At 35.0% G+C, this 57,671-nt stretch carries 39 protein-coding genes (1 of these 39 only partly in view); 25 read left to right on the top strand and 14 right to left on the bottom strand.

Features of this window, described 5'->3' with window-relative positions; translation table 11 throughout:
* Positions 1–460: 460 nt before the first annotated feature.
* Together BUE84_RS13390 and BUE84_RS13395 are read right to left on the bottom strand one after the other, a co-directional pair.
* Complete coding sequence (locus BUE84_RS13390) at positions 461–970, bottom strand: ankyrin repeat domain-containing protein (RefSeq protein ID WP_079242051.1); 510 nt, start codon at positions 968–970, stop codon at positions 461–463.
* 5 nt (positions 971–975) lie between these two features.
* On the bottom strand, positions 976–2,499 hold the full coding sequence (locus BUE84_RS13395) for a catalase (RefSeq protein WP_185116993.1): 1,524 nt from the start codon (positions 2,497–2,499) through the stop codon (positions 976–978).
* A gap of 397 nt (positions 2,500–2,896) precedes the next feature.
* On the opposite strand from BUE84_RS13395, the gene BUE84_RS13400 reads away from it, so the two are divergent.
* From BUE84_RS13400 to BUE84_RS13465, 14 genes are all read left to right on the top strand, one after another.
* Positions 2,897–3,310 (top strand): lipocalin family protein, encoded by a 414-nt coding sequence (locus BUE84_RS13400; protein ID WP_079242053.1) that lies wholly within the window; start codon positions 2,897–2,899, stop codon positions 3,308–3,310.
* A gap of 462 nt (positions 3,311–3,772) precedes the next feature.
* Positions 3,773–6,763, top strand: coding sequence for a two-component regulator propeller domain-containing protein (locus tag BUE84_RS13405; RefSeq protein WP_079242054.1), 2,991 nt, complete (start codon positions 3,773–3,775; stop codon positions 6,761–6,763).
* Positions 6,756–7,391, top strand: coding sequence for a response regulator transcription factor (locus BUE84_RS13410; RefSeq protein WP_079242055.1), 636 nt, complete (start codon positions 6,756–6,758; stop codon positions 7,389–7,391). Before BUE84_RS13405 ends, BUE84_RS13410 begins: the two co-directional genes overlap by 8 nt.
* A gap of 69 nt (positions 7,392–7,460) precedes the next feature.
* Positions 7,461–8,138 (top strand): response regulator transcription factor, encoded by a 678-nt coding sequence (locus BUE84_RS13415; protein WP_079242056.1) that lies wholly within the window; start codon positions 7,461–7,463, stop codon positions 8,136–8,138.
* Positions 8,135–9,418, top strand: coding sequence for a sensor histidine kinase (locus BUE84_RS13420; RefSeq protein WP_079242057.1), 1,284 nt, complete (start codon positions 8,135–8,137; stop codon positions 9,416–9,418). The genes BUE84_RS13415 and BUE84_RS13420 overlap by 4 nt, the downstream gene beginning before the upstream one ends.
* A gap of 84 nt (positions 9,419–9,502) precedes the next feature.
* On the top strand, positions 9,503–10,909 hold the full coding sequence (locus BUE84_RS13425) for a hypothetical protein (RefSeq protein ID WP_079242058.1): 1,407 nt from the start codon (positions 9,503–9,505) through the stop codon (positions 10,907–10,909).
* Between the two features lie 11 nt (positions 10,910–10,920).
* Positions 10,921–12,207 (top strand): MFS transporter, encoded by a 1,287-nt coding sequence (locus BUE84_RS13430; RefSeq protein WP_079242059.1) that lies wholly within the window; start codon positions 10,921–10,923, stop codon positions 12,205–12,207.
* A gap of 81 nt (positions 12,208–12,288) precedes the next feature.
* Positions 12,289–13,560: a dicarboxylate/amino acid:cation symporter gene (locus tag BUE84_RS13435; protein WP_079242060.1), complete on the top strand. Its 1,272-nt coding sequence runs from the start codon at positions 12,289–12,291 to the stop codon at positions 13,558–13,560.
* A gap of 189 nt (positions 13,561–13,749) precedes the next feature.
* On the top strand, positions 13,750–14,256 hold the full coding sequence (locus BUE84_RS13440) for a TlpA family protein disulfide reductase (protein WP_079242061.1): 507 nt from the start codon (positions 13,750–13,752) through the stop codon (positions 14,254–14,256).
* A 166-nt stretch (positions 14,257–14,422) separates the two neighbouring features.
* Positions 14,423–16,471 (top strand): zinc-dependent metalloprotease, encoded by a 2,049-nt coding sequence (locus BUE84_RS13445; RefSeq protein ID WP_158521363.1) that lies wholly within the window; start codon positions 14,423–14,425, stop codon positions 16,469–16,471.
* A 998-nt stretch (positions 16,472–17,469) separates the two neighbouring features.
* Positions 17,470–17,940, top strand: a complete 471-nt coding sequence (locus BUE84_RS13450; protein ID WP_079242063.1) for a hypothetical protein — start codon at positions 17,470–17,472, stop codon at positions 17,938–17,940.
* Positions 17,941–18,389: 449 nt separating this feature from the next.
* A complete protein-coding gene (locus tag BUE84_RS13455) occupies positions 18,390–23,462 on the top strand; it encodes a choice-of-anchor L domain-containing protein (RefSeq protein ID WP_079242064.1) in 5,073 nt (1,690 codons plus the stop codon).
* Between the two features lie 342 nt (positions 23,463–23,804).
* The gene (locus tag BUE84_RS13460; protein WP_079242065.1) at positions 23,805–25,112 is read left to right on the top strand and encodes a hypothetical protein; all 1,308 of its coding nucleotides are present in this window, start codon (positions 23,805–23,807) and stop codon (positions 25,110–25,112) included.
* A 197-nt stretch (positions 25,113–25,309) separates the two neighbouring features.
* Positions 25,310–26,629: a reprolysin-like metallopeptidase gene (locus BUE84_RS13465; protein ID WP_079242066.1), complete on the top strand. Its 1,320-nt coding sequence runs from the start codon at positions 25,310–25,312 to the stop codon at positions 26,627–26,629.
* A 263-nt stretch (positions 26,630–26,892) separates the two neighbouring features.
* Here the strand turns inward: BUE84_RS13465 and BUE84_RS24945 are convergent, their stop codons facing one another.
* The gene (locus tag BUE84_RS24945) at positions 26,893–27,027 is read right to left on the bottom strand and encodes a hypothetical protein (protein ID WP_262487956.1); all 135 of its coding nucleotides are present in this window, start codon (positions 27,025–27,027) and stop codon (positions 26,893–26,895) included.
* A 297-nt stretch (positions 27,028–27,324) separates the two neighbouring features.
* Here BUE84_RS24945 and BUE84_RS13475 point away from each other — a divergent pair, with 297 nt between their 5' ends.
* From BUE84_RS13475 to BUE84_RS13530, 11 genes are all read left to right on the top strand, one after another.
* Positions 27,325–30,762, top strand: a complete 3,438-nt coding sequence (locus tag BUE84_RS13475) for a PKD domain-containing protein (protein WP_079242068.1) — start codon at positions 27,325–27,327, stop codon at positions 30,760–30,762.
* A gap of 569 nt (positions 30,763–31,331) precedes the next feature.
* Entirely contained in the window at positions 31,332–34,487 is a 3,156-nt protein-coding gene (locus tag BUE84_RS13485) for a PKD domain-containing protein (protein ID WP_079242070.1), read from the top strand.
* A gap of 72 nt (positions 34,488–34,559) precedes the next feature.
* Entirely contained in the window at positions 34,560–35,204 is a 645-nt protein-coding gene (locus BUE84_RS25015) for an MbnP family protein (RefSeq protein WP_079242071.1), read from the top strand.
* Positions 35,192–36,199 carry a cytochrome-c peroxidase gene (locus BUE84_RS13495; protein ID WP_079242072.1) on the top strand — a complete coding sequence of 336 codons (1,008 nt, stop codon included), beginning with the start codon at positions 35,192–35,194 and terminating at the stop codon, positions 36,197–36,199. The genes BUE84_RS25015 and BUE84_RS13495 overlap by 13 nt, the downstream gene beginning before the upstream one ends.
* A 39-nt stretch (positions 36,200–36,238) precedes the next feature.
* Positions 36,239–37,093: an EboA domain-containing protein gene (locus BUE84_RS13500; RefSeq protein WP_079242073.1), complete on the top strand. Its 855-nt coding sequence runs from the start codon at positions 36,239–36,241 to the stop codon at positions 37,091–37,093.
* Positions 37,094–37,106: 13 nt separating this feature from the next.
* Complete coding sequence (locus BUE84_RS13505; RefSeq protein ID WP_079242074.1) at positions 37,107–38,012, top strand: TatD family hydrolase; 906 nt, start codon at positions 37,107–37,109, stop codon at positions 38,010–38,012.
* Between the two features lie 3 nt (positions 38,013–38,015).
* Positions 38,016–38,912: a UbiA-like protein EboC gene (gene eboC, locus BUE84_RS13510; RefSeq protein WP_079242075.1), complete on the top strand. Its 897-nt coding sequence runs from the start codon at positions 38,016–38,018 to the stop codon at positions 38,910–38,912.
* A gap of 15 nt (positions 38,913–38,927) precedes the next feature.
* Entirely contained in the window at positions 38,928–40,100 is a 1,173-nt protein-coding gene (locus tag BUE84_RS13515; RefSeq protein ID WP_079242076.1) for a 3-dehydroquinate synthase, read from the top strand.
* Positions 40,094–41,323, top strand: coding sequence for a metabolite traffic protein EboE (gene eboE / locus BUE84_RS13520; RefSeq protein ID WP_079242077.1), 1,230 nt, complete (start codon positions 40,094–40,096; stop codon positions 41,321–41,323). Before BUE84_RS13515 ends, eboE begins: the two co-directional genes overlap by 7 nt.
* Positions 41,324–41,339: 16 nt before the next feature.
* Entirely contained in the window at positions 41,340–42,713 is a 1,374-nt protein-coding gene (locus tag BUE84_RS13525; RefSeq protein ID WP_079242078.1) for a nucleotide pyrophosphatase/phosphodiesterase family protein, read from the top strand.
* A gap of 404 nt (positions 42,714–43,117) precedes the next feature.
* On the top strand, positions 43,118–47,005 hold the full coding sequence (locus BUE84_RS13530) for an amino acid adenylation domain-containing protein (RefSeq protein ID WP_079242079.1): 3,888 nt from the start codon (positions 43,118–43,120) through the stop codon (positions 47,003–47,005).
* Between the two features lie 61 nt (positions 47,006–47,066).
* Here the strand turns inward: BUE84_RS13530 and BUE84_RS13535 are convergent, their stop codons facing one another.
* From BUE84_RS13535 to BUE84_RS13585, 11 genes are all read right to left on the bottom strand, one after another.
* On the bottom strand, positions 47,067–47,894 hold the full coding sequence (locus BUE84_RS13535) for a hypothetical protein (RefSeq protein WP_079242080.1): 828 nt from the start codon (positions 47,892–47,894) through the stop codon (positions 47,067–47,069).
* Between the two features lie 267 nt (positions 47,895–48,161).
* Positions 48,162–49,835 (bottom strand): SGNH/GDSL hydrolase family protein, encoded by a 1,674-nt coding sequence (locus BUE84_RS13540; protein ID WP_079242081.1) that lies wholly within the window; start codon positions 49,833–49,835, stop codon positions 48,162–48,164.
* A gap of 353 nt (positions 49,836–50,188) precedes the next feature.
* The gene (locus BUE84_RS13545) at positions 50,189–51,040 is read right to left on the bottom strand and encodes an EboA domain-containing protein (protein WP_079242082.1); all 852 of its coding nucleotides are present in this window, start codon (positions 51,038–51,040) and stop codon (positions 50,189–50,191) included.
* 106 nt (positions 51,041–51,146) lie between these two features.
* Complete coding sequence (locus BUE84_RS13550; protein ID WP_079242083.1) at positions 51,147–51,989, bottom strand: hypothetical protein; 843 nt, start codon at positions 51,987–51,989, stop codon at positions 51,147–51,149.
* 52 nt (positions 51,990–52,041) lie between these two features.
* Positions 52,042–52,623, bottom strand: a complete 582-nt coding sequence (locus tag BUE84_RS13555; RefSeq protein WP_079242084.1) for a hypothetical protein — start codon at positions 52,621–52,623, stop codon at positions 52,042–52,044.
* Positions 52,610–53,164: a hypothetical protein gene (locus tag BUE84_RS13560; protein ID WP_079242085.1), complete on the bottom strand. Its 555-nt coding sequence runs from the start codon at positions 53,162–53,164 to the stop codon at positions 52,610–52,612. Before BUE84_RS13560 ends, BUE84_RS13555 begins: the two co-directional genes overlap by 14 nt.
* A 27-nt stretch (positions 53,165–53,191) precedes the next feature.
* The gene (locus BUE84_RS13565) at positions 53,192–53,746 is read right to left on the bottom strand and encodes a hypothetical protein (protein WP_145953249.1); all 555 of its coding nucleotides are present in this window, start codon (positions 53,744–53,746) and stop codon (positions 53,192–53,194) included.
* 29 nt (positions 53,747–53,775) lie between these two features.
* Positions 53,776–54,366 carry a hypothetical protein gene (locus BUE84_RS13570; RefSeq protein ID WP_079242087.1) on the bottom strand — a complete coding sequence of 197 codons (591 nt, stop codon included), beginning with the start codon at positions 54,364–54,366 and terminating at the stop codon, positions 53,776–53,778.
* 36 nt (positions 54,367–54,402) lie between these two features.
* Positions 54,403–54,900 carry a hypothetical protein gene (locus tag BUE84_RS13575; RefSeq protein ID WP_079242088.1) on the bottom strand — a complete coding sequence of 166 codons (498 nt, stop codon included), beginning with the start codon at positions 54,898–54,900 and terminating at the stop codon, positions 54,403–54,405.
* A 12-nt stretch (positions 54,901–54,912) separates the two neighbouring features.
* The gene (locus BUE84_RS13580; RefSeq protein ID WP_079242089.1) at positions 54,913–55,773 is read right to left on the bottom strand and encodes a DUF4138 domain-containing protein; all 861 of its coding nucleotides are present in this window, start codon (positions 55,771–55,773) and stop codon (positions 54,913–54,915) included.
* A protein-coding gene (locus tag BUE84_RS13585) for a TraG family conjugative transposon ATPase (RefSeq protein WP_079242090.1) crosses the window boundary here: on the bottom strand, positions 55,770–57,671 show its 3' portion. The gene runs 456 nt beyond the window's last position; the window shows 1,902 of its 2,358 coding nt (coding positions 457–2,358); its start codon lies off the right edge, out of view; it ends in the stop codon at positions 55,770–55,772. Before BUE84_RS13585 ends, BUE84_RS13580 begins: the two co-directional genes overlap by 4 nt.

The following is a 57,671-nucleotide window of genomic DNA, read 5'->3' on the forward strand; positions in this document are numbered from 1 at the left end:
CCATTACTTAAAAAGGGAACTGGAAAAATGATTTTTTGTTTTAAGCGTAAACAAAAAGTAGAATTAAATCTTTACAGAAGTGCATTACCTGATATAAAATTGTTCTACAGATAGTTTTTTAATGTTTTTGGGAATTAAAATATATTATGTTTTTATTTGCAATTCGTCATTACTGACTAATAATTCTTTTATTTTTCAAGAATGGAACTAATCCATTTTGATGTAACAAATTTAAAATACGGGATATGAAAAATTTAACTTTCCCCTGTAAAAACAAATTGCCACCAATGTAGTATTATATCTTGTTTATGTAGTTTAAAAACTACGTAACTCTGTAGATGGTGAAATATATTAAAATATAAACTCTATTTTACAGGGTGATATCATTACAATAATCCTCCGTCAGATTGACAGGAGGATTATTATGGAAGTTAGCAGACAATAAAACAATTCTCCGAAATTATAATGATTGAAGCAGCTTTACAGCCTCTTCATTATTTTGCATTACGGCATGTTGCAAAGCCGTATTGCCTCTATTATCCTTAGCATTTTTATCTGCTCCGTTCTCTAAGAGCAGTTTTAGGATTTCTGTTCTTGCAAAAACAGCAGCATAGATAAGAGCCGTTGCATCATTATAGTTTTTGATGTTTATATTTGCCTTATGGGAAATCAACAACAAAATCATTTCTTTATATCCTTTAAACGTAGCTCCCATTAGTGCCGTATTACCACTATTATCTTGAAGATCAGGCTGAGCTCCATTGTCAAGCAACCACTTTACCGCCTTTTCATGATTATGATATACGGCAAGTATTAAAGGAGTATATCCTTCCTCATTTTTAGAATTGACCTCTTTTTTAAACTGAGAAATTGCTTCTACATTACCTGTCTTTGCATAAGAAAAAATATCCTGTGCACTCATTTTGCTCATTGCAAAAAACATCATGATGGTAGAAAAAAGATATTTCATTATTTCTATTTTGAAGACAATAAAGATTCCAGTTGCTGACGATCCATTTTAACATATTGAGCCAGTCGCTTTCCATATTCTGCATCTGCCTGATAGAAATAGGAGATCATTTTCGCCACTACTTTTTTATTCTCAACACTGCTCAGAGCACTACCCAGATTTTTAATCAGGTTATCCTGATCTTTTTTAGAGAAAGACCGATAAAGTTCTCCAGCTTGTTTAAAGTTGTTTTCTTTATCGAGTTTAGCTTGTGCTGTAGATGTACCGGCAGGGAAAACAGTTTGGGAGTATTTGAATTTTTTATTATCAGTAACTTCAGGCTTAGTTGTTGAAGGCTGATAGTTTACCTCTCCGTTCTGAGCTCTCATAGACATATAGCCGTTTTGGTTATATGTTGTCACATTATTTTTTGCTGCATTAATTGGTAACTGTTGGAAGTTCCCTCCAATTCTGTGTCTTTGGGTATCAAAATATGAGAATAATCTTCCCTGTAACAGTTTATCTTCTGATGGTTCTATTCCCGGAACAAGAGTACCGGGAGAAAAAGCAGCCTGTTCTACCTGCTGAAAATAATTTGTTGGATTTTGATTAAGGGTCATCGTTCCCACTTTCACTGATTTTGCGATAGATTCCGGCCATACTTTAGTTACATCTACCGGATTAAAATCGAGCTTTTCAAAATCATCCTTTTTCAACATCTGCACATATAAATCCCATTTTGGAAAGTCTTTATTCTGGATAGAATTATATAAATCTCTTGTTGCATGTTCTATTTGTGTAGATTGGATTTTATCAGCTTCTTCCTGCGTAAGATTTCTTTCACCTTGCTTGGGAATCCACTTGTATTTTACATAAGTTATTTCTCCTTTTGTATTGATCCATTTAAAAGCATGTACTCCATTTCCTTGCATCTCTCTGTAATTGGCAGGAATTCCATTGTCAGAGAACAACCATGTCAGCATATGGGTAGCCTCCGGGATATTAGCCATAAAATCAAAAACCCTGTTATTATCGGAAGCATTATTAGTAACCGGAGAAGGTTTAAAAGCGTGTACCATATCTGGAAACTTAATTGCATCTCTGATAAAAAACACCGGTAAATTGTTACCTACCAAGTCATAATTTCCCTGATCCGTATAAAACTTAACAGCAAATCCTCTTGGATCTCTAAAAGTTTCCGGAGATCCCTGCTGATGTACTACGGTAGAGAATCTTACCAATACCGGAGTTTTCTTACCAGCCTTTGATAAAAAATCAGCCATTGTAACATCAGAAAAATCAGCATCTGCAACAAATTCACCTATGGCTCCTGCTCCTCTTGCATGCACTACTCTTTCAGGAATTCTTTCCCTGTCAAAGGCAGCCAGTTTTTCGATTAAATGAATATCCTCCAGCAATACCGGTCCGTTATTACCTACTGTTTTAGAATTTTGGTTATCTCCTACAGGGCTCCCTGTATTAGTCGTCAACTGCTGAGAATAGACTGTTGATGCTATCAGGATTCCCGCTAACAAAACATTTTTTTTCATAATTTTTTATTTTATAGTGGGGCAAATATAGAAAGATGATTTACTGGATTCATCTTAATAAATTCAATCTCATTAATTTATTAAATCTATCAGACAATCAAATAACAATAGATATCATCTACTATATTTTATAAAATAAATTTATTTTTTTTCAAACAAATTTCTTTAAGACACTTTAAATAGCGTATCGTGTAGTTTAATAACTACACTCATTTAAACATACTTTAGAGAACAATTACTTAATTTTGCCAAATCAAAAAAAATTAAACACTTGATAAAAACATCAGGGTTAATTAGACATAGCTAGAAGCAATTGATAAGTTGGTATAAGAAGTTTATAACGAAGAAGTTTATAACGAAGACATTTACAAGGCATACATATAAAAACATAAACATTATGAAAAAAAAGGTATTATCACTAATTATCTTGGGTATTTTGACAGCGTGCACTTCTCCCAAAAAAGAAAATACAGAAGTTACTTCAAATAAAGCATCAGATATTAAAGCTGAACTTGTAGGAAAATGGGTACAACCTATTCCAGGACAGGAAAAGGAAAAGCAAGGTATTGAGCTTCGGGACAATGGTACCGCAGCATCAATAAATATGCACACGTTGCTGTATGAACAATGGAAAATTTCTCATGATACCCTATTTCTATGGAGTCGTACTGTAGGAGTAGCACAGCCTTCCACCTCTAGCGATATTGACACCTTACTTATTCAAAAACTTGATAATACATCGTTAACGGTTGTATCTTTAATTGGAGACCCTAAAAATAATGTTGCTCAAACTTACAGTAAAGAAAAATAGGTATTTAATTGCTAACAAATTCTTCTTTAGCCAGAAATTCTAACATCGAAGAAATTTATACTAAAGAAAATAGATTCTAGGATCTATTTTTTTTTACCTATTGAGAGTATAATAATCTTTCTTCAAAATGCAAAAAATCAGTAATTTGATATTCGTCTGATATCTACTGATTTTATTTTATAATAAAGAGAACAAATATTGTTTATCACATCATTATTATCAATAACTTTCTCAACAAGATATCAAAACAAATTCTATATCCATTACGGAACACCAAGTTTACCAAGTATTTAATTAACATCCACCAAACACTCTAAAAAAGCCATGGAAATCGACGTGGCTATCATTTTAAATTTAAAAGCATGTAGTTTTAAAACGACATCCAACACTTCTACTGGCTTTCAAAATTTATTAATTTTATAATACTAGACCATGAATACTTTATAATTACAAGTATTAAAAATGTTTAATAAACAACTTATATTTATATTTTTCATAACTATACAACTGTACTCCAGTCAGCAAACAGCTTCAATATGGTATGATACAGACAATGGCCTTCCTCAGAACAGTGTAAAGGATATTATTAAAGATAAGTACGGATTCATCTGGATCAGTACAGAAAACGGATTGGTACGTTATGACGGAAATAATTTTGCCACCTATAACCATCTTAACTTTAAAAACAACAGATTTACCACTTTTTTTGGAAATTCAAAGAAAGATACCATTTACAATGCAACAGCTTTCGACGAAAATACTGCATTAATATCTAAAAGAAATGTAAGTATTCTCACTCGTAAATCAGGTTGCCTGCAAAGAGTATTACGTAAAAGCAAATCGAACTTTATTTTTACTAAGAATACCATATCAGATCAGTTTGAAGATAAAGATTTCTTTATTTATTTTGATAAGAACAACTATTATCACTTGTTGCATGATGGAACCGTACAATATAAGGATCATAAAGTTACAACGCTGAAGAATCTACCTAAAAACTATATTTCAGATACATTTTGTTTTGACCAGACTATTTTTATCATTTCCAAATCATTAAAAAAAATAATTAAAATTTCTCCTACTCAGATAACTTACCTGGATGCACCTGAGATTTTCTTTAAAAATGGTATAGAAATGTACTGGAGCCAGATCAATAATCAATCTTTTATTATCCTGAATCATACACTGTATAAAATAGGCTATGAGCATAATACTTTTAGTTTAAAAAAATTAGCAGATTATGATCTTAATAAAAACTCTTTAGCCGCCATTTATCATGATGAAGTGAACAATAAACTGTACCTTGGAACATTATCAGATGGATTGAATGTAATAAAATTCAACAATTTTCATGTTGTCAACAAATCAGATAAATCCTATGAAAACATCTTTTATTCAATGCTTCCTTTTGAAAATGATAAGGTAATCACTTCCTTAGGTGATGTATACAATGAAAACGGATTGGTAAAACAGTATCATTTTAATACAACAAGCAATTTTTTTTTACTGTATGATAATCAAAAGAATATTCTTGTTCAGCAGAAATCAAGTTTACTTCGTTATCTTAAAAAATCTAATTATTCTAAAAAAGAAAAACTTGCTTTTAAAAAGGAACCCTCTTATGCATGGAGGGCGAAAAATTTTTTCATTGTAACGTTCCACAAACCTATACTGAAATCTCTCCTTACCTTTTACAAAGACTCCGATTTTAAAACCCCATTCTTACAATTTTCCATTCCAAATATTGTTACCACAGTTCATGAACGTGGCCATGATAAGTGGCTGGTAGGAACCAGGGATGCTTTATATTCAATAGAAACGCCCACTTTTATTCCTAAAAAAATATCTGCCACCCCGTTACATGTAAGAGAAATTACAAAAACAGAGGATGGAAATTTCTGGATTATGACCCAAGGAAATGGCTTCTTTTTATATAAAAACAAGCAACTCATTAAAATGCCGGAAGATAAAAACAGATATCTTTTATTTTCACATACTATTCTGGAGGACAAAAATGGGTTTCTCTGGATCAGTACCAATAATGGATTATTCCAGGTACTGAAAAACAACCTTCTGCAATATTCTAAAGACAGAAAAACATTACCCAACTATTACCGATATAGCAAGGAAGACGGCTTTAATACCAATGAGTTCAATGGTGGCTGCTCACCCAGTGCTTCGGTTCTTCAAAATGGAAATTTTGTATTTCCTTCTATAAAGGGACTTGTATTTTTCCATCCTGAAAAAATAAGAAGCTACTACCCTAAAAACTTCTTTTTGGAAAGAGTCATATTTTATGATTCCAAAAGCAATATTAAAGGAAAAAATATTACTCTTGAAAATAATTTTTATAAAGCAATTATATTAGTTGATGTTCCCTATTATGCCAATAGAACCAATTTAGTTATCGAAGCAAAACTAAAAGGTTCTAAGAATGAAAAATGGGAAAAAATAAACGGCGATGGTAAATATTATATTTCAAATCTGGAGCCGGGACAATATCAACTTATTGTGAGGGTATTAACTTCTCCGAAAGGGAAATACATGTACAAAACAATTAATATTAATGTAAAGCACCTTTTTTATCAGATTCTCATCTTTAAGATTTTTATTCTATTTTTTATATCAGTATTTACATTAAAAATGATAAAACTTAGAATAAAAAGGCAAATATTAAACAAGAAGGAACTTGAAGACATTATTGAAATAAGAACCCGGAAACTATCAAAAACAGTTTCAAAATTAGAATATACCAAGGAACAACTGCGAAAAGAGAGTGTACAGCAGAAAAAACTATTGGAAACCATAAGCCATGATATTATTACTCCTATAAAGTTCTTATCTATAACCGCCAAAAAGTTATATGAGACTGACGAACATGATCGTTATATACAAAAAAAACATTTTGAAAGTTTCTACAAATCTTCGGTAGAATTTTACAATTTCGTGAAAACCTTAAAAGAATACGCGGAGATATATAATATTTCTGAAAAGAATGAAACTTATAATGTTTACGAAATTGTGGAAGCTAAAAAAACACTTTTTGAGGTGGCTGCCAAAGAGCAAAATACTCTTATTGTCAACAATATTAAAGACCCTACTTATTCAAAGATCAACCAGAATGTGGTAGCAGTTATCATCCATAACCTTATAGATAATGCAATTAAAAATACCACTAATGGAGTTATAGAGCTTTCTACCATTGAAGATGATACTATCTTTTTCCTGGAAGTAAGAGATACCGGTAAAGGAATGAGCAAGGAACAGATGACTTATTATGAAAAGCTTCAGGACAATATTGAAAATGAAAAACTGGTTTTACAAAAATACAGTTTAGGATTACATCTCATCCTTCAGCTGCTTATGATGATCAATGGTAAAATTGAATTTAAAAACAATATACCACAAGGAACTATAGTATCGATTAAAATAAAAAAACAAAAATATGACTAGAAAAATTATTATTGCAGATGATCATTTTGTAGTAAGATTAGGCACTACACTGATTTTAGAATCCCACTACAAAGATGTACAGATTTCCTGTGCAGAATCTTATACGGAACTCACGGATAAGTTATACGCAGAACAGTTTGATTTGCTCATCCTCGATATCAATATGCCGGAAAGTAAATATTTAAGCATGATTGGTGAATTAAAAAAAATACAGTCCAATCTGAAAATTCTGGTTTTCTCTGTATACGACAATGACATCGCAGTACAGTATATCATTGAAGGCGCCGATGGATATATTAATAAACTATCTGACGAAAACAATATTCTGGAAGCAGTTCAGCAAATCTTTGAAACCGGAACCTATTATTCTCCGGAGATTGTGAAAAAACTGGTTTCTTCTGCAAAAAAAGACACTCCAATAAATCCACTGGAAGCTTTATCAGAAAGAGAAAAGGAAATATTTAATCTACTGGTTAAGGGTTACGGAAATATTGAAATATCAAATGAATTAAACCTTCACCTATCTACAGTCAGCACCTACAAAGCAAGAATTTATAAAAAACTGAATATTAAAAACACTGTTGATCTTGTTAGATTGGGAGACCGAAATCAAGTACATAAAAAATAATTAAAAAACCTTGTGTCCATTTGAAACACCATGTTTTTATTGTTATGCTCAACTCAGATAATATTTACTATGAAAATCTTAATTATAGAAGACCATAAAGATTTGATCATCAATATCACTGATTATCTGAAAAATGAAGATTATATCTGTGAAATTGCATCAGATGCTCAAACAGCATTCGAAAAGATTGAACTTTTTGAGTATGATTGTATTCTTCTTGATCTGATGCTTCCCGACGGAAATGGTCTGGATATTTTAAAACATATTAAAACCTGCTCTGCGGGAACAGGTGTAATCATTGTATCAGCAAGAGATTCATTAGACATCAAATTAGCAGGACTGGATGAAGGTGCCGATGATTATATTACGAAACCTTTCCCACTTCCTGAACTTCATTCCAGGATAAAAGCTGTTTTCAGGAGGAAAACCCCGGAAACCCACCGACATCTTATCTTCAATGAAATATCAATAGATCTTGAATCTAAGGCATGCAGTATCTGTAATCAGCTGATCAGTTTAACCAAAAAGGAATTGAACCTTTTGATCTATTTTATCAACAACCAAAACAGGATGCTGACCAAGCAGGCTATCGCCAGTCATTTATGGGGAGATTACACCTATAGTATTGACAATATTGATTTTGTATATCAACATTTGAAAAATCTAAGAAAAAAACTCATAGAATCAGGAGGTAAAGATTATCTGCAGACTGTCTATGGATTGGGCTATAAGTGGATTGACAAATGAGTTTAAGTTTACAATTTGCAAGGGCTTTTGCCTGTTTGGTATTCTTTGTTCTCATGATGGGTTTTATCATTATGTATTTTGCACTGGAAAGAACCATCGTCCGTTCTGCTATTCTAAAACTACAAACCCAGAATATGCAGGTCGCCCAGCAGTTGGAACAAAATCCATCCTATGACTATACTCTTTTTGGCCAGAACCCCGCTGTAACTATGCTTCCTGATTCCCAACATATATCCAAGAGAAAACAAATTGCAGAAAAATATATTTGGAATAGTAATTCACAATCTTACATTAATAAGATAGAAGTAATGGATTATCTTGTTATTCACAAAAAAAAATATTCCATAAAAAGCATCCGTTACATTACGATCATTGAGCACCGGTTTCTAACAAGTATTCTGATGGTGATTGCATGGATAACAATATTTCTGATCATCCTAACGATCATTGTCAGTACAATTGTTTCAAAAAGTATTCTGGAACCGTTCTATTGTTCTCTGGATGAGATTAAAAAATTCAATTTAAAAGATCATTCTCAGATGAATCTTATGGAGACCAACATCAAAGAATTCAAACTGCTTAATCAGTTTCTGCTGAAAATGTCTGATAATTCAAAAAAAGATTATAACCTGCTGGAAGAACTTTCTGAAAACACTTCTCACGAACTCCAGACTCCTCTGGCTTCTATGAAAGGGAAGATAGAACTGCTAATGGACAGTCAGCTTTCTGAGTACCAGCTCACCACCTTAGATATGATGAATAATGAATTGGACAGACTCTCTTCTATCAATCAATCTCTTATTCTTCTGGCAAAACTGGAACATTTTGAGAAAAGAACTACCGATCCCATTAATTTTTCAGAAGTATTACGGGAAAGACTGCAATACTTTGAAGAAATATTTACTCTTCAAAACCTCACTATTATTACTGATATTCAAGATAATATTTTTTTAAGCCTTGATAAAAATCTGGCAGCCATCATCATCAATAACCTTATCAGTAATGCCAGAAAACACAATATGGATAATGGGGATATTCGCTTAAAACTTACAGAACATTTTTTTGAGATCTCCAACACCGGCTATCCTCCTACTCTGCCCACTGAAGAATTATTCCAGAGATTCAAGCGTGGTAATCCCAACCAAAACTCTATCGGGATTGGTTTGGCATTGGTAAAGAGAATTTTGGAGATTTACCACACTAAAATCTCTTATCATTTTAACAACAATAGACACACTATCATAATATATTTCACAAATCAATCCATTGAAAAACAATAATTTAATAACAAATTCAGTACATCAGTAACAACTTCAGATTTTCTTCAGAATTTATGTCTTGTTTAGGTGCAAATAAAACCACCTATGAAAAGAATGCTATTAATTTTAGGTTTAATAGGAGCTCCGATGGCTTACAGTCAAGATACTCTTAAGCTTAAGAAACCTGAAATTACGACTGAAAAAAATCCCTTAGATATTGGTGAACTCAAAATCAACCTTAATCCTAAAGGAGATAAATGGTTAAAATTCAGTGTTTCCAGCCAGATATGGCTTCGAAGCATTGAAAATAATCCGGGTACAGCTGTAAACTCTGTTCCTCAGCAGGAAACTTATGATGCAGGAATGCGAAGAATGAGACTCACCATTCAAAGCCAGGTCACTCCTTTTTACTCTGTATTCCTTCAGATAGGAGCAAACAATCAAAATTTTATCTCTGGAGGAGGCTCAGGTACAGGCACGAATGGAGCAGGAAAAAAGGCTGCCTTCTTTTTCCATGATGCCTATAATGAATTAGCAATTATTCCAAGAAATGATTTTCAGACAGGGTTACCTAATAAAAGCAACCTTTACTTCGGTGTAGGGCTTCATTCCTGGAATGGAGTAAGTAGAATGACAAACGGAAGTACCACTAAAATGCTGGCAGGAGATCTTCCTATTTTTAATTTTCCCACTATTGAAATTTCAGATCAGTTTTCCAGACAGTTTGGTGTATTTGTACATGGAGAATTTGACAGACTTAATTATAGATTCAGTGTCAATAAACCTTTTGCTACAAACATAAAGCCTATTGTAGGAAGCGGTGCTGTAGATAATAATCAAAATGGTAAATTATCCTTTGCAGGATATGCCTACTATCAGTTTTTCAATAAAGAAATTACAGCAACCTCTTTTCTGGCTGGAAACAACCTCGCTGTAAAAAAAGTACTGAATATAGGAGCAGGATTTTACGCCAATAAAAATGCTACACTGACCCAGCCCAAAGAAAATGTTTTTGAATCTCATAATGCTTCTATTTTCGGCACTGATATCTACTCTGAAATTCCAGTTGGAGATAAAAAGAAAGAAATGGGGCTTACTATATATGGCGTCTTCTATAATTATAACTATGGTCCTAACTATCTAAGAACAAGTGGTATTATGAACCCTGGCACAGCAGATCCTGAATTCACAGGACAAAAAGCTCTGGAGGGAGCAGGAAATAACCGGATTTTAATGGGAACAGGAAATATATTCTTTACCCAGGCTGGTTTCGTACTTCCTAAATTCAGTAAAATCCTGAAAGTTCAACCCTTCTTCAGCTATGCTTTAAAAGATATGAAAGCCTTACATGAAAAAGGAAGCTACTATGACATGGGTGCCAATTTCTTTCTCTATGGCCAAAATGCAAAAATTGTAGCTCAGTATAGCAGCAGACCGATATATGATGCTGTTTCAAAAACGATTTTTGACAGAAAGGGAGAATTCCTGCTTGGACTTTACATCGTACTTTAAAATTACTTTCTATGAATACAACTCAAATTACAACTTCGCAGAGAATCAAAGCCATCATTGGTGGTTCAATAGGAAATCTGGTAGAATGGTATGACTGGTATGCTTATGCCGCATTTGCCATCTATTTTTCAAATTCATTTTTCCCGGATTCTGACCTTAATGCACAGCTGCTTAATACTGCCGGAATTTTTGCTGTAGGTTTCCTCATGCGTCCTGTTGGTGGATGGATGTTTGGAAGTATTGCAGATAAAATTGGAAGAAAAAGAGCTATGACCCTTTCCGTTTTACTGATGTCTTTCGGATCATTACTGATAGCCCTTACTCCTACTTATGAAACTATAGGAATCTTAGCCCCCGTAATGTTATTGATTGCAAGACTTCTTCAAGGATTAAGTGTAGGCGGAGAATATGGCGTTTCAGCTACGTATCTGAGTGAAATGGCAGATGAAAAAAGAAGAGGTTTCTATTCAAGTTTTCAATACGTAACTTTAATTGGTGGACAGCTTATAGCCTTAGGAATCCAGCTCATTTTACAGAAATTAGTACTCACAGAAACACAGCTGGAAAATTGGGGATGGAGAATTCCTTTTGTAGTAGGAGCTTTTCTTTCCGTGATTGCCTTATATCTTAGGTCAAGCCTTCATGAAACTGAGGCTTTTAAAAATAAAGCTTCTCAAGAAAAGAAAGGAACAATCAAAGAACTCCTTAAGCATCCCAAAGCCATCCTTACTGTAGTTGGGCTTACATTAGGAGGAACTCTGGCGTTCTATACCTATACAACGTACATGCAAAAGTTCCTGGTCAATACAGTGCATCTTAGCAAAGAACAGTCTACTTTGATATCATTTATTTCCTTATTTCTTTTTGCATGTCTGCAGCCAGTATTTGGAATGGTATCTGACAAAATAGGCAGAAAACCTTTACTGATTGGTTTTGGAATTCTTGGAACAATATGCACAGTACCTCTTCTCACTATGCTGAGTGTCATTAGCTCTGCATGGGCTGCATTCTTTTTAATTATGATTGCCCTGGTTATTCTTAGCGGATATACTTCAATTAATGCGGTAGTAAAAGCAGAACTCTTTCCTTCAGAGATCCGGGCTTTGGGAGTAGGTCTTCCTTATGCCCTTACTGTTGCTATTTTTGGGGGAACTGCTGAATATATTGCCCTATGGCTCAAAAAGATAAACATGGAATCATTATTCTATTGGTACATCACAGCATGTATACTTTTTTCTCTGATTGTATATGCAAGAATGAAAGACACGAAAAAAACTTCAGAATTAGATAAAGATTAAATGCAGCTATATCGGTAAACCACAATATTTATTCGGCATTCTATCCCTTAACATATTACAAGTATAATAATTTAAACACTTATGAAATCAAAAAAAATATATCAGCAGCTTTACTTTCAAGTTGTTATAGCTATCATTGGCGGAGTACTTTTAGGTCAGTTTTATCCTGAAGTTGGTGAAAAAATGAAACCATTGGGTGACGGTTTTATTAAACTGGTTAAAATGATTATCGCCCCGGTTATTTTTATTACCCTTACATTGGGAATTGCCCACATGACAGACCTCACCAAAGTGGGTCGGATTGCTATAAAATCAATGATCTATTTTCTTACATTCTCTACCCTGGCTCTTGTCATTGGGCTTATTGTAGGAAATCTATTACAGCCAGGATCAGGATTAAATATAGATCCGGCTAATCTTTCCGGTGATATTTCCCAGTATCAACAGAAAGCCCATGAAACAACGATCACTGGATTTCTCACTAATATTATTCCTGACACTTTGTTTAGTCCTCTTGTAGGCGATAACATTCTTCAGATACTGTTGGTATCTATCTTAATGGGAGTTGCTTTGGTATTAACTAAAAGTAAAAGCCAGAAGATCATTGATTTTATCCAGGATCTATCAGCTCCCATCTTTAAAATTGTACATATGCTGATGAAGCTTGCACCTATCGGAGCTTTTGGTGCAATGGCATTTACTATCGGGAAATACGGACTTTACTCGGTTTTAAATCTGATTTTTTTAGTAGGTACTTTTTACATCACTTCTATCCTGTTCATCATTATCATATTAGGAGCAGTAGCCTGGTATAATGGATTTAATATTTTCAAGCTCATCGTTTATCTTAAAGAAGAAGTTCTTCTGGTATTAGGAACAAGTTCTTCAGAATCTGCACTGCCAGGGATTATGGAGAAGCTTGAGAAAGCAGGCTGTTCGAAAACTATTGTAGGTTTTGTTGTTCCTACCGGCTATTCTTTTAATCTTGACGGAACTAATATTTATATGACTCTTGCTTCACTTTTTATTGCCCAGGCTCTTAATATTCACCTGCCTATTGAAAAACAGCTGGCACTCCTTCTGATTGCTATGCTAAGTTCTAAAGGAGCGGCAGGGGTTACAGGAGCAGGTTTTGTCACTTTAGCAGCAACATTGGCTATTGTACCGGAAATTCCTATTGCCGGAATGACGCTGATTTTAGGAATCGATAAATTTATGAGTGAATGCAGAGCCATCACAAATGTTATTGGTAATTCTGTGGCTACTGTTGTAGTGGCTAACTGGGAGAATCAACTTGATAAAAAACAACTTCAGTTATGTCTTAATACCCCTCATAAAAACCTTACCGAATAATAAGAGCATTTCTATATTTAACTTCATATTAGTAAAGCCTTGTTTTAAAATTTTTAAAACAGGGCTTTTTTACAGATATAAATCAACAATAACCACTATAAAAACCGTCATTCCTATCGTTAAATAACTACAACCTTAATGCCTTTGTAAGCAAATTTATTATATAGCTTTGCTCATAAAAGAAGTTATATGAAAAGGTGGTTTTTATTTTTCATTATTCCAATGGGAATAATATTAATTGGTTTATTATTCCTTAGGTCCAAGAACACAAATAGTTTAACCCAACAGCATAAATCACCTGATATTAAAAATAGTCCTTTCCATAAAGAATATCTTAGTAAAGGGGGAATAACTGTTGTTAATGTATGGGCAACCTGGTGTCAGCCATGTGTAGAGGAAATCCCCGCCTTTCAAAAAATAGCAACCGAAAATAATCATATCAAATTTGTTTTCTTATCGCTGGATGAAGATCAGAAAAAATTAGAAATGTTTCTTACAAAACACCCTATTAATGATATAACGTTTAAAAACAAAGATTATATAGAGACAATCAAAACATTTCTTGGCGGAAATGGCGTCATGGGATATAGCGTTATACCACAGACTTTTATTATAAAAGATGGCAAAGTTGTAGACAAAAGCATGGGAGGTATTGACTATCAGAATTTTACAGACAAGTTAAAATCATTCTACTAGATCCAATTAAATAGGTTGATTAAACCCCAAATAATTGGATTATTCAAATAATTTATTAACATAAAAATCCAAAATTATGAAATTTAAATCATTACTATTTATGTCCCTATTTCCAATAATAGGTTTTGCACAGCAAAATAGGCCTCATGAGTGTAAAGCAGATGAAATGATGAAAAAACATTTTGAACTGCATCCTGAATCAAAGGCTGAATATGAAAATTTTGAGAAATACACCAAAGATTTCATAAAAAAAATGAAATCAAACAAAAATTCATTGAATAATACAATCAATAATCCAACCTACATTATCCCTGTGGTTTTTCATGTGTATGGAGAATCTCAGAGTAATGTAAAAGTAAATTATCAAAAAGTAGTTGACTTACTGGAACAAATTAACTTAAATTTCAATGGAATCAATACTGATTCAAACACTGTAGATCCTGACTTCCAATCTATCAGAGGAGCGTTAAGCATTGAATTTCGATTAGCTAAAATTGATCCAACCGGAAAAGCAACAAGTGGAGTGGTATTTCATCCTTTCAAAGGTGGATACGGCAACGGTGGCGGATATGATACAGAAATTGGCACAGATGCCTGGGATAATTCAAAGTATATGAATGTGTATATCCAAAATGACCTGTATGCTAATAAGGATTTATATCAATCAGGAGTGGCCTGGTATCCGGATTCATACATGACTTCAGTAAATACAGCCAGAGTTGTTTATAATGGACGTTATATATTTAATGCTGCAGGAACAGTGGCTTCAAACGAGTTTTCTGATACATTCACTCACGAATTTGGACATTGGCTAAATCTTCAGCACACGTTCAATGTTCTGTGTTCAACTGCCAACCCTGGTAATGATGGTGACGGAGTGGCTGACACCCCTGTAGAAAATATGTCTTCCGGACTAGGATGTACAGTGGGCAATAATTGTCTAGGACAAAAAGTGAACGTAGAAAACTATATGGGATACAACGGTTCTTCCGGTTGTTATAAAATGTTTACTAATGGACAGGTTGACAGGATGATAGCTGCATTAAACCATGCTTCAAGAATAAATTTATGGCAGCCTGCCAACTTAGCTGCAACCGGAGTTGCTAATACTCCACCAAGGCTAACCCTTAGCAACAGTACATTTACAGAGAACTTAGACAATAACGGAGCTGTATCATTAGATGGAACAGTAGCCTCTGCTCCTACATCAACAATTACATTAAATTCAGCAACATTTGCCGTACCAAATGGAACAACTCTTACTGCAGGAACACATTTCACTTCTTCATTACCCGCAGGATTAACAGCAGCTATAGTAGTTACAAGCCCTACTACTGCTACACTTACCATAAATGGTGCGGCAACCAGTCACCCTAAAAGCCAGGTCCTGAATTCATCAATTACATTCCTGAATCCGGCTATAACAGGAGGCACAACTTCACTAGGATCAACAACAGCTTTAGCATTAACTTTTTCTTATAAAGATCCTTATAAAATAGTTACAGGGACTCCTCTGGAAAGCTATGCCAACCCAACAGCAACAACCGTAACAACCAACTCCGGAGCACCTTGGAAATATTTTATCATTAACCCGGAACTTAGTGATGATGCAGGATATGGCGCCTGGTATTATGCTGCAAATCAATTAAAACTGGAAACCTATTGGAAAGGATTAGTATGTGAAACAGGAACAAGAAATATCAGTTTAATTCCAGCCTGTACCACCATAACTAATGCAAATAATATAGGCTATCCTATTAGTACTCCCGGACAACTGGATGTCTACACTCCTACATATACTACCTGGTCTGGCCAAACCGCTTATGTTGGTTTTAGAAACCAATTCGATGGCTACAACATTAACGGTTATTTCAAATTGATTGTGGGGGCAAATGGTTCAAATTATTCTGTAACTGAATTTGGATATAATACACAACCATATGGCAGTATTACAACACCTTGTGCATTATCTACTGTAGATGTTGATACAACAAACTCAGAAATTTCCATTTATCCAAATCCGGCTTCTGATGTATTGAATATTAAAACAAAAGGGAAAATTAAATCAATTGCTGTTTATGATATGTCTGGAAGAAAAATGAATGCTAAAGTTATTGGTGATAAGGTGGATGTTAAACACTTCCTAAGCGGAACTTATTTAATTGATATTGAAACCACTTTAGGAAAATCTTCCCAAAAATTCATTAAAAAATAAGATCAAACACTGTATCAATAAAACATGATATCTAATAAAGGGGGCTGAATATAACTTCGTTTAACATTCATATTTTTTAATTTCCTGTATTTTATGAGATGGTACAGGATCAGGATGGGCTCATTGAGCCCATCTTTTTTATATAACATCCTTAAAAATATGTTATATGACAATTTATAGCTTCATTGGTATAGTCTAATGTTTACAACATATACTTCTTATTACTTAAGCTATTTCAATAAGTTTGTCATTATTAAACTGTTTATTTCATCTTTTAAATTTCGCTCATTTAAATTTAAAAGTATAATATAAGTCAATTACATAATCCTTTAATAAAAAGATATCATTTTTAAACATAAATTCGTCAAACATTCATATTTTAACTTTCTGTATTTTTGAGATGGTACAGGATTAAGATGGGCTCAATGAGCTCATCTTTTTTATATAACATTCTAAAAAAAGATCTTATATGACAATTTATTACTTCATTGATATAGTTGAATATCTACAACCTATACTTCTTATTACTTAAGCTATTTTAATAAGTTTGTCTTATTAAGTTGTTTATGTATACTTTACTAGTAATATTTTAAATAAGTAAAAGATAGGGGACATCTTTTGAGAACCAACTATATCCACATCTTCAATTTCCGATTTTTAGTACTATTGACATTATTCATAATATTAAATTTCACCCTTTTTTAATTTAAAAGTATTACATAAATCGGATATAAAGTCCAGTAACTTTTTTAAGGATATAGTACGTATTATTAGTATTTAAGTGTACAATGGAAGATGGGCAATATGCTCATCTTTCTTTTTTATACCACAGCCTTCTTTATAAATCTATTAAGATCAACAAAGGATATTACTTGTTTTTATCATTAAAAAGGCAGGATTTCATTGATTAATATTTTCATAAGTGTAGTATAATGCCTACGATTCTGATTCTCTGTTATAGAAAAGCATTAATATTTTTGTCACACATTGAAGAATTAATGAAATCCATATTTACTCTGGTCGTTGTGGCAGCCCTTAATCTGGCATGTACCCATACTGAACCAAAAATATTTACCAATAAGAACTCCTCTACTATTTATCATAAAGTTTACCAAATTTCGGAATTGGCTGCTGTTCCAGACTTTGCTGCACCAATTAAAGAATCGTGGGAAATTCGGAAATTCACATTGATCAAGGATGACTGTAAAAAATTAAATTTTGAACTAAAAGGTACATCCTCAAGCTTTTGGAAGGAAGACAATACCCTGACTGGTTTTGTGATGACTGATATAAAAACAAAAGAAAAAGCAGTGATGACAATAGAAGAAAACGGATATGAACTGATTTATACAGATCATTGCAAAATCTTCAAATTACAAGGTAAAACTGACATCAATAATAAAATATTGACCGATCCGGTGAGTATTCTCAAGAATAAACTTCTAACCTATGCAAGAAACAGGAGATAATACACTTTACCCAACAATGAGATTTCTAAATCGATTTTACATGATACCCATGTCATAAAAAACAGAAAAAATAACACTAACAATATTTTCACAATCGTAGTTCAACAACTACACTTTAAATTCTTTGTTACACCTATTACATTCTTAATTTCATCACTAAAAAAGAATTAATATGTGAAAATTATTATGCTGGGTTGCATTTAAAACCCATTATTCGCTACATCGGATATTTAAACCTTCAAACTGCCATTCAATCAGTAATGGACATGTATGAATAGATCAATATCAACTTATTCATCTTAAAAAAGAATGAGATATCTAGATTTCCAAATCCGTCCAATGTAAAAAAAGGATGAGCAAAACCACTCACTACTCAAAGAAACTTATCAAGATCATCATCTATTTTACCAATAAAGTTATAAGTCATAAAACATAATAAAAACAATAATATGAGAGAAAATTTACTTTTAGCGTTATTTTTAGCTTTCCTGGGAAACTTTGTTTTGGCTCAAAATAAAGGAAGGGTAGAGATTGCGGCTAAACCTAAGGCTGCATCTTTGAGAGCTGGTGCTTTTATAGATGTAAATGCACCAGGCTATCCAGAGTCGAACTATCCAATAAATCAGCTGATCAGTGATGTTCTTATATCAGGAGGCACCACTTGTATCAGTTCAAATGTAAGCAATGTAACTGTTTCCCCAAACTTACCGGCCACTGATCCGAACCGAAGCTGGGGATATTTCAATAAATCAAGTACAAACTTTCCTTTCACTAAAGGAATTGTACTTTCAACAGGATATGCAAATAAAGCAGGGAATACTTTCCAGCCTAATTTAAGTGATGACCTTGGAACCGGAGGAGACGCAGATTTATCTGCTGCTATAGGAACCAACAACTTAACCAATGCCACTTCTATAGAATTTGACTTTGTGGCTGCTTCTACTGAAATTACTTTCAGATATTTATTTGCTTCTAAAGAATATCAGGGCAACTATCCTTGTTCCTATACTGATGGCTTTGCCTTACTCTTAAAAAAAGTATCTGATCCTACTTATACCAATCTTGCTGTACTTCCAGGAGGAGCAGGGCCTGTAAGTGTAACCAATATTCACCCTCAATATCCAAACTGCGGACCTCAAAATGAAGTATATTATGGGGGTACCAATACTGCTCAGATTGAGACTAATTTTAACGGACGTACTATTCCACTTACTGCAAAAGCAACAGTAATTCCTGGAGAAACCTATCATTTTAAAATTGTACTTGCAGATTATAATGATACCGCATATGATTCAGCAGTATTTCTTGAGGCAGGATCATTCGATATCGGGGTGAAAATGATGGATCCGGCAAATGTACAGCTTCCAGGAACTGTCAATATGTGTGATAATACGCCGCAAACGTTTACTGCTTCTGTTCAAGGATCTAATATAACCTATCAGTGGTATCAGGGAGCCAATGCTATTCCCGGAGCGACGAACGCAAGCTATACAGCAACACAGCCAGGTGTATATACTGTTAAGGTTTTTATTCAGGGAAACAACTGCCCCGGAGAGGCTACTATTACTGTAATAGGCGGAACTTCGCCTGTCGTCCAGAACGCAAGCTTAAGTGAATGTTCCAGCTCCACAACAGCTAATTTCGATTTAACATCCGCACAAACTTTAATAAGTACTACTCCGGGAACTGTGTTTTCATATTATACGACTTTGGCAGACGCCAATGCAGGAAATACCAATACCATTGCCAATCCTGCAGCTTATCTTTCCGGAAATGCAACCATTTATGTCCGTGTCAGCTCAGGAGCATGTTTCAAAGTGGCTCAATTGCAGCTTACAGTAACACAGACTGTAAATCCTGTTATCACTCCTTCATCAGCTACCATTTGTTATGGTGGCAGCGTGACTCTTACCTCAAACCAAACTACTGGAAATATATGGTCTACAGGGGCAACAACACAATCTATTACCGTAACTTCTCCGGGAACCTATACCCTATCCAACAGCAATGGATCATGTACAAGTACTTCTACTTCTGTTACCATCAATGCTGAAAGCAATCCTGATGTACAGATTACAGGAAACCTGATTCTTTGTGAATCTTCAGCAACTACTTTAACAGCCACTTCTACAGGAACCGGAAATACTTTTTCCTGGTCAAACGGGGTAAACGGATCTACCAATACCGTTACGGCAGGAGGTGTGTATACAGTGACTGTTACTACGCCTTCAGGTTGCCAATATCAAAAATCCGTGACCGTAACTCAAGGTGTGGTTCCGGTAGTTCAGAACGCAACCTTAAGCGAATGTTCCAGCTCCACAACAGCTAATTTCGATTTAACATCCGCACAAACTTTAATAAGTACTACTCCGGGAACTGTGTTTTCATATTATACGACTTTGGCAGACGCCAATGCAGGAAATACCAATACCATTGCCAATCCTGCAGCTTATCTTTCCGGAAATGCAATCATTTATGTCCGTGTCAGCTCAGGAGCATGTTTCAAAGTGGCTCAATTGCAGCTTACAGTAACACAGACTGTAAATCCTGTTATCACTCCTTCATCAGCTACCATTTGTTATGGTGGCAGCGTGACTCTTACCTCAAACCAAACTACTGGAAATATATGGTCTACAGGGGCAACAACACAATCTATTACCGTAACTTCTCCGGGAACCTATACCCTATCCAACAGCAATGGATCATGTACAAGTACTTCTACTTCTGTTACCATCAATGCTGAAAGCAATCCTGATGTACAGATTACAGGAAACCTGATTCTTTGTGAATCTTCAGCAACTACTTTAACAGCCACTTCTACAGGAACCGGAAATACTTTTTCCTGGTCAAACGGGGTAAACGGATCTACCAATACCGTTACGGCAGGAGGTGTGTATACAGTGACTGTTACTACGCCTTCAGGTTGCCAATATCAAAAATCCGTGACCGTAACTCAAGGTGTGGTTCCGGTAGTTCAGAACGCAACCTTAAGCGAATGTTCCAGCTCCACAACAGCTAATTTCGATTTAACATCCGCACAAACTTTAATAAGTACTACTCCCGGAACTGTGTTTTCATATTATACGACTTTGGCAGACGCCAATGCAGGAAATACCAATACCATTGCCAATCCTGCAGCTTATCTTTCCGGAAATGCAACCATTTATGTCCGTGTCAGCTCAGGAGCATGTTTCAAAGTGGCTCAATTGCAGCTTGCAGTAACACAGACTGTAACTCCTGTTATTACTCCTTCGTCAGCTACCATTTGTTATGGTGGGAGCGTGACTCTTACCTCAAACCAAACTACTGGAAATATATGGTCTACAGGGGCAACAACACAATCTATTACCGTGACCTCTCCGGGAACCTATACCCTATCCAACAGCAATGGATCATGTACAAGTACTTCTACTTCTGTTACCATCAATGCTGAAAGCAATCCTGATGTACAGATTACAGGAAACCTAGTTTTATGTGACCCTTCAGCAACTACTTTAACAGCCACTTCTACAGGAACCGGAAATACTTTTTCCTGGTCAAACGGGGTAAACGGATCTACCAATACCGTTACGGCAGGAGGTGTGTATACAGTGACTGTTACTACGCCTTCAGGTTGCCAATATCAAAAATCCGTGACCGTAACTCAAGGTGTGGTTCCTGTCGCACAAAACTCCAGTTTAAGTCAATGTTCAGCTTCAACGACTGCCATTTTCAATTTAACAACTGCTCAGACAAACATGAGTACGACTTCAGGAGTAACATTTGATTATTATGTGAATCAAGCTGATGCTATTGCCGGCAACACGAATACAATTGCAACTCCAACAGCTTATCTTTCCGGAAATGCAACCATTTATGTCCGTATAGCATCAGCTACCTGTTCGAAAGTTGTAGAATTGCAATTGATAATCAATATAAACCCTACTCTAGTCATTTCTACATCAGCTCCGGCAATCTGTAGTAATGGGAGTGTAACTTTAACATCGAATTTTACAACGGGAAATACATGGTCTACAGGAGCAACAACTCAATCTATCACCATAACAGCTCCCGGAACTTATACTTTAACTAATACAAGTGGAAACTGTGCCATTGCTCCTGCATCAATTACTGTTGTAGCAGATGTGAATCCCAATGTGCAAATTACTGGGAGTTTAGCCTTTTGTGAAGGTTCATCTACAATTTTAACGGCAACGGCATCAGGCACAGGAAATACTTTTTCCTGGTCAAACGGGGTAAACGGAACTACAAATACAGTTACATCAGGAGGTATTTATACGGTGACTGTTACTACACCCGCAGGTTGCCAATATCAAAAATCGGTAACCGTAACCATGGACCCTGCTATTATCGTCAATATTGCTACTCCTTCGCAAATTACATGTACTGTTGCACAAATTACACTGGATGCTACAACATCTGTTTATCAGCCTGGAGCAACATTCTTGTGGACAGCAACCAATGGTGGAAATATTATTTCAGGAGCAAATACTTTAACTCCAATAGTTAATAATGGTGGAACTTACACCCTTACGATTACAAGTGCTAATCCATTAGGTTGTGTGAAACAAGCTACAGTAACCGTAATAAATAATACAACCCCACCTATTATTTCTATCACCGCACCTGCTCTTACAATTTGTAAAGGGCAATCTGTTACTCTAACTGCATCCGGTGCTATAACCTATACATGGACTGGATTATCAGGTAACGGAAATACTCAAACAGTTTCCCCTACTTCCACAACGACCTATACCGTAACCGGAGTGGGAACCAATGGTTGTGGTTCACAAACAGCTGCAACCATTACCATCAATGTGATTCCTGAAATAACATCCTCTCTGAACAATATAGAAATCTGCAAAGGAGATACGGGTATATTAGATGCAGGATCAGGTTTAAACTATACTTATAACTGGAATACCGGAGCGACAACTCAGAAAATCAATGTAACTGCTACCGGTACTTATACAGTAACCATCAATAATGGAACTTGCTCTAAATCCTTTACCGCTACAGTTTCATATATTCTTACTCCAGAAATTACCGGTATAGTTTACAATAACAATACCTTAACTATTAATGCAAAAAATAATGGAAGTATTTCTCTTGAATATTCTATTGATGGAGGGGTAACCTGGCAGACTTCAAATGTTTTCACCAATGTTCTTAAAAACACTCTATATTCTATTCGAGTTAGAAACAAAGAGACTTCTTGTGATACAAATGTAGAATATTATACTTTCTTTATGGCTAATGTTATTACTCCCAATAGTGATGGCATTAACGATGTAATAGATTTTAGTGAGATCAGTAAATACGGAAATTTTGAAGGAAGCATATTCGACAAATATGGTAAAGCAGTATTTAAACCAACCTCCAAAACTCCAATTTGGAACGGGAAATATATTGGAAACCCTCTTCCAACTGATACGTATTGGTACAAACTATTCTGGCAAGATAAAATAAGTAAAAAGAATGTTGAACTATCAGGTTGGATCCTATTAAAAAACAGAGAGTAGATCTGATGAATATCGATATGGATCAATCTGCTCATTAGTGTCAAGGTTTCATTTTCTTTAAAAAAGAATAAAACCATCACAAAATGGAATACCCCAAAAAGTCTCTGACTTTTTGGGGTATTTTTATGGAAAGTTCAGGTATAGTTTAAATTTTAAGAATAACCGAGTAGAAAACTATAAGTATCCTTACTCAATATGAATATACTAACACTGCATTCAATCTAAAAAAACATAACAATAAAGACCATAAATACCTTCATATCTGTAGTTTAATCTTTACGACTGGTATTTTTCACATCACAATTAAGTCAATAAATTTATCACCGATTAAAGAATTATATTATGAAAAAGATTATGATTTCAATGGCCTTTGCAGCCACTCTGTTTATTTCTTGTAATAATGAAAATCTTGAAACTAGTTCATCTGCAGATAACGGTGTTGTAACCAACAATGGCAGTATGTACAAAATTTCAGAACTACCGCTAATACCGGATTTTGCAAAACCTATTGAAAAAGAAGGCGAAGTAAGAAAGTTTACTTTGATTAAAAACGATGGTTCAAAACTCTATTTTGAACTGACAAGTAATAGTGATACGCTGTTTGGAAAAAAGAGAACTTTTACAGGTTCCGTGAATACTGATGGAAAAATTAATGAAAACGCCATCATGATCATTGGAGAAAACGGGTTTGATCTGTTTTATAATGATAAAAATCAGGATTTCAGGCTAAAGGGAAAAAGTGAATTAAATGTTGGCTATAAGCCAGTAGAATTTAACCCACAAGGTAAACTTAAAACAGAATTCTTAGCTTATACTCAAAAAAAGGGAATTAATGGACAGCAATTGCTAAATCAGTTTAATAAGAAAAGGGGTAATGACAATAATCAATATAATACGATTATTGAAAACTCAAATCATTATGTACTCTTAAATGAGACTGCAGGTTTACAAAAAAGAAGGTCAGCAGAAAGACAAGGGAAATGTGGTATAGACCACCTTACTTCTACTCAACATGAATTAAACAATAAAGTAGAAAATGTTGAAAAAAATACAAAAGTAGGAGCTTACAATATAGAAGTTATAGGCATCATGGGAGACGTGGACTTCGATAACCAATATGCTAAGGTAGTCCTATCATTAAAAGCTATATATCCAAACATGCAAATCAACTGGTGGCAATATCAATTCACTAATTCTCCACAAAATTCAGACGGAACCATTAATCAAAATTATATTGAAGAGCTGGCAGAATGGACTAATGCATTAGAAAAAGAAGCCGATGCCTACAAACAGCTAGAAAAGTTACGGGCTTTTTCCGAAAAACATCCTTATAACACTAAAAGACGTGTAAGAATGGCAGCATATGGAGATAGCTGGAACAATTATTTAGAAGGTTTAGCTGAGTTGAATTATTATAAAACTAGTACTGAAAGCTCTTATCGGAATGGACGATCTGTTCTAATAATATCTGATAATTACAATACTACATTGGCTCATGAATGTGGCCATAATTTAGGAGCTATACATGTTAACAATACAGAGGATGTTATGCATCCCGAAGCAAAGGGTTTCTGGGGAGCATACAATGCTTATAATCATCATGACGTTACCAATATCTCCAAAATAAAAACATCATTAATAATTAATTAATCCGGATCTTAAAATCAGTACATTGTAAAAAGGATGAGCAGTTTTGTTCATCCTTTTATTGTATGATGACATGTCTATTAAAAAATACGATAAGTAAGATCATTAATTCTTTCATCCATGTAGTTTTATATCCACCCGTATATTTTTTTATATCACAATAAAGGGATTGATTTTATCACCTATTAAAGAATTATTTTATGAAAAAAATTATGATTTCAATGGCCTTTGCAGCCACTCTGTTTGTTTCATGTCACAATGAGAACCTTGAAACCAGTTCATCTACTGACAGTGGTATTGTAACCAATAATGGTACTGTATACAAAGTTTCAGAACTACCGCTAATACCGGATTTTGCAAAACCTATTGAAAAAGAAGGCGAAGTAAGAAAATTCACGCTTATCAAAAATGATGGTACAAAACTCTATTTTGAAATGACAAGTAATAGTGATACGCTGTTTGGAAAAAAGAGAACTTTTACAGGTTCCGTGAATACTGATGGAAAAATTAATGAAAACGCCATCATGATCATTGGAGAAAACGGGTTTGATCTGTTTTATAATGATAAAAATCAGGATTTTAGACTAAAAGGAAAAAATGAACTAAATATTGGTTATAAGCCAATAAAGTTTAACCCACAAGGGAAGCTGAAAACACAATTTTTAGCTTATGCCCAAAAAAATGGAATAGATGGACAGCAAATGCTAAATCAGTTTAATAAGAAAATGGTTAATGACAATAATCAATATAATACCATTATTGAAAATTCAAATCATTATGTACTCTTAAATGAGACTGCCAGTAACCAAAAAAGGAAGTCAGCAGAAGGTCAAGTAAAATGCGGTACAAATCACCTTACTTCTACTCCAGGTGAACTAAACAATAAGACAGAAGATATCGCAAAAAATTCCAACATAGTACTCACTTATAATATTGAATTAATAGGCATGATAGGAGATCCAGATTTTGATAATCAATATACACACTTAGCCACTTCATTAAAAGGTATAGATCCAAACATACAAATCAACTGGTGGCAATATCAGTTCACTAATCACTCTCCTCTCAATCCTGACGGAACAATTAATTACGGTTACCTTGATGAGATAATAGAATGGACAAATGCACTATCAAAAGTAGACAATTCACTTGACCAGATAAAAAAGTTACAAATATTTTCGGCTAGTCATCCTTATAAAAACCCTAAGATGAGACATGTAAGAGTCGCATTATTTGGAAATAATTGGAATGACGCTAACGGAAGAGCAGGCCTTAATGTGTATAAAGGAACTAATAGTGACTACCCAAACTTTTATAGAGAAAATTCTGTTGCAATAGCCAATGATAATTATAATAGTACACTAGCTCATGAATGTGGTCATAATTTAGGAGCTGATCATGCAGATAATACCGGGGATGTTATGTACGAAAAACTAAATGGTTTTTTCGGAGCATACAACGCTTATAATCATCATGACGCTACCAATATCTCTAAAATAAAAAATTCATTTACTTATTAATAATAAATTTCATTTAGTATAATCCGGATCTTAGAATCAGTACATTGTAAAAAGGATGGGCCATTGCTCATCCTTTTAATTTAACACCAATTAAAATTTATTCATAATACAGCAATAAATAACTTCCTGTTCGTAGTACAATATCTACAGTTTTCATTCTCTGCTGTTTTAATTTTTTCAATAGGTTTGTAAAAATTAATTCACTTACAAAATATCAATAAAAATGCTTGACAAAGCTCATCGTCATAGAAATATTATCCTGTTTATTCCGGAGTTTCATTAAGAATGATATTATCTGTATTTATTTCAATATGTTCCTGGTTTAGAAGATACCCTTTTCCGGATATAGACCATAGGTTTTTTTGTAAGTGTTTGTAGAAAGATGGACTATTGTCCATCTTTCTTTTTTGAATTAACGGACAAGCAATGAAAATAAAATTATCCATACATTTAACAATACAAATTGCTGACAAAAACATTCTATATTCTTTGCCACTATAACTAATAATTTTAAAAAGACTGTAGTTTTTCAACGATATTATTACATTTTATTTCAGGTTTTAATCAATTTATTTCTACATATATTATTTTCATTCAAAGGTATTTAATAAGACATTTACAACAAACAAACTCTCTACAAAGGGAATTATATTGGTATTTTTTTATACAGCATCAATCTTATAAATATAAAAATTATGAAAAAAATGATGTTTTTGTCACTATTCCTATGTGGATTGTGTGATGTGTACAGTCAAAATTTTGAACTTCAAACATACAAAGCGGGTTTTGATCTGCCAGTTGGAGTAGTCTTTGACAGCAGCGGGAATGCTTATGTCTGGGAAAAAGCCGGTAAGGTAAAACAAATTGCCCCGAATGGAGGCAATGTTACCACAATCATTGACATTTCAAGTGAAGTGATGAATCCCAGTGGTGATGATCATGGATTATTAGGATTTACTCTTGATCCTCAATTTGCTACTAATGGTTATGTATATTTATGGTATACGGTAGAACCCCGCACCTTATTCTCCGGAATAAATGCGGATGATCAGTTTTCAGCAACAATTGGAAGATGTACCCGATATACTTACGTAAACGGTGTTCTTGATCCTGGTACCAGGAAGATATTGGTAGGAGATCATACCCAATATGGCTTTAGAGATGGACCTCCTATTTTAGCAACGGCACATGGAGTCGGAAGTGCATTTTTCGGAGCAGACGGCAGCTTAATGCTTTCTATTGGGGACAGCTCTCTGGGTGATCAGGCAGGAGCACAAGGCGTTGCAAGAGGTATTCTTCCTCAGGCTGAGCAATCATTAATACAAATGAGGGTTCAATCAAAATCTTCTCTTTCCGGTAAGATTTTAAGGATTGATAAAGAAACCGGAAATGGAATACCCGGCAATCCGTATTATGATTCAACACAACCGAGAAGTGCACAATCCAGGTTGGCCGTAATGGGGCTTAGAAATCCTTACAGGGTTACTGCCATTACACAGAACATTGTCGGAAACGGACCCGGCCAGTTTTTAGTAAGTGATACCGGAGAGAATGCCTGGGAAGAAGCAGCCCTATACTCTATGGGAGATAATGGAGGATGGCCCCATTATGAAGGGTTTGATCATGCAAGGATCAATGAGCAGTTTACCACTTTTCCCAAAGACCCTTCTTATACCTTCAAATACCCTTTATATGCATGGGCCCATCCCGATAATGGCAACCCTAACAAACTCTGGGGAACAGACAGTAAAATCAACAAAGACGGCAATCCGGTCCTTTGGTACAATCTTTCTTCTGATTCATACAATCATAAAGGAACCTCATCTACCGCCAATACTTTTTATCCAAAAGAAATTAGTATTGACAGATATGGGGGTTCCTTAACCAACACTATTCTGGTGGGTGATTATACAGGAAGTGATCTTATGGCTATTAAATTTGAAGAAAATAACTCAGCAGCTAATTTCTCACGTCCAGCAAAGGTATATAAGGCTCTTAGTGCTGGTGGCATTGTCCATTTATATACTAATCCATACGACGGATATATTTATACTGTAAATTATGCTGGTAACGGAAATTCGATTTCAAGATTGGCTATAACAGGTAATTATGCTCCAACAGCAATTATTAAATCTGATAAAAACTCTATTAATCAGACTGGAAATACGGTACAATTTTATGGTGATCTTTCCTATGATAAAGAAACTCAAAACTTACAGTATTTATGGAATTTTGGAGACGGAACCACTTCTACTGAAATAAATCCGGTACATACTTTTTCTATTCCAAACTCTGCCCCGGATAAAAGAGTGGTAACACTTACTGTTACTGATGCAGGAGGAGCTACCAATATTGCGACCAAAGAAATTTATCTTAATAATAATGCCCCTGTTATTCAGGATGTAGTAATTAGGAGAACATCTGATAACACAATTGTTCAAACCTTACCTAATACTCACCCAAGCTCTACTAATGTTAATATTAATGTTGCAGCCACTGATGATCTGACAAGTGCGGGTAACTTAACCTATACCATACAGGTGAACAGACACCATGACGATCATATCCATTATGGCTCAGTAATCAACGGCTCAACAACTAATACCACTTTTGTACCGGAAGGAGGCTGCGGGGAGGGAGCAACCTATTGGTTTGAGGTATTGGTAAAAGTAAAAGATGCACAAGGTGCTGAAAATGAATTCAGCAAACAGATTTTTCAGACATGTAATGGACTGCAAAGCCAGACCATTACTGTTTCCAATCCATTAACAAAAATCAGCAGGAATGCCAATCCATATCTATTGAATGCTACCGCATCTTCAGGGCTGCCGATTTCATTCAGAAGGGTTTCCGGACCTATCAATGTGGATAATAGTGGTAAAATCACCTTTACAGGAGGAGCCGGAGCAGCAAGAATCATTCTGTTACAGGCCGGAAATACCACCTATGGTAATGCCACTCCTGTTTACATAGACTTTGAAGTCAATAATGATGCTATGCCGGTTGCTAATTTTACAGATCCATTTGAAGTGTGCACAGACAAAAGTGTAAAAGTAATCAATAATAGTACGGGCGGATCTTCTGCATCTTATACGTGGAGATTATATGATGGCAATAACCATGTTGTTCTTACCAGCTCAAACAAAGATTTTGATTTCACTATTCCTAACAGCCCTTCTGCATTGTTTAGAGTAGAACTGACAGCTGCTAATTCGTTGGGAACAAATACGAAATCAGGTGCATGGATAGCTAAAAAAGTATGTTCTGCCACAACCTCCCTTCTTGCCAGCTTTATTACCCCCAATACATTATGTACTAACAGCAATAATACAATCGTTAATACAAGTAACGGTGGATCTGATACCACATATGAATGGACGCTGAAAGAAGGAAATACTTATCAAAATATCCTTACAAGTACCAGCAAAGATTTCGTATTCACATTACCAAACCATCCTGCTTATTACTATGAAATTACTCTGAAAGCAGCCAATGCATCGGGAACAAATACAAAAACCAGCGCATGGATTTATAAAGAACAATGTTCTGCTATAGCCTCCTCACCTCTTGCCGACTTTACTGCACCCAATACATTATGTACTAACAGCAATAATACGATCATTAATACAAGTAGCAATGGACCTGATACCACTTATGAATGGACGCTGAAAGAAGGAAATACGTATCAAAATATTCTTACCAGTACCAACAAAGATTTTGTATTCACATTACCTAATCTTCCCGCATACTATTATCAGGTTACTTTGAAAGCAACCAACTCATCAGGAACCAACTCAAAAACCAGCGCATGGATGTATAAGAATCAATGTACAACAAAAACAAGTCTTAACAATAAAGTAATTTATGCTTCAGAAAGAGATAAAGCAGAACTTCCAATAGACAATGATCTTGTTTATCCAAATCCAACAAGTTCAAGCTTTAACTTCAGCGATAATGCCTTAAAAAGTTATACCGAGTATAGTATTTACGATATGGCAGGAAGAGAAATGAATAAGGGTTCAATACAGGATGCAGCAGTAGATATTTCTAAATATCCTAACGGAAATTATACTATTGTATTGATCAACACCTCAACTAAAGAAAGAATCACCAGCAAAATTATTAAAAAGTAGAATTCAATTACCATGGTGCGCCTAAACGGCGCACTTTTTATATTATGAAAAATGCTGAAACCTACTTAAAAGGCAATACCGAACTTAAATCTATTCTTAATTTCCTGAGACAGGATAAAAAATATGTCTAGCAATGTTGGTTCTTTCCTTTTCACAAACAGAGGTTTCGGAAACAAAATATAATGTAAAAGAAAATCTTTTATAGACAAAAGCATACCATCAGGGGAAAAAAACTCTTCCAAAGTCCTGTCCTCATTAATAATTCTTTGGAAATGAATGAAAATTTGGACAACAATAATCATAAAAATTCCCAATCATTTACCAATATATAGATAAGGAAAGCAAAATGATCTATTTCTTCACCGCATAAAAAATAATACCCATAATTCCTGTAGTTTTTTAACGATATTTTCACATTTTATTTCTGTATTCAATCAAGTTATTCCTACATACATTATTTCTATTTAAAGTGATTTAAGAAGGATATTTGTATTACAAATATTCATGACCCGGGGAATTTCTTTCACATTCGTATACATCATGAATATTAAAATTATTATATAAAAATCATGAAAAAAATTATGTTTTTATCACTCTTCCTAGCCGGATTATGTGATGTGTACAGTCAAAATTTTCAGCTCCAGCCCTACAAGTCAAATTTTGAACAGCCGGTGGGTGTTGTTTTTGACAGCAGTGGAAATGCTTATGTCTGGGAGAAAGGTGGTAAAGTAAAACAAATCGCTCCCAATGGAGGTAACGTTTCTACGGTTATTGATATTTCAGGTGAAGTTATGAGCCCGGATGGTGATGACCATGGATTATTAGGATTTGCTCTTGACCCTCAGTTTGCGGTTAATGGCTATATTTATTTATGGTATACTGTAGAGCCGCGTACCTTATTCTCTGGAATAAATGCTGATGATCAGTTTTCGGCAACCATTGGAAGATGTACCCGATATACTTATAAAAATGGAGCTATTGATTATAATTCCCGAAAAGTATTGGTGGGAAATAATACCCAATATGGTCTTACAGATGGACCAGCAATTTTTGGAACAACCCATGGAGTGGGAACTGCATTCTTCGGAGCTGATGGTAACTTAATGCTTTCTGTTGGTGATGGCTCTCTGGGGGATCAGGTAGGACCACAAGGGGTTACACGAGGGATTCTTCCTCAGGCCGAGCAATCATTAATGCAGATGAGGGCTCAATCAAAGACTTCTCTTTCCGGTAAGATTTTAAGGATTAATAAAGATACAGGAGATGGAATACCTGGAAATCCGTATTATAATTCAGCCCAACCGAGAAGCGCACAATCCAGAATGGCAGTAATGGGGCTTAGAAACCCTTACAGAGTAACTCCTCTTACACAGAATGTTCTTGGAGGGGGACCTGGACAATTTTTGGTAAGTGATACCGGAGAAAATGCCTGGGAAGAAGCTGCCCTATACTCTATGGGGGACAATGGAGGATGGCCGCACTATGAAGGGTTTGATAATGCAAGGATTAATGAGCAGTTTACCACTTTTACAAAAGATCCTTCTTACACTTTCAAAAATCCTTTATATGCATGGGCTCACCAAAATAATGCTAACAAAGGTTGGGGAACAGACAGTAAAATTAACCAAAATGGTAATGCTGTACTTTGGTATAATCTTTCTTCTGATTCATATAATCATCAAGGTACCTCTTCTACCGGTAATACCTTTTATCCTAAAGATATTATTGTTGACAGGTACAATGGTGCACTGGCAAACACAGTTCTGGCCGCAGATTATGTTGGAAATGAAGTGATGGGTATTAAGTTTAATGAAAACGGTACAAATGCCAATTTTTCAAGTCCAACAAGGGTATATAAGGCTTTTGAAGCAGGAGGTATTGTTCATTTATACACCAACCCATATGACGGATATATTTATGTTGTAAACTACAACGGAACCTACGGGAATTCTATTTCAAGATTAGAGATAACCGGTAATTATACTCCAACAGCAATCATTAAATCTGATAAAAACTCTATTAATCAAAGTGGAAATACAGTACAGTTTTATGGAGACCTTTCCTATGATAAAGAAACTCAAAACTTACAGTATTTATGGAATTTTGGAGACGGAACCACTTCTACTGAGGTGAACCCTGTTCGTACCTTTACAATTCCAAACTCAAATGCAGATAAAAGAGTGGTAACACTTACTGTTACTGATGCAGGAGGAGCTACCAATATTGCTACAAAAGAAATTTATCTTAATAATAATGCTCCTGTTATTCAGGATGTAGTGGTGAAGAGATCCTCTGATAACTCAGTTGTTCAGGCCTTACCTAATACTTACCCAAGCTCTACTAATGTTAATATTAGTGTTGCAGCCACTGATGATCTGACAAGTGCGGGTAACTTAACCTATACCATGCAGGTGAACAGACACCATGATGATCATATCCACTATGGTTCAGTAATCAACGGTTCAACAACTAATACTACATTTGTTCCGGAAGGAGGATGCGGGGAAGGAGCAACCTATTGGTTTGAGGTATTGGTAAAAGTAAAAGATGCACAAGGTGCTGAAACTGAATTCAGCAAACAGATTTTCCAGACATGTAATGGACTGCAAAGCCAGACCATTACTGTTTCAAATCCATTAACGAAAATCAGCAAGAATGCCAATCCATATCTATTGAATGCTACCGCATCTTCAGGGCTGCCGATTTCATTCAGAAGGGTTTCCGGACCTATCAATGTGGATAATAGTGGTAAAATCACCTTTACAGGAGGAGCCGGAGCAGCAAGAATCATTCTGTTACAGGCCGGAAATACTACCTATGGTAATGCCAATCCTGTTTACGTAGACTTTGAAGTCAATAATGATGCTATGCCGGTTGCTAATTTTACAGATCCATTTGAAGTGTGCACAGACAAAAGTGTAAAAGTAATCAATAATAGTACGGGTGGCCCTTCTACATCTTATACATGGAAATTATATGATGGAAACAATCAGGTTGTTCTTACTAACCCAAGCAAAGATTTTGATTTCACTATTCCTAACAGTACTTCTGAATGGTTTAGAGTTGAGTTGACAGCTGCTAACTCGTTGGGAACAAATACAAAATCAGGTGCATGGATAGCTAAAAAAGCATGCAATGCCACAGTAACGCCTGTTGCCAACTTTGCTGAGCCAACAACATTATGTACGAATAGAACTAATACGATTATCAATACAAGTGCTGGAGGATCTGCTACTACTTATCTGTGGACTGTTCAGGAAGGAAATCAATACCAGAATATCCTAACCAGTACCAGCAAAGATTTTGTATTTACATTACCTAATTATGCTGCCAGCTTCTATAAAGTTTCGTTGAAAGCAACCAACTCATTGGGAACTAATACAAAAACCAGTGCATGGATATCTAAGAGTCAGTGTACAACTACTGCAAGAATGGGTAACAATACCAAAGCAATTTCTGCTCCAAACGGAGATAAACCAGAACTTCCAATAAACAAGGATCTTGTTTATCCAAACCCAACCAGTTCAAGCATTAACTTCAGCTATGATGCTGTAAAAAATTATACCGAGTATAGTATTTACGATATGGCAGGAAGAGAAATGAAGAGAGGTTCAGTACAGGATGCGACAGTAGACATTGCTAAGTATCCGAACGGAACTTACACTATTGTATTTGTCAACTCTACAACTAAAGAAAGAGCTACTAAGAAAATTATTAAAAAGTAGAATTCAATCACCATGGTGCGCCGTTAAGGCGCACCTCTTTATATTATGAAAAAAATACTGTTTTTATTGACTATGTTACTTCTTAGCCACAAGGGATATTCAGCCACAAAGGATAGTCTGAACATTAAGTTCAATCCCCTTCTTAACGGTGAAAAAATCACACACACTCCCCAACACCACCCTAAAGATCAACTGCTCACAATCAAGTTATTCAAATTTTATGTTTCTAATTTCATGATCAATTATAAAGATGGCTCATCTGAAATTATCGACAAGGTCTTCCTTTACAGTCTAACAAAAAAAGAATCGTGGATGATACAACTGCCTAAAAGCAGTGTTAAAGAAGTAGAATCAGTCTTATTTACCATCGGACTGGACAGCCTTACCACCAAAAACAGCAATATGGAGAATGAGCTTGATCCTATCCATGGTATGTTTTGGTCCTGGCGTACCGGATATATTAATTATAAAATTGAAGGATCTTACGGAAATAACAAGAACAACCAGCCCTTTGTTTTCCATATAGGAGGCAATTCCCAAGACTACAATACAACATTTACCGTAAAAAAAATATATCAGGGAACAGATACCCTGACAGCAGATATTGAACTGAAACCAATTCTTGATTTCCTGAGTCAGAATAAAAAAAAGACCATTATGTCTATCAATGATGATTCTCTTTCCTTTTCCCAATTCTTCAAAAAATGTTTCCAATAAAATTTTTAAGTCTTCTTGCCCTGCCTTTACTGATGGTGGAAGATTTCAATACTACCCCATTGTATTTCAACGTTCCTATAGGTTTTCCGGAAACAAAGTATAATTTCAAAGAAAACCCCTTGTCTGCAGAGGCATATAATCTGGGGAAAAAACTTTTTCACGACCCTATCTTTTCCAGAAACAATACTATTTCCTGTGCAAGCTGCCATACCCAGGAAATGTCATTCGCCCATGTTGATCACAATCTGAGCCATGGAATTGAGGACAAATTTGGTAAGAGAAACGCTCCAGCACTCATCAATCTAGCCTGGATGGATCAATTTATGTGGGATGGCAGAATCAATGATATCCATGTGCTTTCAGTCTCTCCTATTAATGATTCTTTGGAAATGGATGAAAATCTGGACAACATCAAAAAGAAATTAAAAGCCAATGACTATTATCTGTCATTGTTCAGAGAAGCGTATGGTGATGAGCAGATTACCAATGCCAGAATACTTCGTTCTCTATCACAATATATGCTTATGCTGGTTTCAGCCAATTCAAAATACGATAGGGTACAGCGGGGATCAGAACAATTTACTGAAGATGAGCAAAAAGGGTATGAAATTTTTAAAGCAAATTGCTCTTCCTGCCATACAGAACCTTTGTTCACCACCAACCGATTTGAAAATAACGGACTTCCCATTGACAAAAATTTAAAGGATTATGGAGTATATCAGGTTACGCAAAAAAAAGAGGATCGATTTAAATTTAAAATTCCCACCCTTAGAAATATCTCTTATACTTATCCCTATATGCATGACGGAAGATATGAATCTCTGGAAGAAGTCATTGAATTTTATACTAGCAAAAAGAACAAAAACCCTTCATTCCAAAACAAGGCGCTGAAGTCAATCAGTTTACAAAAAGAAGACATTTCAAAACTGATCCTGTTTTTAAATACCCTTAATGACAAAGAATTTACACGAAATGAATTTTTTGGCAGCCGATAAATACATCTACAATTATATACAATTCAAAAACACTCTGGAATGACTGATAATACTATAAAAAATAATTCCTGCGAAATATTATATTCATTGATCCAAACAAGGCTTTCAGAAGCCCAGATGGATTGGATGAAAACTGTTATATTATTTGAAAATGAAAACCTTTTCTTTCAGAACTTCGGGCTGATTTTCCGTATGATTCCCTCTGATGCACCACAATGGAGTAGATCTGAAAAAATCAACCTTGAACAACTTTACCCAGGTCTAACCTCTGGTCAATGGAATCTCCAGCAATTCTGCCGATGCCTGCTTATGGCCCATATTCCGGAAGATCAAAACGTAACTATCGTAAAAAAACTAACACAGTCAGCAGATATCAACGAGCTTATCTGTATTTATAAAGGAATATTCTTCCTGGAAAATGCATTTGAGTTTGTTCCACTCGTTGAAGAAGGCATCAGAACCAATATCACTTCTATTTTTGATGCCATAGCGCTTTTAAATCCTTTTGCTGCCAAATATCTCTCTCTGAATTCCTGGAATCAGCTGGTTCTTAAAACATTGTTCATGGGACGGCCACTCTATCAGATTACCAATCTGGATCTGCGTAAAAATGAGATGCTAGCTTTTATTGCCACAGATTTTGTTCACGAAAGATGGTCTGCAGGAAGAACAGTATCGCCGGAGATCTGGCGATTGATGGACGGATTCGTTAATAAAGAGATTACCTCAGATCTGTTGAAGGTTATTGAATCTGGCGACCCTCTGTCCAAGCATGCAGCCATCATCGTACTCAGAGAAAATGCTTCCAACACATGCAATAACATATTAAGACCCATAAATACTACTTTATGGAACTATATCGGAGAACAATATTACATTCAAATAAATAAATAAATAAATAAACACTATGTACTTTATCGATCCACACATTCATATGGTTTCAAGAACCACTAATGATTATCAGGCAATGCGCGCAGCAGGAATAGTTGCCGTGATTGAACCTGCATTCTGGCTGGGGCAGGCCAGAACAGAAGCTTCCTCTTTTAAAGATTATTTCAGCACACTGGTAGGATGGGAAAGATTCCGGGCATCACAGTTCGGGATAAAACATTACTGTACCATTGGACTGAACTCCAAAGAAGCCAATAATGAAGCTTTAGCTGAGAAAGTAATGGACCTGCTGCCATTATTTGCAGCCAAAGAAGGAGTTGTTGCCATTGGAGAAATTGGCTATGATGATCAGACCCCTGCTGAAGATAAATATTTCAGACTGCAGATTGAGCTGGCTTTGAAATTTAATTTACCTATTATGGTTCATACACCGCATAGGGACAAAAAAAACGGAACAATCAGGAGTATGAATGTACTGAAAGAACATGGAGTAAATCCAAACATGGTCGTAATAGACCATAACAACGAGGAAACAGCAAAATGCGTTTTGGACAATGGATACTGGGCTGCTTTCACCATTTATCCCAATACAAAAATGGGTAATGAGCGTATGGTAGAGGTTGTAAAACAGTATGGTTCTGAAAGAATTATTGTAGACAGCTCTGCAGACTGGGGAGTAAGCGATCCCTTATCTGTTCCTAAAACAGCAGCTTTAATGCTTGAAAGAGGGATATCCATAGAAGATGTACATTTAACCTGTTACAAAAATGCTCTTACTGCTTATTCACAAAGCGGGCAAATGAATGAAAGTGACTGGTCAAATGAAATGATTATCCAGCAGGATTGTCTGTTTGAAGGCAACAGCATATTAAGAGGTCAGGAATCACTGGAAATCACCTTTAACAATATCATCAAAAACTAACCAATGTCTGGTAAAATCTATTATTTATTTGCTTTACTGCGCCCAGCTAATATTATCACTGCTATATCTGATATCCTTGCAGGCGTTGCAATTTCCGGAATATTGATTCATCAGTACCCGGATTATCCTCTTTTACTTCATGTTCTTTTGCTTGTCATTTCAACAAGTGGTCTGTATGGTGGAGGAATTGTTTTTAATGATGTTTTTGATCTGGAATCAGATATGATATCCCGACCTGAAAGGATACTTCCCCGTCATTTGGTTTCTAAAAAAGAAGCTGTCATACTAGGAATTTCCATGTTTGCTATAGGTATTATATCAGCCTTTTCAGTATCGCTATTAAGTGGTTTTCTGGCACTAAGCATCTGTATTCTGGCTCTTTTTTATAATAAAGTAAGTAAATATTATTTTTTTGCCGGCTCTCTGAATATGGGATTATGCAGAGGATTCAACCTGCTGCTGGGTATTAGTATTATCAATAATGCGGTTTGGTGTAATGGGTTAATAGCCGTTATATCTACACTCTTTATTACAGGGGTAACTTTTATCTCAAAGAAAGAAGCCCAGGGAAACAATAAATCTGTGATCCTCTCTACTTTTTTACTGGATTTTCTGCTTATATTCCTGTATACCTTTATCGGAAATCTGATTGGTTTGAAAATTCTCAATCTGCTTCCTCTTTTATTTTGCTGGCTAGCAGTCAATTTTTTGGCAAAGCTCTCGGCCATTCATTTTAACCAGCCTGATTATATTAAAATAGCTGTAAAAACAGGTGTTTTATCACTTATTCTCCTTAATGCCAGCTATATTGCAGGTTCCACAGATTTACTGCATGCCCTGCCGGTACTGATCTTACTCCCATTATCCACTACATTATCAAAAAAATTTGCAGTTACATAAATTATTTTTCACAACATGAACGATCAAAAAACTATACAACAAAACTTTGCGGTTCCCTTCCATTATGACGTTATATTCAGCCGTTCCATTTTTGATTTGGACAATCCGTCATTTATCAATATTCTCAAACAGGAACAGCAATATCAAAGGCGTAAAATTGTTTTTATTATAGATAAAGGGGTTGCTGACTCCAACGTTGAGCTTATGGCTGCCATTACTGATTATTTAGGCCATTATCATATCGGTATTTTGCCTGAACAATTTTTAGTTATGAAAGGCGGAGAAACCATAAAAAATAATCAGGAGGATCACGAAAAAATCCTTCAATTTATTCATGATAATAAAGTAGACCGCCATTCTTTTGTTGCAGCCATAGGTGGAGGTGCAGTGCTTGATGCAGTGGGTTATATGGCTGCTATTGCCCACCGTGGAATCAGGCTGATTCGTATCCCTACAACCGTTTTATCTCAAAATGATTCAGGAATTGGAGTAAAGAACGGCATCAATTACTTTGGGAAAAAGAATTTCCTGGGTACATTTGCTCCTCCTTATGCAGTAATTAATGATTCTGATTTTTTAAAAACGCTTGATGTCCGCAACTGGAGATCCGGAATTTCTGAGGCTATAAAAGTTGCACTGATAAAAGATGAAAACTTTTTCTGCTGGATAGAAGATCATGCTCTGGCTCTGAATAATGGAAAAATCGACATTATGGAAGAATTAATCTTCCGTTGCGCCGAACTTCATGCACACCACATTTCCAAAAATGGAGATCCTTTTGAAAATGGTTCTTCAAGGCCTTTGGATTTTGGTCATTGGGTAGCACATAAGCTGGAACATATCACCAACTATGAACTTTTACATGGTGAAGCCGTTGCCATTGGAATTGCTCTTGATTCTGCCTACTCTTACCTGTCTAATAAAATTGATCTGGATAGCTTAAATAGGATCCTGGACTGCCTTCTTGCATTAGGTTTTACTATAACACATCCATTTTTAATTACTCATTTTGATGAGATATTGTCCGGTATCGATGAGTTCAGAGAACATCTGGGAGGAGAGCTCACCATTACCCTATTGTCTAAAATTGGTAAAGGTGAAGAAGTACATACCCTCCTGAGTACTACCATAGCCAACTCGATTCAATATCTATCTTTCTATTCACAATCTGTACATGTATTATGCTAGTTACACCCAATAGTCACTTAAGTTATTGTACGAATATCCACAGTGGAGAATCCTGGGAAGAAATATTTTCTAATATAGAGTCCTATTGTATTCCGGTTAAAAAGAACATTTCCCCGGATAAGCCTTTTGGCATTGGTCTGCGGCTTTCTAATCTGGCAGCAATAGAATTGCTGAGCGGGAACAGACTTTCAGATTTTAAATCATGGCTTCATAAGAACAATATGTATGTCTACACCATCAATGGATTTCCCTATGGGAGTTTTCATGGTGAACCGGTTAAAGACCGTGTTCATCTTCCGGACTGGGCAAGTACAGAAAGATTCGATTATACGGTATTGCTGGTAAGCATTCTTAAAGAACTGCTGCCTTCCGGCATTGAAGGCAGTATTTCAACATCTCCATTATCTTACAGACATTGGTTTAAGACTGACGAGGATTTAGTCACCGTAAAACAAAAATCTACTCAGCATCTGGTAGAAATTACAGCCTTAATGGTAAAAATAAACCGCTTTTGCAAAAAGAAACTGCATCTCAATATTGAGCCTGAACCAGACGGAATTATTGAAACCAGTGATGAGTATATTCAATTTTTCACAGATTATCTTCTCAAAGAAGGAGCTTACAATCTCGCTGCCATTCTAAAATGCACTTTTACGGAAGCACAGCAACACATCCGGGAACATGTTCAGCTTTGTTTTGATGTCTGTCATTTTGCGGTTGGCTTTGAAAAAAGTGAACATGTTTTGAAAAAAATGGAAAATCATGGTCTGAAGATCGGAAAAATACAGATCAGTGCAGCCCTGCAATTCAATATTTCTGAACAAGTTTCTGTAAAAGAAGCTCAGGATTGTCTGATTGCTTTTGATGAAAGTACTTATTTGCATCAGGCTGTTATCAAAAATTCTGATGGAAGTATCCTGCGATTTGAAGATCTTGGACCAGCTATTGTTTCAATGGGGCTTCCCCGGTTTGAAGAATTGCGTACCCATTTCCATGTTCCCATATTTCTTGATCGGTTTGAATTGTTGGGTACCACTCAAAATGAAATTATCAATACCCTCCGATATTGGTATGCAACAGAATGTTCTCTGCATTTGGAGGTAGAGACCTACACCTGGGACGTTCTTCCGGATCACTTCCAAACCAATATCACAGAATCTATAGAAAGAGAACTTAAATGGGTAACTGATACGATGTGTAAAATAAAGAACAAACAGCTTTAAGAATATAATACATACTATGCAGCAGACAGTTGTTATTAATGTGGTAGGCCTTACTTCTGCCCTACTTCAAGATTCTGATTTATTTATCAGTCAATGGATGAAAAAGAATAAGCATTTAAGTATCATAGAACCGGTAATTCCAGCGTTGACTTGTTCGGCCCAGGCTACTTATCTAACTGGTCAATGGCCATCTGAACACGGAATTGTAGGTAATGGTTGGTATGATAGAATCGATTGTGAGATAAAGATGTGGAAACAATCCAATAAGCTGGTTCAGTCCCCAAAAATTTGGGATCTGGCTAAAGAAATCAATCCTGATTTTACTTGTGCCAATTTATTTTGGTGGTACAATATGTATTCAGATGCTGATTTCACTGTTACCCCACGTCCACAGTACAGAGCCGACGGACAAAAAAAGCCGGACTGTTATTCTAAACCATCTCTTCTTAGAAAGCGTCTTCAGCAACAGCTTGGAGTCTTCCCTCTTTTTGATTTTTGGGGTCCTAAAACGACCATTCGTTCAAGCCAGTGGATTGCCAATGCATCGAAATTAGTGTACACCTGGTACAAACCAACTCTAAATCTGGTGTATTTACCTCATTTAGATTATTGCTGTCAAAAATTTCCTTCCTCTTCTAAAGAAATCTATGAAGAAGTAAAAGCCATCGATAAAGTAGTTAAAGATCTGATTGAGTTCTACGAAAGTCATGGAGTAAAATGCGTCATCTTATCAGAATATGGGATTACCAATGTCAGCAAACCTATAGATATCAATAGAATATTACGTTACAAAGGATTGTTACAAATCAGGGAAGAAAACGGCCGTGAGCTTTTAGATCCCGGGGAATCCAAAGCATTTGCTCTCGCTGATCATCAGATAGCCCATATTTATGTAAAAGATAAAAGCATCATTCCGGAATTAAAAAATTCTCTGGAAAAAAGATCGGATATTGCAAAAGTACTCACTGATGATGAAAAAAAAGAATATCATCTGGATCATGAACGCGCAGGAGATCTTATTCTTCTGGCAGAAGAGAACAGCTGGTTCACTTATTACTATTGGCTGGAAGACAAAAAGGCTCCCGACTTTGCACGAACTGTTGAAATTCATAAAAAACCAGGCTATGATCCTGCAGAGCTTTTTTTGGATCCTGCAAAAACAATGATCAAGCCAATCATTATTTTTAAACTCCTGCAGAAAAAACTGGGCTTCAGGACTCTTATGGATGTAATACCTCTGGATGCATCATTGGTAAATGGCTCACATGGAATTATACCAAAGGATGACCATAATAAACCTATTTTCATTAGTGAATTACAATCAGATTCAACCATTGAAAGCATAGATGTTTGTCAGCATCTGCTGAATATTATTTTTAATAACAATTAAATACGTCTGCCGAATGTACTCTAAGAACCTAACTGCTCTAGTTGGAAACATGAACATTCTGGAATCTTTGATTAAGACAAAAATAGAATATCATTTATAAATATCCTTTTTAAAAACTGGAGATTCAACTTTGAAATTAGATTTAAATTAAATATTGTTACCAGATCTCCTGCCTGTTTTCATATGCAGGAGATCTAATCTATTATTCCTTTATAACATTTTTTGTTTCAAAAAAATTAAAATAGAACTCTATGATCAATTTCATAAAGAAATTGTTCATCCTTCGCAACCTGTGGCTTAGGAAGAATCAGAAAATATTCAAAATTCAAGAGATATTTTAAAGATCATATTTACCGGGAAATAGAATATTCCGATTACCTACCCACTCAAAATTGAACCTAATAATGAACAGAACTATTACTTCCAACAATTTATTAATAAAATCTTATTTGGATAGCAACTATTTCAAAAAAAATTATTCAAAAGAAACTCTTCCTTATCTCCTTTTTTCACAACAAACGAATTACGGTGAGAAAATATACTTAAGAGACTATCAAAAAGAACTGACTTTTAATGACGTCTGTATTGAAAGTCTTAAAATCTCATTGTATTTACGGCTTTTATCCTTGAGTAAAGAACCTGTTGGGATTTATATGGAACCATCCGTAGAAATGGGTTTAGGAATTTGGGGAATATTAATGGCCTGTAAATCTTATATTCCACTATCACTTGACTATCCGGAAGAACGGCTGCAATACATGATTGATAATAGTGGTATCAATTATATATTAACAAGCAGAGAATGTCAAAAAAAACTACACGTTTTTAATTTGAAAAATACGAAGATAATCTGTTTAGAAGATGTGAAGAGTTTTCTTAGTGAATATGAAATTACCAATACTGAACTAGATTTTTGGAGTTCAGAAGAAGATCTTGCATATATCATTTACACTTCGGGCAGTACCGGGAATCCCAAAGGGGTTATGATACAACATAAAAATATATCTCATCAGATGAACTGGTTGGAAAGTCAGCATAATATTGGTTTTTCTACTAAAATACTTCATAAAACTCCCATCAGTTTTGATGCAGCACAATGGGAAATTCTTTCAGGATGTAATGGAAGTGAAGTTGTAATAGGTCCTGTAGGGATTCATAAAAACCCTGACCAAATAACGGGTATGATAAAACAATATGGAATTAATACTTTGCAGGGCGTTCCCACTTTACTTCAAGCACTTACGGAAAATGATTTTTTTCGGGACTGTAAAACATTAAAATGTATTTTTAGCGGAGGAGAGGCACTCACCAGGAAATTAGCAGCAAGCATGTTTAAGCAGCTTCCCAACGCTAAAATCACTAATCTTTATGGACCTACAGAATGTACGATAAATATTAGCTCTCATATACTTGTAAAAGATAGTATGGAAGACTATAAAGATACTATTCCTATTGGTAATATTGTAAACAACCATAGTTTTCTCCTGTTAAATAACAAGGGCAACCATTGTTCAAATGGAGAAACAGGAGAGCTTTATATTTCAGGAATACAGGTTTCAAATGGATATTATAAGAATACAAAGCAAACCCTTGAACGATTTGTTACAATTGATGATCAGTATTATTATAAAACTGGAGATTTGGTCGTTCAGGATGAGAACCTTCATTTGTACTTTGTAGGACGATTGGATAATCAAGTTAAATTAAGGGGATACAGACTAGAATTGGATGAAATAAAGATTAATATTGAAAAGCATCCATGGGTACGTCATGCAGCAGTGATTATATCCGAAAACACTATAAATTCAACACAGCAGCTGGTTGCTTTCATAGAATTGAATCCAAATGAAGCCGCTCTAATGGATCAAGGAGCAGAAAATGCTCACCATCATGCCTCCAAATCAGATCAACTTCAGGTAAAAGCACAATTATCCAATTCTGGATGCAAGAATGATAAAGAATTGACAGGTAAAGAATCCGTAAAACTTCCAGGTTATTATTCAGATAGCTTTCAAAATGAAAAGATTTTTGCAAGAAAAAGCTATCGGTCATTTGAAGGCGGTGATGTTCATAAAGATGAGGTTTTGAATTGCCTTACCAAAATTCTCACCAGTAAGATTGATAGGTTTATTCCTTCTTCATATAAAGACATGAGCTTTCAGGATCTCGGCTATATAATGCGATATTTTGGAGCTTTTTACAGTCAGGAAAGAATACTTCCTAAATACGGTTATGCTTCGCCAGGCGCCTTATATGCCACTCAAATTTTCCTTGAGACGGCTAATATGAAAGACTTGAAAAATGGTTTATATTATTATCATCCTATTATGCATACTTTATTCCTCATTTATGAATTTAAAGAATGTTCAGGTAATGAAAAATCACCCATTACCCTGCATTTTATAGGAAAAAAGAGTGCTATTGAGCCTGTTTATAAAAATAATATCAAAGAAGTTCTGGAATTTGAAGCAGGGCACATCATTGGTCTCTTTGATAATGTTTTAAAGCAATTTCAACAATATATTGGAAAAGGATATCATAGTGAAGAAATAGATTGTGTTAAAGAAAAATTATTTGGATGCCGTAAGGAGGATTATTATCTGGGATCATTTCCAATCATAAGAGGAGATCGTAAAAAAGAGAAGGATAATATTGCGATTGAAATTCTGATTCAATTTAATAAAGAAACCCTGGACAATAAGGGAATTTATAAGTATATCAATGGAGAATTGATGCCACTTGCTGATGAAAAAATAGAAAAAAACGATGTTATTGCTATTAATCAACGAATATATGACAACGCAGAAATTGGTGTATGTTTTCTGAATCATCTGGAGACATGGGATCAATACATAGAATTGGGAAGACTCCTTCAGACTTTTCAAATGAATGATCAAATGATGGGCTTTGTATCTTCGGGTTATAGTTCAAAAAGTGGAAATGATCTTAAAGCAGCGAAGAAAATAAAAAAAATACTTAAACTGAACGATAAGACGGGAGTTTATTTTGCGTTAGGAGGAAAGATATCTCCTGACCAAAAATACTCCAGAGGGATGAAAGAAGATACTGTACATATGGCAGGTCCTGCAGAGATTATTAAACAGGATCTTGCCTCATTTTTACCTGATTATATGTTACCCGGCAGGATTGTTATTCTGCAGTCCCTACCGAGAACAAGCAATGGAAAAATTGATCTTATAGAAATTCAAAATAGTGCTCAGGAAATAATTAATAAACGTATTACTCCATTTCTTTTGCCTGAAAATGAAACTCAGCATCGATTACTTGATCTGTGGAAAAACCTTTTGAAAATAGATGAAATCTCCACAAAAGATGATTTTTTTGAATTAGGAGGAAACTCGCTCTCTGCATTATTATTAATTAACAGGATCAATAAAGAATTAAAATGTAATCTTCCTGTCCAGATTCTGTTTGAAGCAAGAGATATTGTATCATTATCTGATATGATTATTCAGAATACCAATACCATAAACAGCTCAAGAATGATTTCTCTTAATAAAGCCCAAGGAATACAACCTGTCATTTGCTGGCCAGGATTAGGTGGCTATCCTTTAAACCTGAAACCGCTGGGAAAAGAAATATCTTCCACTCCAGTATATGGATTTCAGGCTTATGGACTGAATAATAATGAAGTTCCATATACAAGTTTAGAAGAAATGGCTTTGGAGGATATTAAGATCTTAAAGAAAAAGTATCCAAAAGGTCCTTATACTTTAGTAGGATATTCCTTTGGTGCAAAGCTTGCCTACGAAGTCGCTTTTCAGTTAGAAAAAATGAATGATACTGTTGATAGGATATTACTTATTGCTCCCGGTTCTCCCAATCATAGAACAATGAATGAGAGGAATAAGGAAAGTATTTCCTTTGATGATCCCTATTTTGTTACCATTTTATATTCTGTATTTACTCGTAGTATTGACGATACAGCAATAAAAAACTGCCTTGAAAAATGTAAGGACCGAGAAAGCTTTATTCATTTTATCAATCAGGAAAATAGAGATCTGGGGATGGACAGCATTAGAAGAATAACCCATATTGTGGAAAGGACATTCTACTTTGTTTATAATAATCTCTCAAATAAAAAGCTTAATACTGAGATTATCCATATTAAAGCAGAAGGTGATCAGGATTCATTTATTGAGAATAATATAAATTTTGTTAATAAGGTTGATTTTTTTGAAAGTACTTTTGACCATTACGATATTTTAAAAGAAGAAGGGGTTACCGAAATAATGAAAATGATTCGTTTTAATTCCCAAAAAAATCCTTAGCTTGTAACAAGCTAAGGATATAAAAAAACAAACAGATGATATAATTTATTTATTACAAACATTATAATGTATTACGTCTCATTCCCATATTTTTACCGGCACTTTGTGTTTCTTTCTGCTGTACTTTAGGTTTTGAAGCGGTAGCAGCTTGTTTTATATTAGGATTAGGACTATTTAATGGTCTAGTAAACATTGCCAATCCGGATTCATTAGTATTTATTGCAGATTTTCTAACTTCATGACTATTATTAACCTCCTTATTATTTACCGTAGAATCAAAAGATAATTTTTGGTTATTGCTCCTTTCATTTTTTATAACATTTTCAGTAACGTCTTCTACTTTTCTTATTGTGCCCCCTGTGAATGTTTCACCATTCTTTTTCAAATCATCCTTACTGCCGTTCTTTTTTTCCTGTTGTTGAGTTTCTTCTTTATCTTTTGATAATTTTTCTTCCATTAACTCTTTAACAATCTCGCGAAGTATTTCAGCCTTTGGTTCAGTACTTTCTTTATGATTCCTGTTTTCCTCTTTTGCTTTGGCATAACTGTATGCTACTTTCCCTCCGATGGCTGCAACACCTGCTATTGCAGAAATGGCCATGACTGCAATTCCTAATGGTGGAAAAAGTAATGCAAGTCCCAACCCTACGGCTAATCCAATCCCGGTAGCTTTTAAAGCCTTCTTAATAAAAGAACCGTTTTTCGCAACAGAATCTAGGAACCTCAAGCCTCTTCCCTTCTGAGGTTTTTCTATTGGAGAGCTGCGTTTCTTTTCGTTTTCATTTCTGGAATCAATATTATCGTGAAAATCTGTTTGTTTTGCGTGAGAACCAGTTTTTTTTACATTCTCTAAATGTTCGTTTAGTTCTTCGTTTTCTGTTTTAGGCATGTTATATATATTAAAGTTTTAAAGAACTGTTATATGATCTTGGTTTTAATACCCTTCTAAGCTACATATCATCTCCTATGGCTTGTCATTTGCTGAAATAGCCGGAAATAGGTAAACTCTAAAGTTGAGATGGATGTTTTTAAACTAATAATTATAAAAGTTTACAACGTTAATAATAACATGTACCACTTAAATTCTAAGTATACTTGATGTTGAACATTAACGCTGTAAACTTAAATGAATCTCTCAAATCGCTTTATATTACCTTTAAAGGCTTGTATGATGCGTCTTAGTAGTAGGTTTTTCTTGTTTTATACCTTTTTGCTGCTGCTGTCTTAAGGCTTCAGCAGAAAGAGCTGCCGCCTTTGGATTTGCCTTCACAGTAGGGGTAGTAAATTTACTAAGGTCTGATTTATCATTGGAACGGGCAAGTGGAATATTTACCTTATTCTCAAAAATCTCAGCCTCAACGAGTGCGTCTTGTGCATTCTTTATAAAATCAGGGCCTGGCAAAACAGAAAAGCCTTGAATAAGGTGAGAGGCCATAGTTAAAGCAATCGCTTTGTAAGCTGCCTCAGTAGGGTGTGCTCCATCCGATGTCGCTACAAATCCCAGATTATTAGCGGTTACATTATCTAATAATTTTCTGAAAGTACTGTTATCTCTATTCTGTCCTCCTTTATTAAGTCCGTCATTCAATATAGAGCCAACCGTATCATATAGTCCGGTGTTTGAGATCTTTAAATTATCATCCAGCTGTTTCACAAGATTTTGTGAAAATATTTTATCAAGTTCTCCCTGAAGTTTCGCAATATCTTCCTTATGTTTTTCGGGTTTGATTTGTTCGTAATATTTTGTTACAAATTCGATCTGGCTTGGATATGTTCCGGTAGCCATTAATGCATTTTTAACAGCCTTTATGCTTTCCAGCTTTTCAGCAGATTTGTTACCTTCAGCCAGTTTCTTAATGATTAAATCACCCACTTCCCTGTGAAGTGTAATCTCATTATCCTCTCCAAGTGCCTTATGTAAAAGCGGTTGGATTTCATCAAATATTTCATTACCTCCTTTATCCTTATATATTTCTTTAAATTCTTTCAGGGTATTTGCAAGAGAAGTATCCATATTGTCCTCCGACTCGTTGAATTTTACTTTTCTTCCGCGGTGCTGTGCAGCTTTTATGAGGCGTAAATTATACAGGTTGGTTTTAAGTGCTTCATACATATCAACCACCATCGTATCATCATATTTATTGGGAAATGCTTCTTTGAGATGTTTGTTAAACTCCAAAGTAGCTTCCTGGGCTTTAAGTGCAGCCGGATCATTTGGTTTTTTAACATAACGTACAGCTTCTACCGGAGCAGGATTATTGACCACCATAAAATAGGCTTTGCCTCCATCCTTAGCAACACGATCACGAATCTCATCAGTCATACCTTTGATCTGAGCAACGATTTCCTTCATTTTTGAAGCGTCTTTACCATCGGTAACCGTATCGTTAAGACCAATCCAGACAATATGCATTGTATTTTTAGCCTTAAACGTATCACTGTCTAATTCTTTGAAATACTTTTCTTTCTGCTCCAGTATAGTGGTCAGTGCTAATTTGTGTGCCAGCTTTTCCCTTTCATTAACTACTGCACCACCTACCGCATAGTTTACGAAAGATAATCTGTTATCCGGGCTTCCATGAGTTGACTCTTTCAGAGAAAGATGTTTCGCCGTTAAGGCATCTGTTTGTTTCTTATCTTTACCATCTATCAAACTCTCCATACCGGACCATTCCGAAATAAAGTCGCCCCAGTTTTTTGAGTCACTGAAACGTCCCACAGCATTAACACGCATCGCACCGGCAGCCCTTGCGACCATGCCCATAAGGGTATTCTTTTTAATACCAAAGTCTGACATACTGTCTCCTAAAATTACTATTCTATCTATCATAATTAAAAAATTTTAAATTACTCTATAAATATTTTTATCCTATGTATCTTCTAACAAATTTATTTTTTTTGGTTAACCGATTAACACATTCCCTGTCCAATTAAACCTACACGATTGTAGTTATAAATCAAAACTTTAAAGAAAAAAATCCTGTTCCTATTAGTTTAAAATATTCATGGACTCATTAAAGATCTAAGCCATAATTGATATATCACTTACTGATATGAAGCGGTGAGTAAAAGGAAAATGCTTAATATCCCAGAAAATTTTATCATCCTAATAACAAGCCTTTTACAATCCTTAAGTGAAATCTTGAAAACCGTGATATTATTCTACTCTCAGTAGATTTTATATCATTTATTTTGAATGTAATATTGCTCTCCGATATAGTCCCATAAAGTGGTATTTATGGGTCTTAATATATTATTGCAGGTATTGGAAGCATTTTCTCTGAGTAAGATGATAGCTGCATTTTTTGAAAGTGGGTCACCAAATTCGATAACTTTTAATAAGCATGCTGTTACGTCTTTATTAAGAAACCCATCCATCAATCGCCAGATCTCCGGGGATACTGCTCTTCCGGCAGCCCACCTTTCATGAATGTAATCAGTAGCTAAGAAAGCCATCTTTTCGTTTTTACGCAGATCCAGATTAGTAATCCTGTAAAGTGGACGCCACATGAACAATGCTTTAAGAACAAGCTGGTTCCAGGAATCCAGAGGCAGGTATTTGGCAGCAAAAGGATTTAAAAGCGCTATAGAATCGAAAACAGAAGTCATATTGGTTCTGAGGCCTTCTTCAACAAGAGGAACAAATTCAAAAGCATTTTCCAGAAAGAATATTCCTTTGTAAATACAGGTAAGCTCGCCAATGTCTGCAGATTGAGTCAGTTGTTTGATGATGATTACATTCTGATCTTCAGGGATATGAGCCATCAATAAACACCGGCAAAGCTGTTGCAGATTCCATTGGCCGGAGGTAAGACCTGGATACAGCTGTTCAAGGATGATTTTTTCGGATGGCTCCCATTCCGGTGAATCGGATGGAATCATACGAGGGATCAATCCAAAATTTAGAAAGAAAAGATCCTCATTTTCAAATAACATCACAGTTTTCATCCAATTCAACCGGGCTTCAGAAAGTCTGGTTGGGAGCAATGAATATAAAATTTCGCAGGCAGTATTTTTAAAAGTATTCTCAGTCATTCCATTCGTGTTTTTTGAATTGTTATATAATTATAGACGTATTTATAAAATTTTTCATAAAAAAAACTTTAATAACCAGCCTAAATACATCTCATCCGGATCTATGTTATTTAGATTTTAATGCATTGAAAGCTTTCCCGGGCAAACCTCTCAGAACAGAACCAGTCTTATTACCAAATTTATTACCAGATTCCGGATCTACTAAAAGATTAGCGAAATGGGGAACTTTTAATACCATAAATATCATTACAAGCTGAAGAGCAATAGAAAGCAGGACATTCGTAAATTCTGTCTTATCAACAGGCAAAAGAACGATCATTACTTTTAGAATCGTTAATATGGGTTCCCATAGCAGTATAGACAAAAAGCCAAAGAACCATGACTTCAGAATCCTTTCATTAGATACAATAAGAGAAAAAGGCAAAACAAATATCCCCAGAACATAATAAACAAATATCATCAATAATTGTCTCAATAATATATATCCTCCTGCAACAGAAGCTAAAAAGTAAATAATGATATGGAGAAGTTCTAAAAAGGGATTGATCTGCAGGACATCATAGACTCCGTTTCCATCTGCCCCTGTTCCCTGCACATGGGTAATAGAAGTTTGAAAGGCCTGTTCAAAATCAGCAGCGCTGCGTCCTGTCACTTTATAGGCTCCGTGTTTTACTATATCTGATAAAATATCTACCGTATCAAATAATAATAATTTGACCAGAGGAATATATAATGTAATCGCCATAAGCGTGAGGATGGGCCTTAAAAGCGTATCCCGCCCAATTTTTTCATCCGGATCAGCCATTGCTTTCATTACTTTATACCCCACAAAAACAAAAGTAAATGTAACCGCTATGAGAAGAACATAGGGTTTCGACTCGTTAATATAAAGATCAAATCTGGTTTTAAGAATTGTTCTATACTGATTTAAAATTTCATCTATTGTCATTTAGCTTGTCGTTTTTAACCATCAATAACTTTGTATTTTACAGATGTTATTATTAATTATTTAATAGTACTTTATTGATAACCGATAAGGATTCAATATCTTTCTTGATAGACAAAACTGTGGCTTTGATTTTCAGAATTCTTATTAGCAGCTTTCCGAAAACAGTATAAACCTGCCCCACACCTCCGGAAAGAATTCCTGATGCTAAGTATCTGTAATAGTCAGATTGGGCTTCATCTAAATATCTGTCTTCAATGATCAGTTCATCATATTTCCTTAGTAATGAATGTTTAAGAAATAATGGATTGAACTTTATGATGTTAATGACCTTTTTTATATTTTTTATATCTTTTTTGGTCGTCTCAATCGTAGCGATAGAAGCAGCAGCAAGCGCAAGGCTATTGATGTTTGCCACACTCTTTTTATCATCAATCTCTTTTTCCAGCTTTATAAGTTTTTCCAGCAACTTATTCTGTTCGTCCTTTAGGGCAATTTCTCCCCCTAAGCCTGCAGCAATTCCAGTTTTGGTTCCTGCAACTACATAATCGGTAATATCAAAAGACCATGTCTGCGTATAAAAAAAACTAAAGCTAAAAAGAAAGAGGAATGTAGATAGGTATTTAATAGTTTTCATCTTCAAGTGTTACTCTTATTACTTTATCTAATGCCTGCTGAATTAAACGTAACCGCTCTCCTTCAGGAATATAGTTGGTTGTATCCAGATAGTTTGTAATGTTCTCTTTCTCGGAATCATATTTCTTTTTGAATCTTCTTCTTACTAAAAGGTTTGACAGTTTACCACTTGAAAGAGGCGAAATAGCCACTATCGGATATTTGTCCTCTATATAACTATAACTTGTTTTGGATACGAATTTTAATATATCGTCTTTTTTTGAAGTTAAATTAGATGAAATACGGGTAAGTTCCTTGTTAGGTTCTATATAAATATCCTTTGTTCTTGCAACAACAGCACTTTTCGCTATGGCATACCCTTCCAGTTTCCGATGTGCTGAAACAATATCTTTATACAGCTCCTTTGACAGAAGATCATTAGCTGACCAACTCCAAGTTAAATTAATGACAATCTGAGCTTTGAAGATTACAGACAATAATAATGATCCTACGAAAAATATCTTAACACCAAATGATCTGAAATCAAAATATAGTATATTCATGACTCTGAAAAATTTATATTAACTATTTTATTTAACAAATTGCTGAACTAATTTCTTCTTGAGATTACTCTGTTTTATATTATCATCTACTCTATCAAGTTCCCGGTTAATGGCAGACAGGGATGCCCTTAATTCTTCATACAGATTAATTTTTTCGCCCAGAATGGTAAGCTTTTCACCATTTAAGAAATTTGAAGACATATTCTCAATCTGGTTATCTGCTGAAAGTAAATACACTCTATTCTCTTTCTTTTTTGAATAAAACAGGAAAGAAAGTTTTTCATTATCTTCCTTAAGTTTACGGGCTCTGTCTTTGACATTATTGATAATGCCATTTACTGTAGAAAGCCAGGCAGCACCTCCATAATATAGAAGCCTTTTTCTATACTCTTTTACAAAATCTTTAGTCCTTTTCTCTGTTGTTTCTTCTCTTTCTTTTAAAAAAATATTTTCTACAATAATTGCAGCTGATCCAAGGTTCGAAGGTACATCCGAGATTGGGCCAATAGGATTATTGGCAAACGGTTGGGAATAAGTTCTTATTGAAGTAAATAATAACATTACTATTAAAAACCTGTACATATTGGAATAAATTTATAGTTGATAGAAAACTAAAATACAATTTCAAGGTTCTTGATCAATTGGATGAGATCCGGATTAGATTGTATCAGAAGTGCCAAAGCAGGCAAAGTCATAATACCAAAAACGTCCTTATCATTTTTAGAATATACCCTTACCAACAGATCACGAACTCTATAGATTTCCTGTCTTTCAGACGCTTTAATTTTTGAGGCATCAACATTTTGGAGAGCAAGAAGAACTAATTTATCTAATGCTAAAGATTGTAAATAATCATTCTTAACATTGGTTATATAAGGAAGTTTTTTAAACTTGTTCAATATAACAGGTCCGACCCCTAAAGCCCCAGTAGTTAAAGACTTAATAATAAAACTATTTTGCTTATCAAATTTGCTGGACTTTTTATAATTCCTTTCTAAAAATTCTTCATCATTCTTAATCATTTCTTCCAGGTAATCATTTTGGAGCTTCAGCTGTATAGCTCTTGCAGCAGTGTGTCCAAGAATTTCCACAAGCTTTTGTCTTGTATCTGAATCTGTATTATTCAAATGAATAGCAACATGTACAAACTGAGCTGAAAATAGCTGAAATGTGAAAAAAAACAAAAATGGTAATGCTCTCATAATACTATATTGTTAAAACTTATTATATAAATGAAATTACTTAGGTATAAGACCTAATTTGTAGAATAGATTGCTTTGTTCCGCCTCATATTTCATTTCATCCAATTCCTTAGTCAGAAAATTTAAGGTACTTATAAATCCTTCATCCAGCTTTTCTCTGTTTCCGCGGTTAATCTTTATTCCTACTCCTGCTATAAATGCATCTTCTAATATGCTGTTTGCGGCTTTAATATATTCCAGCTTCTTTCTGCACTTGCTTTTTTTAACAGGATTAAGGTAAGGCTTGCAAACGTTGGAGTACTTGGAAAAGTTGATAAGATCCTTTTTAGAGATCGTAGTTCTGGCCGAATTTTCAATTTCATTAACAACCTCAATCTGAGCCAGCTCATCTAAGCTTTTTTTTGTAGCTTTTTCATAATCATCAGTGCCTTTTTTCTCAATGATTCTCTCCACTAAACCTATGGGATCAATGTAGGGTAACTGTCCCTTATACTGTAGTGAAAAAAACAGGAATAACAGAATCAGATATTTCATAACTGAATATATTTATATGTATTCCGGAAATAAAAGCTTCTTTCTGGGAATGCGGATATTTACGCTTCTGCCTCCGGCATGCTCCCCTACTTCAAGACTCAATATCTCATCTTCGTTTAAGGTGAACTTATCAAAGATGAAGGTAAGAACTCTTGTTTCACCCAATTTTATATTTCGCTGGTCGCCACAGGATTTTACCGGTGTCAGTATTCTCTCCTGATATACATAATCTTTCTTTGCCGCATTATTATTTTTAAGTTTTGATCTGAAAAGAATCTGGTCTATATCCAGAGTGATTTTAGAGGTATTATAGATTTCTACGCGTAAGACAATTTTATTCTGAAAATTTCTGTAATAGATTCCATTTAAAGTCAGGTTCAATCCATCATTATTATCTTTAATTTTTACGGTAGAAGGAGCATTTTCAGATAACATACACAATTCCTGAAGATCTTGTGCTGTTCTTTCTTCCTTTTCAATTTTGTTGATATTTTCCTTTGCAAAATAATCTATCTTAGTAAGGGTTTCCACTGCCTTATACGTTGTAATATTCGGGTCTCTGTTGTACCCCATATCAATAGAATAATAGCTTCCTTTACCGTTAATAACCGTAAGATTTGCCTGTTGGCTTTTCGGATCATTCAGCTCTTCCCCCGTATGCTTTAATTTTAGCATATTTCCAATGGTATCTGCAACGAAATAAGTAGATCCCACATCCACATACTTTATTTTTTCATCAAAAATAATGTGTGTTGTTTTCACATCTGAAACTTCAATTGCCTGGCGTTGAGATAAAGGCTCCAATATTTCCTGGGCGAAAGATCCCTGAGAGCACATAAAAAATAGAATAAATAATACAATGTGTTTTTTCATTTCTTTTGAGAATTTAAATCAATAAAATCATTAATAGCCACAGACATGTTTCCTTTTGCTTCGTATATACCCCTGATTATTTTGTTTTCATCAGCATTGGAAGAATAACATGCATATCTTTCGGGGGATACTTTGACTTTATATACATTAGACATACTTCCTACTTTAACATATACTTCTCCTTTGTCTGTAGAGTAAAGTTTTTGAAGATCAGATTCACTGAGTGACAAATATTTGGAAAACTTATCTTTAGATGCCATTTTCTTTTTATGGGAGAGCATAATCAAGGTGTCTGTATTATTTACCATGGCAGGGCCCGCAGCAGTATCTAAAATATCTTCCAAATCCTGAGTTGCAATAGCAACTTCTCCATAAAACTTACGAACGGTCTTATACAAGTATTTAATAAACTCCGCCATTTCACCTTTAGAAATAGGTTTCCAACACTCATCTATAAATATTGATTTTTTCTCTCCGGGAATCTTCTGAATCTTAGTCATCACCAGATTAATACACAACATGGTAACTAAAGGGAATAGTATAGGATGGTCTTTGATATTGTCCATTTCGAATACAATAAAACGCTCATGAATCAGGTTCGCAGGTTCTGCTGCATTGAGTATATCTTTATAATGTCCGTCATAAAAATCTTTGAGAGAGAGTTTAAAGCTGACTTTATCAAAATAACTTGATTCTTCTTCAACAGCTGTATTTTCTGATATAAACTCATAGAAAGTAGACATACAAGGAAAAATACCATTTTTGACGACATGTTCGTAATAAAGATCCAGATAGCTGGACAGTATTTGTTTTTCTTCTCTGGAAGCTCCTTCTTCTCCTTTCCATAAGAAAAAGATCAGTGAAAGCAGGAAGGTTTTCTTATCTATGTTAATTTCATCTTCGTCATAGTAATAGAAAGGATTAAATTGTAAAGGTGAATTTAAGTCATACGTAAAGTAAACACCCTCCACCAATTCACATAGCTTTTTATAGGAGTTTCCTATATCTATCATTACAATATGGTGACCTTGCTCATAATACTGACTCGCAATATGATTGATCAAAAATGACTTCCCGGTTCCTGAAGGCCCGAAAATTAATCTATTTCTGTTCACAATGATTCCCTTTTTAACAGGTTCGTCCCATAAGTCAAGACGTAAAGGAGATTCATTTTTACGGTCACAGAAAAGAATTCCGTCTTTATTACTCTCGTAATAGGACTCAAAATTCAATAATGAAGAGGTTTGCTCGGATATACCAATAAATTTATGATTCTCTGAAATATAAGCAGGTGCCCCAGGACAATTATTCATATACAATTCCTTTAAGGCATACTTAACCTGATAAGGCGTAATTCCTAAATCCCTGAAAGCATTTTCTAATAAGTTGACGTCATTCTCTAATTTCTTCTGCGAAACATTCCAGACGATCACACTAAAGTGCTGATAAATAAATGTTAATTCCCGTTCCAAAACATCTTCTACCAGATCTTCTACCTGTTGGTAAGTAACCTGATTTTCTCTTGAAAGTATCGCCATACTTTTAAATTGATTCATTTTGGTCTTCAGGGAAGAAAAAACTTTTTCTGAATCCTCAATAAAAATGACCTGATTGTAGATATGGTTTACATCCAGCCCTGTAGATACCGGCTGTATAAAAGGAATTCTGAAATCAGTTTTAGGAGTAGAATATTCAATACTTTTGATGGTACTATTAATGGTAATAGGAAGTTGATTATTAGAAGAAATGGTATACAATTCTGCGAATTTATTTCCTACCTGCAAGTTCCTATCAAAAAACATATCTCTCAGGTTAGTCTCTCCTTCTTTCGAAAGAGATAAATATTTTCCTAAAAGAGCAATAATCTGATCACTATTCAATCTTTCCACAGTGAAAAA

The organism is Chryseobacterium indologenes, assembly GCF_002025665.1.
In the GTDB taxonomy this organism is placed as follows: domain Bacteria; phylum Bacteroidota; class Bacteroidia; order Flavobacteriales; family Weeksellaceae; genus Chryseobacterium; species Chryseobacterium metallicongregator.

What these genes read in the sequence shown, in the direction of transcription:
- BUE84_RS13400 (WP_079242053.1), top strand. Translation starts at nt 2,897, where the DNA reads ATGAAAAAAAAGGTATTATCACTAATTATCTTGGGTATTTTGACAGCG.
- BUE84_RS13425 (WP_079242058.1), top strand. Translation starts at nt 9,503, where the DNA reads ATGAAAAGAATGCTATTAATTTTAGGTTTAATAGGAGCTCCGATGGCT.
- BUE84_RS13390 (WP_079242051.1), bottom strand. Translation starts at nt 970, where the DNA reads ATGAAATATCTTTTTTCTACCATCATGATGTTTTTTGCAATGAGCAAA.
- BUE84_RS13405 (WP_079242054.1), top strand. Translation starts at nt 3,773, where the DNA reads ATGTTTAATAAACAACTTATATTTATATTTTTCATAACTATACAACTG.
- BUE84_RS13450 (WP_079242063.1), top strand. Translation starts at nt 17,470, where the DNA reads ATGAAATCCATATTTACTCTGGTCGTTGTGGCAGCCCTTAATCTGGCA.
- eboC (WP_079242075.1), top strand. Translation starts at nt 38,016, where the DNA reads ATGTCTGGTAAAATCTATTATTTATTTGCTTTACTGCGCCCAGCTAAT.
- BUE84_RS13560 (WP_079242085.1), bottom strand. Translation starts at nt 53,164, where the DNA reads ATGAATATACTATATTTTGATTTCAGATCATTTGGTGTTAAGATATTT.
- BUE84_RS13415 (WP_079242056.1), top strand. Translation starts at nt 7,461, where the DNA reads ATGAAAATCTTAATTATAGAAGACCATAAAGATTTGATCATCAATATC.
- BUE84_RS13535 (WP_079242080.1), bottom strand. Translation starts at nt 47,894, where the DNA reads ATGCCTAAAACAGAAAACGAAGAACTAAACGAACATTTAGAGAATGTA.
- BUE84_RS13395 (WP_185116993.1), bottom strand. Translation starts at nt 2,499, where the DNA reads ATGAAAAAAAATGTTTTGTTAGCGGGAATCCTGATAGCATCAACAGTC.
- BUE84_RS24945 (WP_262487956.1), bottom strand. Translation starts at nt 27,027, where the DNA reads ATGGACAATAGTCCATCTTTCTACAAACACTTACAAAAAAACCTATGG.
- BUE84_RS13410 (WP_079242055.1), top strand. Translation starts at nt 6,756, where the DNA reads ATGACTAGAAAAATTATTATTGCAGATGATCATTTTGTAGTAAGATTA.
- BUE84_RS13580 (WP_079242089.1), bottom strand. Translation starts at nt 55,773, where the DNA reads ATGAAAAAACACATTGTATTATTTATTCTATTTTTTATGTGCTCTCAG.
- BUE84_RS13530 (WP_079242079.1), top strand. Translation starts at nt 43,118, where the DNA reads ATGAACAGAACTATTACTTCCAACAATTTATTAATAAAATCTTATTTG.
- BUE84_RS13505 (WP_079242074.1), top strand. Translation starts at nt 37,107, where the DNA reads ATGTACTTTATCGATCCACACATTCATATGGTTTCAAGAACCACTAAT.
- BUE84_RS13545 (WP_079242082.1), bottom strand. Translation starts at nt 51,040, where the DNA reads ATGACTGAGAATACTTTTAAAAATACTGCCTGCGAAATTTTATATTCA.
- BUE84_RS13495 (WP_079242072.1), top strand. Translation starts at nt 35,192, where the DNA reads ATGTTTCCAATAAAATTTTTAAGTCTTCTTGCCCTGCCTTTACTGATG.
- BUE84_RS13465 (WP_079242066.1), top strand. Translation starts at nt 25,310, where the DNA reads ATGAAAAAAATTATGATTTCAATGGCCTTTGCAGCCACTCTGTTTGTT.
- BUE84_RS13550 (WP_079242083.1), bottom strand. Translation starts at nt 51,989, where the DNA reads ATGACAATAGATGAAATTTTAAATCAGTATAGAACAATTCTTAAAACC.
- BUE84_RS13445 (WP_158521363.1), top strand. Translation starts at nt 14,423, where the DNA reads ATGATGAAAAAACATTTTGAACTGCATCCTGAATCAAAGGCTGAATAT.
- BUE84_RS13475 (WP_079242068.1), top strand. Translation starts at nt 27,325, where the DNA reads ATGAAAAAAATGATGTTTTTGTCACTATTCCTATGTGGATTGTGTGAT.
- eboE (WP_079242077.1), top strand. Translation starts at nt 40,094, where the DNA reads ATGCTAGTTACACCCAATAGTCACTTAAGTTATTGTACGAATATCCAC.
- BUE84_RS13540 (WP_079242081.1), bottom strand. Translation starts at nt 49,835, where the DNA reads ATGATAGATAGAATAGTAATTTTAGGAGACAGTATGTCAGACTTTGGT.
- BUE84_RS13420 (WP_079242057.1), top strand. Translation starts at nt 8,135, where the DNA reads ATGAGTTTAAGTTTACAATTTGCAAGGGCTTTTGCCTGTTTGGTATTC.
- BUE84_RS13485 (WP_079242070.1), top strand. Translation starts at nt 31,332, where the DNA reads ATGAAAAAAATTATGTTTTTATCACTCTTCCTAGCCGGATTATGTGAT.
- BUE84_RS13575 (WP_079242088.1), bottom strand. Translation starts at nt 54,900, where the DNA reads ATGAAATATCTGATTCTGTTATTCCTGTTTTTTTCACTACAGTATAAG.
- BUE84_RS13515 (WP_079242076.1), top strand. Translation starts at nt 38,928, where the DNA reads ATGAACGATCAAAAAACTATACAACAAAACTTTGCGGTTCCCTTCCAT.
- BUE84_RS13555 (WP_079242084.1), bottom strand. Translation starts at nt 52,623, where the DNA reads ATGAAAACTATTAAATACCTATCTACATTCCTCTTTCTTTTTAGCTTT.
- BUE84_RS25015 (WP_079242071.1), top strand. Translation starts at nt 34,560, where the DNA reads ATGTTACTTCTTAGCCACAAGGGATATTCAGCCACAAAGGATAGTCTG.
- BUE84_RS13455 (WP_079242064.1), top strand. Translation starts at nt 18,390, where the DNA reads ATGAGAGAAAATTTACTTTTAGCGTTATTTTTAGCTTTCCTGGGAAAC.
- BUE84_RS13460 (WP_079242065.1), top strand. Translation starts at nt 23,805, where the DNA reads ATGAAAAAGATTATGATTTCAATGGCCTTTGCAGCCACTCTGTTTATT.
- BUE84_RS13500 (WP_079242073.1), top strand. Translation starts at nt 36,239, where the DNA reads ATGACTGATAATACTATAAAAAATAATTCCTGCGAAATATTATATTCA.
- BUE84_RS13565 (WP_145953249.1), bottom strand. Translation starts at nt 53,746, where the DNA reads ATGTACAGGTTTTTAATAGTAATGTTATTATTTACTTCAATAAGAACT.
- BUE84_RS13570 (WP_079242087.1), bottom strand. Translation starts at nt 54,366, where the DNA reads ATGAGAGCATTACCATTTTTGTTTTTTTTCACATTTCAGCTATTTTCA.
- BUE84_RS13435 (WP_079242060.1), top strand. Translation starts at nt 12,289, where the DNA reads ATGAAATCAAAAAAAATATATCAGCAGCTTTACTTTCAAGTTGTTATA.
- BUE84_RS13440 (WP_079242061.1), top strand. Translation starts at nt 13,750, where the DNA reads ATGAAAAGGTGGTTTTTATTTTTCATTATTCCAATGGGAATAATATTA.
- BUE84_RS13430 (WP_079242059.1), top strand. Translation starts at nt 10,921, where the DNA reads ATGAATACAACTCAAATTACAACTTCGCAGAGAATCAAAGCCATCATT.
- BUE84_RS13525 (WP_079242078.1), top strand. Translation starts at nt 41,340, where the DNA reads ATGCAGCAGACAGTTGTTATTAATGTGGTAGGCCTTACTTCTGCCCTA.